Annotated in this window: 52 protein-coding genes and 1 tRNA gene (1 of these 53 only partly in view); 25 read left to right on the forward strand and 28 right to left on the reverse strand. The window is 68.9% G+C overall.

Annotated elements, in window-relative coordinates; all coding sequences use genetic code 11:
* The 8 genes from ACTIFS_RS00005 to ACTIFS_RS00040 form a co-directional block, all read right to left on the reverse strand.
* A partial coding sequence (locus ACTIFS_RS00005; protein ID WP_439571975.1) for a DUF917 domain-containing protein occupies window positions 1–1,059 on the reverse strand: 1,059 nt, incomplete at its 3' end.
* A gap of 268 nt (window positions 1,060–1,327) precedes the next feature.
* Entirely contained in the window at window positions 1,328–2,002 is a 675-nt protein-coding gene (locus ACTIFS_RS00010) for an AroM family protein (protein WP_439571976.1), read from the reverse strand.
* 1 nt (window position 2,003) lies between these two features.
* Window positions 2,004–2,999: an ABC transporter ATP-binding protein gene (locus tag ACTIFS_RS00015; protein ID WP_439571977.1), complete on the reverse strand. Its 996-nt coding sequence runs from the start codon at window positions 2,997–2,999 to the stop codon at window positions 2,004–2,006.
* Window positions 2,999–4,042 carry an extracellular solute-binding protein gene (locus tag ACTIFS_RS00020; RefSeq protein WP_439571978.1) on the reverse strand — a complete coding sequence of 348 codons (1,044 nt, stop codon included), beginning with the start codon at window positions 4,040–4,042 and terminating at the stop codon, window positions 2,999–3,001. Before ACTIFS_RS00020 ends, ACTIFS_RS00015 begins: the two co-directional genes overlap by 1 nt.
* Window positions 4,043–4,083: 41 nt before the next feature.
* Window positions 4,084–4,887, reverse strand: a complete 804-nt coding sequence (locus ACTIFS_RS00025; protein ID WP_439571979.1) for an ABC transporter permease — start codon at window positions 4,885–4,887, stop codon at window positions 4,084–4,086.
* Complete coding sequence (locus ACTIFS_RS00030) at window positions 4,884–5,759, reverse strand: ABC transporter permease (RefSeq protein ID WP_439572483.1); 876 nt, start codon at window positions 5,757–5,759, stop codon at window positions 4,884–4,886. Before ACTIFS_RS00030 ends, ACTIFS_RS00025 begins: the two co-directional genes overlap by 4 nt.
* Window positions 5,760–5,799: 40 nt before the next feature.
* A complete protein-coding gene (locus ACTIFS_RS00035; RefSeq protein ID WP_439571980.1) occupies window positions 5,800–6,567 on the reverse strand; it encodes an IclR family transcriptional regulator in 768 nt (255 codons plus the stop codon).
* Window positions 6,568–6,802: 235 nt separating this feature from the next.
* Window positions 6,803–7,474 carry an RraA family protein gene (locus ACTIFS_RS00040; protein WP_439571981.1) on the reverse strand — a complete coding sequence of 224 codons (672 nt, stop codon included), beginning with the start codon at window positions 7,472–7,474 and terminating at the stop codon, window positions 6,803–6,805.
* 198 nt (window positions 7,475–7,672) lie between these two features.
* Here ACTIFS_RS00040 and ACTIFS_RS00045 point away from each other — a divergent pair, with 198 nt between their 5' ends.
* On the forward strand, window positions 7,673–8,080 hold the full coding sequence (locus ACTIFS_RS00045) for a hypothetical protein (RefSeq protein WP_439571982.1): 408 nt from the start codon (window positions 7,673–7,675) through the stop codon (window positions 8,078–8,080).
* Between the two features lie 22 nt (window positions 8,081–8,102).
* On the opposite strand, the gene ACTIFS_RS00050 is transcribed toward ACTIFS_RS00045, so the two are convergent.
* From ACTIFS_RS00050 to ACTIFS_RS00090, 9 genes are all read right to left on the reverse strand, one after another.
* Window positions 8,103–8,261 carry a hypothetical protein gene (locus ACTIFS_RS00050; protein WP_439571983.1) on the reverse strand — a complete coding sequence of 53 codons (159 nt, stop codon included), beginning with the start codon at window positions 8,259–8,261 and terminating at the stop codon, window positions 8,103–8,105.
* An 88-nt stretch (window positions 8,262–8,349) separates the two neighbouring features.
* Window positions 8,350–8,562, reverse strand: coding sequence for a hypothetical protein (locus ACTIFS_RS00055; protein WP_439571984.1), 213 nt, complete (start codon window positions 8,560–8,562; stop codon window positions 8,350–8,352).
* A 45-nt stretch (window positions 8,563–8,607) separates the two neighbouring features.
* Window positions 8,608–8,775, reverse strand: coding sequence for a hypothetical protein (locus tag ACTIFS_RS00060; RefSeq protein ID WP_439571985.1), 168 nt, complete (start codon window positions 8,773–8,775; stop codon window positions 8,608–8,610).
* Window positions 8,776–8,829: 54 nt separating this feature from the next.
* Window positions 8,830–10,755 (reverse strand): PatA/PatG family cyanobactin maturation protease, encoded by a 1,926-nt coding sequence (locus tag ACTIFS_RS00065; RefSeq protein WP_439571986.1) that lies wholly within the window; start codon window positions 10,753–10,755, stop codon window positions 8,830–8,832.
* Window positions 10,756–10,906: 151 nt separating this feature from the next.
* The gene (locus ACTIFS_RS00070; protein ID WP_439571987.1) at window positions 10,907–11,569 is read right to left on the reverse strand and encodes a lectin; all 663 of its coding nucleotides are present in this window, start codon (window positions 11,567–11,569) and stop codon (window positions 10,907–10,909) included.
* A gap of 110 nt (window positions 11,570–11,679) precedes the next feature.
* Entirely contained in the window at window positions 11,680–13,011 is a 1,332-nt protein-coding gene (locus ACTIFS_RS00075; RefSeq protein WP_439571988.1) for a malonyl-CoA decarboxylase, read from the reverse strand.
* Window positions 13,012–13,125: 114 nt separating this feature from the next.
* Complete coding sequence (locus ACTIFS_RS00080; protein WP_439571989.1) at window positions 13,126–13,413, reverse strand: DUF2218 domain-containing protein; 288 nt, start codon at window positions 13,411–13,413, stop codon at window positions 13,126–13,128.
* Window positions 13,414–13,548: 135 nt separating this feature from the next.
* Window positions 13,549–14,334: an enoyl-CoA hydratase gene (locus ACTIFS_RS00085; RefSeq protein WP_439571990.1), complete on the reverse strand. Its 786-nt coding sequence runs from the start codon at window positions 14,332–14,334 to the stop codon at window positions 13,549–13,551.
* A 114-nt stretch (window positions 14,335–14,448) separates the two neighbouring features.
* The gene (locus ACTIFS_RS00090) at window positions 14,449–18,690 is read right to left on the reverse strand and encodes an ATP-binding protein (RefSeq protein ID WP_439571991.1); all 4,242 of its coding nucleotides are present in this window, start codon (window positions 18,688–18,690) and stop codon (window positions 14,449–14,451) included.
* Between the two features lie 235 nt (window positions 18,691–18,925).
* Here ACTIFS_RS00090 and ACTIFS_RS00095 point away from each other — a divergent pair, with 235 nt between their 5' ends.
* From ACTIFS_RS00095 to ACTIFS_RS00115, 5 genes are all read left to right on the forward strand, one after another.
* Window positions 18,926–19,756 carry an ion transporter gene (locus tag ACTIFS_RS00095; protein ID WP_439571992.1) on the forward strand — a complete coding sequence of 277 codons (831 nt, stop codon included), beginning with the start codon at window positions 18,926–18,928 and terminating at the stop codon, window positions 19,754–19,756.
* 139 nt (window positions 19,757–19,895) lie between these two features.
* The gene (locus ACTIFS_RS00100) at window positions 19,896–20,282 is read left to right on the forward strand and encodes a phasin family protein (protein WP_439571993.1); all 387 of its coding nucleotides are present in this window, start codon (window positions 19,896–19,898) and stop codon (window positions 20,280–20,282) included.
* Between the two features lie 270 nt (window positions 20,283–20,552).
* Complete coding sequence (locus tag ACTIFS_RS00105; RefSeq protein WP_439571994.1) at window positions 20,553–21,092, forward strand: phasin; 540 nt, start codon at window positions 20,553–20,555, stop codon at window positions 21,090–21,092.
* A 330-nt stretch (window positions 21,093–21,422) separates the two neighbouring features.
* A tRNA-His gene (locus ACTIFS_RS00110) sits at window positions 21,423–21,499 on the forward strand.
* Between the two features lie 93 nt (window positions 21,500–21,592).
* Window positions 21,593–22,891, forward strand: coding sequence for a cystathionine gamma-synthase family protein (locus ACTIFS_RS00115; RefSeq protein ID WP_439571995.1), 1,299 nt, complete (start codon window positions 21,593–21,595; stop codon window positions 22,889–22,891).
* A 5-nt stretch (window positions 22,892–22,896) separates the two neighbouring features.
* Here ACTIFS_RS00115 and ACTIFS_RS00120 read toward each other — a convergent pair whose 3' ends face one another.
* From ACTIFS_RS00120 to ACTIFS_RS00145, 6 genes are all read right to left on the reverse strand, one after another.
* On the reverse strand, window positions 22,897–23,670 hold the full coding sequence (locus ACTIFS_RS00120) for an enoyl-CoA hydratase/isomerase family protein (protein ID WP_439571996.1): 774 nt from the start codon (window positions 23,668–23,670) through the stop codon (window positions 22,897–22,899).
* 221 nt (window positions 23,671–23,891) lie between these two features.
* Entirely contained in the window at window positions 23,892–25,862 is a 1,971-nt protein-coding gene (locus ACTIFS_RS00125) for an acetyl/propionyl/methylcrotonyl-CoA carboxylase subunit alpha (RefSeq protein WP_439571997.1), read from the reverse strand.
* A gap of 2 nt (window positions 25,863–25,864) precedes the next feature.
* The gene (locus tag ACTIFS_RS00130; protein ID WP_439571998.1) at window positions 25,865–27,487 is read right to left on the reverse strand and encodes an acyl-CoA carboxylase subunit beta; all 1,623 of its coding nucleotides are present in this window, start codon (window positions 27,485–27,487) and stop codon (window positions 25,865–25,867) included.
* 465 nt (window positions 27,488–27,952) lie between these two features.
* A complete protein-coding gene (locus ACTIFS_RS00135; protein ID WP_439571999.1) occupies window positions 27,953–28,606 on the reverse strand; it encodes a glutathione S-transferase family protein in 654 nt (217 codons plus the stop codon).
* Window positions 28,603–29,766, reverse strand: coding sequence for an acyl-CoA dehydrogenase family protein (locus tag ACTIFS_RS00140; protein ID WP_439572000.1), 1,164 nt, complete (start codon window positions 29,764–29,766; stop codon window positions 28,603–28,605). Before ACTIFS_RS00140 ends, ACTIFS_RS00135 begins: the two co-directional genes overlap by 4 nt.
* 90 nt (window positions 29,767–29,856) lie before the next feature.
* Window positions 29,857–30,651 (reverse strand): helix-turn-helix domain-containing protein, encoded by a 795-nt coding sequence (locus tag ACTIFS_RS00145; RefSeq protein WP_439572001.1) that lies wholly within the window; start codon window positions 30,649–30,651, stop codon window positions 29,857–29,859.
* Between the two features lie 277 nt (window positions 30,652–30,928).
* Between ACTIFS_RS00145 and ACTIFS_RS00150 the strand changes: the two genes are divergently transcribed.
* Window positions 30,929–32,023 (forward strand): TRAP transporter substrate-binding protein, encoded by a 1,095-nt coding sequence (locus ACTIFS_RS00150; RefSeq protein WP_439572002.1) that lies wholly within the window; start codon window positions 30,929–30,931, stop codon window positions 32,021–32,023.
* Window positions 32,024–32,257: 234 nt separating this feature from the next.
* Entirely contained in the window at window positions 32,258–33,688 is a 1,431-nt protein-coding gene (locus ACTIFS_RS00155) for an aldehyde dehydrogenase family protein (protein WP_439572003.1), read from the forward strand.
* A 63-nt stretch (window positions 33,689–33,751) separates the two neighbouring features.
* Here ACTIFS_RS00155 and ACTIFS_RS00160 read toward each other — a convergent pair whose 3' ends face one another.
* Both ACTIFS_RS00160 and ACTIFS_RS00165 read right to left on the reverse strand, forming a co-directional pair.
* The gene (locus ACTIFS_RS00160) at window positions 33,752–34,378 is read right to left on the reverse strand and encodes an SCO family protein (protein WP_439572004.1); all 627 of its coding nucleotides are present in this window, start codon (window positions 34,376–34,378) and stop codon (window positions 33,752–33,754) included.
* Window positions 34,379–34,385: 7 nt separating this feature from the next.
* Window positions 34,386–34,571, reverse strand: coding sequence for a hypothetical protein (locus ACTIFS_RS00165; RefSeq protein WP_439572005.1), 186 nt, complete (start codon window positions 34,569–34,571; stop codon window positions 34,386–34,388).
* Between the two features lie 98 nt (window positions 34,572–34,669).
* Between ACTIFS_RS00165 and ACTIFS_RS00170 the strand changes: the two genes are divergently transcribed.
* The 8 genes from ACTIFS_RS00170 to ACTIFS_RS00205 all read left to right on the forward strand — a co-directional run bounded on the left by ACTIFS_RS00170 (window position 34,670) and on the right by ACTIFS_RS00205 (window position 44,031).
* A complete protein-coding gene (locus ACTIFS_RS00170) occupies window positions 34,670–35,704 on the forward strand; it encodes a ligase-associated DNA damage response exonuclease (RefSeq protein WP_439572006.1) in 1,035 nt (344 codons plus the stop codon).
* A complete protein-coding gene (locus ACTIFS_RS00175; RefSeq protein ID WP_439572007.1) occupies window positions 35,701–37,530 on the forward strand; it encodes a cisplatin damage response ATP-dependent DNA ligase in 1,830 nt (609 codons plus the stop codon). The genes ACTIFS_RS00170 and ACTIFS_RS00175 overlap by 4 nt, the downstream gene beginning before the upstream one ends.
* A gap of 266 nt (window positions 37,531–37,796) precedes the next feature.
* Window positions 37,797–38,234, forward strand: a complete 438-nt coding sequence (gene rnk / locus ACTIFS_RS00180) for a nucleoside diphosphate kinase regulator (RefSeq protein WP_439572008.1) — start codon at window positions 37,797–37,799, stop codon at window positions 38,232–38,234.
* Between the two features lie 69 nt (window positions 38,235–38,303).
* Window positions 38,304–39,383, forward strand: coding sequence for an AbrB family transcriptional regulator (locus ACTIFS_RS00185; protein WP_439572009.1), 1,080 nt, complete (start codon window positions 38,304–38,306; stop codon window positions 39,381–39,383).
* 92 nt (window positions 39,384–39,475) lie between these two features.
* On the forward strand, window positions 39,476–40,219 hold the full coding sequence (locus tag ACTIFS_RS00190; RefSeq protein WP_439572010.1) for an SGNH/GDSL hydrolase family protein: 744 nt from the start codon (window positions 39,476–39,478) through the stop codon (window positions 40,217–40,219).
* Between the two features lie 102 nt (window positions 40,220–40,321).
* Window positions 40,322–41,521: a cell surface protein gene (locus ACTIFS_RS00195; protein WP_439572011.1), complete on the forward strand. Its 1,200-nt coding sequence runs from the start codon at window positions 40,322–40,324 to the stop codon at window positions 41,519–41,521.
* Window positions 41,522–41,573: 52 nt separating this feature from the next.
* Complete coding sequence (locus tag ACTIFS_RS00200) at window positions 41,574–42,509, forward strand: DUF6384 family protein (protein ID WP_439572012.1); 936 nt, start codon at window positions 41,574–41,576, stop codon at window positions 42,507–42,509.
* A 10-nt stretch (window positions 42,510–42,519) separates the two neighbouring features.
* On the forward strand, window positions 42,520–44,031 hold the full coding sequence (locus ACTIFS_RS00205) for a hypothetical protein (protein WP_439572013.1): 1,512 nt from the start codon (window positions 42,520–42,522) through the stop codon (window positions 44,029–44,031).
* A gap of 6 nt (window positions 44,032–44,037) precedes the next feature.
* Here ACTIFS_RS00205 and ACTIFS_RS00210 read toward each other — a convergent pair whose 3' ends face one another.
* Genes ACTIFS_RS00210 through argB form a run of 3 tightly spaced genes read right to left on the reverse strand, consistent with a single transcriptional unit; the run spans window position 44,038 to window position 46,659 of the window.
* Complete coding sequence (locus ACTIFS_RS00210) at window positions 44,038–44,715, reverse strand: pyrimidine 5'-nucleotidase (RefSeq protein WP_439572484.1); 678 nt, start codon at window positions 44,713–44,715, stop codon at window positions 44,038–44,040.
* A gap of 53 nt (window positions 44,716–44,768) precedes the next feature.
* On the reverse strand, window positions 44,769–45,740 hold the full coding sequence (locus tag ACTIFS_RS00215; protein WP_439572014.1) for a DUF1036 domain-containing protein: 972 nt from the start codon (window positions 45,738–45,740) through the stop codon (window positions 44,769–44,771).
* A 22-nt stretch (window positions 45,741–45,762) separates the two neighbouring features.
* Window positions 45,763–46,659 (reverse strand): acetylglutamate kinase, encoded by an 897-nt coding sequence (argB, locus tag ACTIFS_RS00220; RefSeq protein ID WP_439572015.1) that lies wholly within the window; start codon window positions 46,657–46,659, stop codon window positions 45,763–45,765.
* Between the two features lie 165 nt (window positions 46,660–46,824).
* Here argB and ACTIFS_RS00225 point away from each other — a divergent pair, with 165 nt between their 5' ends.
* The 9 genes from ACTIFS_RS00225 to ACTIFS_RS00265 all read left to right on the forward strand — a co-directional run.
* A complete protein-coding gene (locus ACTIFS_RS00225; RefSeq protein ID WP_439572485.1) occupies window positions 46,825–47,448 on the forward strand; it encodes a thiamine phosphate synthase in 624 nt (207 codons plus the stop codon).
* Between the two features lie 78 nt (window positions 47,449–47,526).
* Window positions 47,527–48,390, forward strand: a complete 864-nt coding sequence (locus tag ACTIFS_RS00230; RefSeq protein WP_439572016.1) for a 3-keto-5-aminohexanoate cleavage protein — start codon at window positions 47,527–47,529, stop codon at window positions 48,388–48,390.
* Between the two features lie 67 nt (window positions 48,391–48,457).
* Window positions 48,458–49,363, forward strand: coding sequence for a branched-chain amino acid ABC transporter permease (locus tag ACTIFS_RS00235; RefSeq protein ID WP_439572017.1), 906 nt, complete (start codon window positions 48,458–48,460; stop codon window positions 49,361–49,363).
* A gap of 4 nt (window positions 49,364–49,367) precedes the next feature.
* Window positions 49,368–50,444, forward strand: coding sequence for a branched-chain amino acid ABC transporter permease (locus tag ACTIFS_RS00240; protein ID WP_439572018.1), 1,077 nt, complete (start codon window positions 49,368–49,370; stop codon window positions 50,442–50,444).
* Window positions 50,441–51,247, forward strand: a complete 807-nt coding sequence (locus tag ACTIFS_RS00245) for an ABC transporter ATP-binding protein (RefSeq protein ID WP_439572019.1) — start codon at window positions 50,441–50,443, stop codon at window positions 51,245–51,247. The genes ACTIFS_RS00240 and ACTIFS_RS00245 overlap by 4 nt, the downstream gene beginning before the upstream one ends.
* A complete protein-coding gene (locus tag ACTIFS_RS00250) occupies window positions 51,244–52,017 on the forward strand; it encodes an ABC transporter ATP-binding protein (RefSeq protein ID WP_439572020.1) in 774 nt (257 codons plus the stop codon). Before ACTIFS_RS00245 ends, ACTIFS_RS00250 begins: the two co-directional genes overlap by 4 nt.
* Window positions 52,018–52,027: 10 nt before the next feature.
* A complete protein-coding gene (locus tag ACTIFS_RS00255; protein WP_439572021.1) occupies window positions 52,028–53,887 on the forward strand; it encodes an AMP-dependent synthetase/ligase in 1,860 nt (619 codons plus the stop codon).
* Window positions 53,888–53,999: 112 nt separating this feature from the next.
* Window positions 54,000–55,184 carry an ABC transporter substrate-binding protein gene (locus ACTIFS_RS00260; RefSeq protein ID WP_439572022.1) on the forward strand — a complete coding sequence of 395 codons (1,185 nt, stop codon included), beginning with the start codon at window positions 54,000–54,002 and terminating at the stop codon, window positions 55,182–55,184.
* Between the two features lie 90 nt (window positions 55,185–55,274).
* Window positions 55,275–55,494: the start of an acyl-CoA dehydrogenase family protein gene (locus ACTIFS_RS00265; protein WP_439572023.1), read on the forward strand. It continues 917 nt past the right edge of the window; only the first 220 of its 1,137 coding nucleotides appear in the window; it begins with the start codon at window positions 55,275–55,277; its stop codon lies beyond the right edge, outside the window.

A 55,494-nucleotide genomic window follows, 5' to 3' on the forward strand; every position in this document is an offset into this window, starting at 1 on the left:
GATGTCGTAGTTGAAGGCCCGCGGGCCGACATGCTGCAGGCCCTTGGGGGTGAGGAACACCTCCGAGGTCGGCAGCGCGATGACGGTCACGCGCTGGCCGTAGCGGATGGTCTCGGTACCGATGGCCTCGCCGGTGACGGTGTCGAGGACGCAGATGAGGTCCGGCGACATGGCGATGGGTTCGCCGTCCTGCCAGGCGACGATCCACTCGTTCTGGAAGGCGACCTCCAGGGCCGTGCCCTTCCAGCCGTCGACGCCGTCGAAGCGGGTGCGGCCGCGCAGGAAGCCTTCCGTCGCCCGCCGCTCCACGTCCGTCACCTTGCCGCGGTAGAGGATCTTGCCGGGCTCGACGGAGAGGATGGCGTCGATCGGGTCCTCGTGGCGGCGCTGGGCCTCGCGCACCGCGGTTCCGATCTTGATGGCCTTGGTGGTGGTGCCGGGAATGCACCATTGCTTGACCTCGGCGCCGGTGCGCGGCGCCTTGCAGGTGGAGGCAATCGACCCGTATTCGACGCAGATCTTGCGGCTGACCCGCTCCATCCATTTCCAGGTCGGAACCGTCTGGACCACGGCTTCCAGTCCGCGGCAGTCGACGGTGGAGAGCGGCCAGGGCTTCAGGTCTCCGACCGCGACCGAGGTCATCTGGGCTTCCGGATAGGCCCGGCCCATCATGTCGGCGTCGATCAGAGGCCGACCCAGCCGGGCAGCGGCCATAAGCGGCTGGATTGCGTTTCCGCCGCCGATCTCCAGCGCCATGATGCCGCGGAAGCGGATGCCGGTATGGTCCTCCATGAGCGAGACTGCACGGGCGATGGTGCGGCTGTCGGTCAGCCGCTCCTGCCCGACGAGGGGCGCGCCCATGTTGGACACCGCCGCGACCCAGTCGTCGTCGGCGAGGTCGTCCGGCTGCAGAAGCTGCACGCGGATGCCCTCGGCATAGAGCTGGCGCATGTTGAGCAGCCCGAGATAGGGACTTCCGCCCCCGCCCGTGCCGAGAATCCAGGCGCCGACGGCAAGCGATTCGATGTCGTCCAGAGTGATGTCGCGAAGGTCTGTCATGGGCGGGTCAGGTCACGCGGGCAGTAGGCGATAGGGAATGGGGCGGACAAGCGACCGAGGGGCAGGCCCGTCACCCCCGGCGAGGCCCGAAAGCGAGACGCGAACGCATCGTGCGTTCGCCCGATGCCTCGAGGCCGAGGCAAGGGGGGCCACAGCGAAGCCGGGACGGCGGCGGTGGCTTGAAGGCTCTGGATCCCCTTCCCCTCGCTTCGCTCGGCCGGGGATGACGGACAGGCAAGCGAGGGCAGGTCCACGTTCTGTGCACCGCTCACGACAGCAGCTCGTTCATGACCCGCGCGGTGGCGGTGATGCCGAGGATGGTCGGCACGCCCAGCACCGGCTTGACCGCGGCCTTCAGCGCCGGGCCGTAGCTCATGCAGTCCATGGCGACGAGGTCCGGGGCGTGGGCCTTCAGCCGTTCGGCGGCGGCAACCGCCTCCTCGGCACTGGCGCTGGGGGTCAGCGGCTCGCCGATCACCTCGAGGCCCTGGCGGCGCCACTTGGCGGTGAGCTTGCCGACCTGCTCGGGCAGCGGCAGCAGGATGCCGAGCCGCCCCTCCGGCAGGAGCGCGCTCGCCAGCCCGTTCAGCACCCGCGAGGGGAACAGCACGCCGGCATCGCCCTCCATGGGCGGGAAATCGCCCGTGCAGGCGAAGACGATGGCATCGCAGCCGTCCTCCTCGCGCAATTGGCGCAGCACGGCCGGCGCGCGCTCGATGACGTGCTTCTTGGAGATCTTGATGTCCGCGCCCCCGCGCAGGCGCGTGTAAAGCGTGTCGTCGCCGCTCTCCGGCGGCCGGGCGGCGATCGCCTGGTCGCTCAGGCCGTCGAGGCAGCCGCGCAGCACCACGCGGGTTCCGGCCGGAGCATGGGCGGCGAACAGCGCGGCGATGTCGTCGCGCGGCGACTGGCCGATGGTGGCGATGCCGAGGGTGCGGGACATGTCAGGCCTCCAGTTCGACGGCATCGGCGGGTGCCCAGGTCAGGCCGACCGCATCGCCGGTGGCGCGCGCGGGCCGCCCGCCGGCATTGGTTTCCTTGACCAGCATCTGCCGGCCGTCGGCGAGCGCCACGCGGTAGAGCGTCTGGCCACCGAGGAAGCTGAGACTGGCGATCGTGCCGTCGATCATGGCGCCGGGCGCGACGAGGTTGATCTTCTCCGGACGGACGGCGAGCGTCCGGCCGCCGGGGCGGTCGATCAGGTTGATCTCGCCGATGAAGTCCGCGACGAAGCGCGTGCGCGGCCGGTCGTAGATCTCCTCCGGCGTGCCGACCTGCTCGATCCGGCCGGCATTCATCACCGCGATCCGGTCGCTCATCGCCAGCGCCTCCTCCTGGTCGTGGGTGACGAAGACGAGGGTGACGCCGAGCTCCTTCTGCAGCTGTTTCAGCTCGAACTGCATCTGCTGGCGCAGCTTACGGTCCAGCGCGCCGAGCGGCTCGTCGCAGAGCAGCACCGGCGGGCGGATGACGAGGGCGCGGGCGAGCGCCACGCGCTGCTGCTGGCCGCCGGAAAGCTGGCCGGGCCGGCGGTCCTCGAGGCCCGTCAGCGCCACCATGGCCAGCGCGTCGCGGACCCTTAGGTCGATCTCAGGCTTCGGCACCTTGCGCATGCGCAGGCCGAAGGCGACGTTCTCGGTCACGGTGCGGTGCGGAAACAGGGCATAGGACTGGAACACCATGCCCATGTCGCGCCGGTGGACCGGGACGTCGGTGACGTCCCGGTCGCCGACCAGGATGCGGCCGGTATCGACCGTCTCGAAGCCGGCGATCATGCGCAGCGTGGTGGTCTTGCCGCAGCCGGACGGGCCCAGCAGCGAGAAGAATTCGCCGGGCTTCACGTCCAGCGAGACCGCATCGACCGCGCGCACCCGGCCGTCATAGCTCTTGGAAATGTCGTCGAGCCCGATGGCGGCCGGGGATGAGGCTTGCGTGGTCATCAGCCCCTCAGGATGCGCGCCACGCGCATGTCGATGTCGTCCTTGCGGGCGTTGTACCATTTCCAGTCGGGCTGGATGAGCTGGGAGACCTTTTCCGGCGTGTTGAACAGGCGCGCCGAATATTTCGCGTCGAGCTGGACCTTGGTGTTGGACGGCGAGTACCAGACCGCCTCGGCCAGCTTCTTCTGCACGTCGGGGCGCAGCATGTAGTCGATATAGGCGTAGGCGAGCTGCTTGACGCGCGAGCCGGGCGTGACGTTGAGCACCTGCTCCAGCGCCACGACGCCCTCCGAGGGAATGGCGAAGTCGACCGGCTCGCCGGTGCCGTCATAGCGGTAGATGCCGCTGTCATGGATGACGCCCATGGAGACCTCGGCCGACAGGAGGGCCCGCTCCATCTGGCCGGTGAAATCGAACAGCTTGATGGGCTTGAGGGCCTCCAGCGCCTTGTAGGCGGCATCGAGGTCCTGCATGCCCGAGCCGTAGATCTGGCCGAGCATCATCAGATGGGCCTGGCCGAGCGAATTGACCGGGATGAGATAGCCGCCGCGCTGGCCGGCGAGAGCGGGGGCGGCCAGATCCTTCCACGAGGTGGGCCTGGTCAGACCCTTGTCGGTGCGGAAGCCGAGGCCGATGGCCGAGGTGAAGATCGACACGCCGACGATCTTGTCGCTGATCGCATAGGGATAGACGTCCTTGAGGTTGGGGACGTCCTTCACGTCGAGCTTGGCCTCGACGATGCCGAACTCCAGCGCCTTCCACTGTTCGTTGGAATTGGCGTGCAGCACGTCATAGACAGGATTGGCGCGCGGGCTCGCCTGCAGCTTGGGCAGGAAGGGAAAGGCCTGGTCGGCCTGCACGGTGCACTTGAACTCGCGTTCAAAGGCCGGCAGCACGTCGCCCTTCATCACCTCGCCCCACTTGCCGCCCCAGGTGGTGATCTTCAGCACCGGGGTCTGCGCGCTGGCGACATGCGGAGCGGCGAGCGCGAGCGCGGCCGTGCCGGCGGCTGTCTGCAGGAGGCTGCGTCGGTTCATGGTCATGGCTCCACCTCTGGTTCTGGCCGCCGTTCCGGCGGGTTGCTTCACAGCTTTGCGTAGGCCTTCAGCCCGATGACCTTCTCCAGGATCACCACCACGGTGACGGCCATCAGGATCGACACCATCGAGGCGGCGGCGATCGCCCCGTCGAGGTCGAACTTCATGTAGTTGAACAGCACGACCGGCAGGGTCTCGCCGCCCGGCATGACCAGGAACAGCGAGATCGGGAACTGGTCGAATGAAACGATGAAGGCGAAGATGCCGCCGGCGAAGACGCCGGGCCGGATCAGCGGCAGGGTCACCTCGAAGAACACCCGCGTGGGGCTCGCCCCATGCACGGCGGCCGCCTCCTCGATGCGCCGGTCGAAATTGTGCAGGACCGCCAGCGTGGTTCTCAGGACATAGGGCACGGCCACCAGCGTGTGGCCCATGACCAGGCCCCAGATCGGCCGGCCGATATCCATCAGCAGGTAGAGCTGGAACAGGGCGAGGCCGGTGAGGATCGCAGGCAGCATGAGCGGCGACATGAAGAAGGCGGTGAGAAGCCGGGCGCCGGGAACATTGCCGCGCGCCAGCGCCAGCGCGCACAGGCCGCCGATCAGCATGGACAGGACCAGCACGATGAGCGCCACCTGGAGGCTCAGCAGCAGCGAGTCCATGAATTCCGGCGAGGTGAAGAACTTCTCGAACCAGCGCAGCGTGACGCCCACGGGCGGGAAGGCGATATAGGGCGTCGGGTTCAGCGCGAAGACGACGATGATGGCGATCGGTGCCAGCAGGAAGGTGAGGATCGCACCGTTGACGGCGAAATAGGCGATGCGTCCGGGATCGGTGCGGCGCGTGCTCATGCCATCTTCTCCCCGCCGGCGAAGCGACCGAGGACATTGTTGTAGGCGATGACCACGACCAGCGAGACGGCCAGCAGCACGACGCCCAGCGCCCCTGCAAAGCCCAGATTGAAGCTCGCGCTGACCTGCTGGTAGATCATCATCGGCAGGGTCAGGACATCGGTGCCGCCCAGCAGGAACGGCGTCACATAGGCGCTGATGGACAGCGCGAAGACCAGCAGAGATCCGGCGAGGATGCCCGGCAGCGACAGGGGCAGCGTCACCTCCAGGAAGGCGCGGGTGCGGCTGGCGCCGAGGCTGCGGGCGGCCTGTTCCAGCCGCTCGTCGATGCGGCCGATGACGCCGGTCAGCGTCAGCACCATGAACGGCACGTAGATGTGGACGAGGGCGACGATGGTGCCGAACTCGTTGTACATCAGCTTCAGCGGCGCCGAGATCAGGCCCCATGACATCAGGGTCGCATTGATGACGCCGCGGTCCTGCAGCAGCGTCATCCAGGCGAAGGTGCGCACCACGATGCCGGTGAGCATGGGCGCGATGACCGCCATCAGCAGCAGGGCATGGCCGAGGCGCGAATGGGTGCGCGCCATCAGATGGGCCAGCGGATAGCCGATGACGAGGGCGGCAAGCGTGGTGATGGCGCCGATGCGCAGGGTGGCGACAAGCGCCTCGAAATATAGCGAGTCGGAGAAGAAGCGTTCGTAGTGCCGGGTGGTGAAGGTGACGTTCGGCTGCACCGCGGGATTGCCGGTCAGCACCGACAGCAGCGCCATCGTGCCGAAAGGCAGCAGGAAGAACAGCACGAAGAGCAGGACGGCCGGGCCGAGGGCCCAGGCGATCGGCGACATGGCCGGGCCGCGGCGGACAGGCATGGCCGGCGTGGGCCCGGCGAGAACGGCGGCGCGGACGGCATCAGCCATTGGCCAGCCTCCGCGGCGCCTGTGCCCGGCCGAACCGCTCGTCGAGCCTGAGCACCATGTCCTTCAGCAGCGCGGCGAGCTCGGCGCGTTCCTTCGGCTCCACCTGGGAGGCCGAATAGGCGATGTAGGGGGCGAAACCGCTCTTGCCGTCATGGTCCTCGACGGCAACCGAAATGCCGGCAAGGCCCGGCAGGGATTCATCGTCGGACTCGTCATAACCGCGCGCCTTGGCACGCACGACCCGCGCCATTAGCTCCTCGAGCGTGCCCGGCGCGTTCGGCCGCGGCCGCGGCGGGAAGACCGCAAAGCGACGGGCGATCTCGGCATCCGGCAGCAGCGTCATCAGCACCCGGCCGGTGGAATTGGCCCAGGCCGGCCCGCGCGTGCCGGGCGGAGTGACGACACGGAGCGGGTGCGTGCCGGGCCGCGAGCGCAGCACCACGATGTCGATGCCGTCGAGGATCGAGATGCCGGTCGAATAGCCGGTGCGGCGGGTGATCTCCTGCAGTTCTGCATCCACCGCCTCCAGCACCGGATCGCTGGCCGCATAGGCGCGCCCGAGTTCCAGCATCAGCAGGCCGGGGCGATAGCGCCGGGTGGTCTCGTCGCGCTCCAGCAGGCCGAGCCTAGCCATGTCCTTGAGGATGCGGGACGCCGTGCTCTTCGGCCAGCCCATGGCCGTCGACAGTTCCACCACCGCGACGTCGGGGCGTCCGCGTTTCAGCCAGTGGAGCACAGCGGCGGCGTTGGCGAGGCTCATCAAGAAGTTCCATTATTTGGAACAGGGTGCCGGTATATTGAACAGTAGGACTTAGCCTCGGACCCAAGTCAATGCATCGCGGCGGGACGAACCGTCGCGCCTCCGCGGACCTGCCATGCGGTTTTGGAAAGGAAAAAGGGCCCTGCCGCGACGGGCGGCAGATGCCTGAAAAGTGGCGTTGGAGATTTAGGCAACTGGCGCGGATGCGGGCGGCGCGCCCTTTGCCTGACGCGCCTCAGACGGCGCAGCCGCGCGCCTTGAGCGTCTCGTCCACCCAGGCACGATCGAGCGTGCCGGCGGCGATGGCGGCGAGCATGGCCTCTTCCTTCGCGACCGTGGCCAGGGCCGCCGCGAGGATCGCGGGTGCCTCGGCCGGGCGAAGCGCGATCACGCCGTCGCCGTCGCCGACCACCAGGTCGCCCGGATGGACCACCATGCCGCCGGCCTGGATCACCGTGTTGATCTCGCCGGGACCCTCCTTGTAGGGCCCGCGATGGGTGATGCCGCGGGCATAGACCGGCAGGCGCTGGGCGGCGATGGCATCCAGATCGCGGATGGCGCCGTCGATGACGAAGCCTGCCACGCCGCGACGGGCGGCCAGCGTCAGCATGATCTCGCCCATCAGGGCATTGGTGAGGTCGCCGCCGCCGTCGACGACGATGACATCGCCGGGGCGGGCCATGTCGATGGCCTTGTGCAGCATCAGGTTGTCGCCCGGCCGGGTCAGCACGGTCAGCGCCGTGCCCGCCATGGCGCCCCCGGCATGCCGGGGGCGGATATCGGCGCCGCTGGCGCTCATGCGCGACATGCAATCGCTGACGATGGAGGCCGGGATGGCGCGGAACGCCTCGACAAGCGCCGGATCGACGGGCGGGGCCAGAGGCGCGATGCGGAAACCGACGGTCATGGGCAGGCCTTTCACGGCAGCGCGGGGACGACCGCACCCATAACCCTGCGACACCGCGAAGCGAAGGCCTGCCGTGCAAGGTCGCGCTGCGTGGGGCGCAGGCGGCATCGGCGGGGTCTGCGGCACGCGACTGATCCGGTGCGTCCCCTGGCACGTAAGGCATTGATCATGTCAAGCACGACCCCACGGAGACTGACCATGGTCAGGGCCGCCATTTTCGCGTTCGTCGTCTCGGCCGCCGCCGCTGCAGCGCCTCTGACTGCGGCGCATGCCAATCCCATGTCCGGCGAGGATATCCGCCGCGACATTGCCGGCCGGAACATCTTCCTCGCCACGCCGTTCGGCGGCGAGTTCCCGCTCAACTATCGCCCCGGCGGCCGCGTCGACGGCGACGGCGAGGCCCTCGGCCTCGGGCGCTGGCTCGCCCCGCGCGATACCGGCCGCTGGTGGATCGACGGCGACCGCCTGTGCCAGCGGTTCCAGCGCTGGTATGACGGCGCCACATCCTGCTTCCGGCTGACCCGCACCGGCCCGAACGCGCTGCGCTGGCTGCGCGACAACGGCCAGACCGGCACCGCCAGGATCGGCGGGCCGGTCCGGGATTGAGGCGGCAGCCAGAACCGGGGGTTCAGAGCGGGATCGGCAGGCAGTAGCCGAGGCACCGCCCGAAAACGCACTTGCCGATGCAGGTCTCGCCACCCGGGCAGCAGGACGGACGCACGCCGTCGATGGACAGGGTGGTGCTGGTGGAGCGGCCGACGGGCCGGGCCTGTTGGGGCAGTCTCATCGTGGTCTCCCTCGCGGGTCGGGCCGGCCCGGGACGCCGGCTCCGGGTCTGGTGACGCGCCGCTCCCGCAGCGGCGGATGCACGAACCTCACAAGCAATCGATGCAGGAACCCATGCCGAGCGAGGCGAAGCAGGTGATGCAGGCCTGGGGTCCGGCGGCGCAGGTCGCCACGCAAGCGGCGACGGCGGCGGCGCAACGGATCTTCTTGAACAGGTTGCAGCCCGAAGCGCCGACATCGGCGGACAGGGCGGCGGGGCTCGGGTGCCGGAGGACGGCGGGAGACTGGCGTGGGAGGCGCATGGGTCTTCTCCTCGGGTAGGGTCCGCCGCGGCGGACCAGTGCAGGTCAGGCGATCCGGCCGGCATGGCGCCGGCACTCGGCAAGGCAGATGTCGTAGGGAACGCCCCTGAAACGGGAGCAGACCTGCTCGCAGGCCAGTGCCGCGCTGCCCACGAGGCCGACGAGGCGGTGGGACGAGGGGCCGCGCGCCACCGGCGGCGTCTGGCGCGGCATCCGGGGGAGAGGGGCCCTGCGCCTTTTCCGCATTCGCTGGGACCTGGCCATGGCTCAGATCCTCCGCGTCCAGCTGCGCACGGTGCCGATGGTCACCGGGATGATGTCGCTGACATCGACGGTGAAGCGGTAGATGCGGCTCGCCCGGTTGGTGTTCTCCGGATCGAAGAACGAGAGCTCGACGTCGTGGCAGTCGGAATCCGGCCGGCAGACCGGGCTCTTGCGCACTGCCAGGCCATCGAGATCGAGATTGGCGCGGCTGGCCCCGGCGATCACTTCCGAGATCTGGAAGGCATTGGTGGCCGCGTAGTTCATGGCCCGCTCCTCGGCGGTGATGCCGAGGTTGCGCATGTCGTAATAGACGCGGTTGAGGAAATCGAGGACGCCGGCCGACTGCTTCTCGTAGGCCGCCTGCGCCTCGGCTCCCTTCGGCAGCACGCCAAGCGCAAGCTCGACCAGCGGCTTCGACTTCCAGCAGAAGAAGCCGCGGATCGCCGGCGCGAGCACCGGCACGACCTGGCCGGACATGAGCCGGGTCGAGCCTGCCACCACCCCCGGCACGGAGACGAGTTCGGCCCCTTCCTCCCCGATCTGGGCGGACAGGAATTCGCGCAGCCGGTCGTAGCCGATCGCGGCGAAGGCCCCGGCGGGCTGCACGGCATAGATCGGCGTCGCGTCGAGGTTCAGGGTCCAGATCAGGCCGCTGGCATCGTAGGGTGCATCAGCCAGATGCGAGAGCAGGGCCTGCGGGTCCTCCGGCATGCCCGTTCCCATCGCCTGCGCATAGGAATCGCGCCGCGCCTCCGTGCCGAAATCGATGCCGAGCCGGCCAAGCGCATAGACGAGTTGCGGGGGGCCGCTCTTGCCACAGGAACAGCCGCCCGGCTTGCCCCCGCATCCGCAGGAACTGCCGCCAGCGCCGCCCTCCTCCTTGCCGTGATGGTCGCCGCCATTGGCACCACCCTCGCCGCCGCAGGAACAGCCCTGAGCCAGAACGCCCGGGGCGAGAGGCATGGCGGCGGGGGCAAGCGGGCCGGAGAAGCGCCCCGCGACGGGCGGCAGGTCCGGGATGCCGGGTTCGGCCTGTCCGGCCGGATGCAGGGCTTGGTCGGTCACTGATTGTCCTCCCATGATCAGGGCAAGGGCCGGTTTGATGGCGATGCGGCCGGCAAGGCACCGGCCGGCGGCGGTCTGGGGCGCGCAGGGCTCTGCCGACTGGAGCAGGGCCTCGCGGATGCGCAGGAGATCGGGCGTGCGGCCCGCGGCGTGCTCGGCACCGGCGAGGAGCGCAGCGATGCCGGCGACAAGGGGGGTTGCGAAGCTGGTGCCGGTTCGGCGCACAACGCCGCCGCCGGCCTCGGCCCCCAGGATCGCGACACCGGGGGCGAGCAGTCCGGCCGCGCGATAGCGGGCGCCCCAGTTGCTGGCCTCGATGGGCTGGCCCGCGTGATCGCAGGCCCCGACCGCGAGCACGCCGTCGATCGCCGCCGGAACATGAAGGCACGCGCAGCCGTCATTGCCGGCGGCAGCCACCACCAGCACGCCGCGCCGGGCGCAGGTCTCCACCGCGCGCGCCAGCAGCGGCTCCGGTTCGCCGGAGGCAGAGAGCTGGCCGCCGCTGATATTGATGATCGTGGCGCCCTGCTCGACGGCCGCCAGCATGGCGCGGGCGAGGTCGAGCTGCGAGCAGGCAAGCCCGCTGGCCGTCTCGCGGAAGACCGGGACGATCAGCCCCGTGCAACCCGGCGCCACGCCTTCCACGGGGCTGCCCGGCTGGCCGAAAATGATGCTGGCCACATGCGTGCCGTGCAGGCGGGCGCCGGACGCTTCGGCCCCGGTGGCGGAGAGCCGTGTCAGCCGCGCCCCGGCAAAGCAGGCATGACCGAGATCGACCTCGCCATCGAGAACGGCGACCACGACACGGGGGTCGCCCCAGCCGAGCTCTTCGCGCCTGATGCCCTCATAGGTTGTATTCACCATCGCGCGAATGCCCCGAGCGCCAACCGGCCCAAGCTCTGATGATGAACTGCACGTTATACGAGTTTACTGTGCCGTCAATTCGTCTTTTGCGAGTATTCTGGACCGCGCGTGGTCCCGCGCTGTCGCGGGACCAGCGGCCGGATGGGACGGATCAGCGAACGGCGAAGCAGTAGAAGAGGCCATCGCCTCCGGTGGCCCGCAGCGCCTCCGGGCTGCAGCCGCGCGAGGGATGCGAGGTGTTCCATGACAGGGCCGGCGGTTCGGTGTTCAGGCCCATGCGGTCATGGTGGCCGACCATTGCCGACCCCTCGCCGCTTCGTGTCCAGTTGCCGCAGGTCCGGTCCGCTTCGCCGGGGATGGCCGTGCCGTCGGCCTGGCTGCCGGTCAGGATGTCATGGCGGTTCGGCGTATCGCCGCGACCGTTGACCACTGCGCCTGTCTCGGTCAGCGCCGTCTGCTTGTTCAGGTTGTTGGTGCCGTGCAGTTCGGCGACGCTGGCGGCAATCACGACGCCGCGCGCATTGCGCCAGGGACCGGCCCCGATGCGGTCGCGCGCATTCACGGCGCCGGCCCCTTGCGTCGACAGATAGGCCCGCCAGGTGCGTGCCCCGGCGCCGGCGGCCTGGGCAAGCTGCTGGCAGTGCCGGTCGGCGCCCTCCAGCCCGCCGAGATCGGCGCCGCGGCCGGGACCGTTCGAGGTGATGAAGAAGCTCATCTCTGCCGGCTGCGGCATGGCCGGCCCGGAGACGAGGAGCGTTGCAAGAGCTGCGATCGGAACGAGTGCCGCGCTGCGGCGCCAGGACAGGCCAGTCATGGGATCCTCCCTCGAACCGGATCTTGGGTGTGCCCGGTTCAGGGAGAGCCTAGGGACGGTCGCGGCGCGGCGAAAAGCACAGCTCGGTGAGAGCGGTAACTGTGTTACCCTCAGCCCTTGCGCTCGGACAGCTTCTTCACGGCCGGGCTCGCCACCACCTCGCGCCGGCCGGCATAGGCCTCGTGGTTGTCCTCGATCCGGGCGAGATCGTAGAGGTAGTTGACCATCACGCCGTGCGACTGCGCCAGGCCCTGGTCCGAGAGGTCGGCGCCGGGATTGACCCGCTCGAGCCGGGCGCCATTGCCGAGGTGGAAGCGCGCGACGGGATCGAGCGGCCGGTTGCCGGAGGTTTTCGCCGTCAGAAAATAGCGGGCGGCGGCGCGCGCCAGAACCCTGTCCGCGCGCGCGGCGCGCGCGGGATCGGCGCGCCAGTCCGGCTCGTCGAGGGCGGCAAGGATGGTGCGCTCGTCGTCCAGCAGGAAACCGGTCTCGGTGCGGCGCTCCTTCTTCAGCCAGGCGGCAAGGCCCGGCACCGGGGAGAGCGTGACGAAGGTGGTCAGCCTCGGCAATTCGCGCTTGAGCTCGGCCACCACCTGCTTGATCAGGAAGGAGCCGAAGGAAATGCCCGACAGGCCCTTCTGGCAGTTGGAGATGGAATAGAACACGGCCACCCGCGCCTCTTCGGCGGGCATGGCGGTGCCACCCTCGGCGATCAGCGGCGCAATGGCGGCCGGGATATCGGCGGTCAGGGCCACTTCCACGAAGATGAGCGGCTCATCGTCCAGCTGGGGGTGGAAGAAGGCGTAGCAGCGGCGGTCCTCGGGTTCGAGCCGCCGGCGAAGCTCGTCCCAGTCGCGGATCTCGTGAACCGCCTCGTAGCGGATGATCTTCTCGAGGATGTTGGCCGGCGTCGACCAGTCGATGCGCTTCACGACCAGGAACCCCCGGTTGAACCATGACGACAGCAGGTGAACGAGATCGGCATCGAGCAGCTTCAGGCCGGGATGGGCTCCGATGCGCTCGAGCAGGTCCTCGCGCAGGTGGACGAGATCCTGCGTGCCGCCGAGGGCCAGATTGAGCCGGCGGATCAGCTCCTGCCGGCGTGGCTCGGCGGCATCGTGAAGCTGGGCCGCGGCGGCCGGGCCGGGGTCGGCCTGGTAGGCGGCAATCGCGGCCTCCAGCTTCGCCCGGTCGGCACCGAAGGCCTCGGCGAACTGCATCAGCACGGCGGTGCGGCCGTCCGCATCGAGCGCGCGGTAGCTGTCCAGAATGTCGCGGGCCAGCGCCACGCCTGATGCCTCGCCGCGCTGTGAGAGGAGGGTTCGCGCCAGGCCGGCAATCTCGGCGGGCGTCCGCATGCCGCGCGGGTCTGCCGCACGCCAGCCGATCAGTTCGCGGCTGCGGCGCGACACATTGGCCAGCAGATCGGCGACGAAGGTCATGGATACGGCCTCCCCTCACCCCAGCCCGGACGAGCCCATGGCTGTGTGAAGGCGGATGCTGCCATGAATGCTGCGCTGCGGCGAGCCCCTGCCGGGCGCCAAGGCATGCGGCGTTCAGCCCACCGGCTGCCAGTCAACCCTGAGCTCCTCGCGGAAGGCGAAGCGCTTGAGGTGCTCGGTGACCACCTCCTCCAGCGTCGGCAGGCGGTCCGCGGGGGCCTCCAGGCTCAGGCTGAGCATATCGCCATTGGCCTTCAGGGTCAGCGCCGCGCTTTCGCTGAACGGCACCCGTCCGCGGTTGTCGTCGAACTCGACCGCGAATTTGTGGCTCCAGTGCTTGCAGAGCTGCTGCAGGTAGCGGCTCGCATGGGCCGTTGCGACATCGGCGAGCGATACGGTCATTGAAACCATCTCCGAAGCCGGGGGAACATGTGGGTTCATGAGGACGCAGAACGGCGGCCGGAGCATCCCCCCGTCCCGCAGGGCACCTGCGCGCCGTCCGAATGCCCGGCAGCCATGCGCCTGCGCCGGTTGCTCTCAGCGATTGGTGAAGGACGGCGGGCGCTTCTCGGCAAAGGCGGCCATGCCTTCCTTCTGGTCGGCCATGGCGAACATGGCGTGGAACACGCGCCGCTCGAACCGCACACCCTCGGCGAGCGTGGTCTCATAGGCGCGATTGACCGATTCCTTGGTCATCATCACCGCCGGCAGCGACAGGTCTGCGATCTGGGAGGCGACCTTGACCGCCTCGTCGATCAGGCCTTCGGCCGGCACAACGCGCGAGACCAGGCCGACGCGCTCGGCTTCGGCTGCGTCCATCATCCGGCCGGTGAGGCACATTTCCATCGCCTTGGACTTGCCGACGAAGCGGGTCAGCCGCTGCGTGCCGCCGGAACCGGGCATGACGCCGAGCTTGATCTCGGGCTGGCCGAAGCGGGCGGTGTCGGCGGCCAGGATGAAGTCGCACATCATGGCGAGTTCGCAGCCGCCGCCGAGCGCATAGCCGGCGACCGCCGCGATGATCGGCTTGCGCCGCTGGGCCACCCGGTCCCAGGTGGTGATGAAGTCCTCCAGATAGCTCTCCGGATAGGACTTGTCCTTCATCTCCTTGATGTCGGCGCCGGCGGCGAAGGCCTTGTCGGAGCCTGTGACCACCATGCAGCCGATGCCGGGGTCCTTCTCAAAGCCATCCATCACGGCATTGAGCTCGCCGATCAGCTCGCTGTTGAGCGCGTTCAGCGCCTTCGGCCGGTTGAGGGTGATCAGGCCGACCTTGCCGCGGGTCTCGACGAGAAGGGTCTGGTAGGCAGCCGGTCCGGCCATGGCGTGTCCCCCGATAGGTGCGATTGGCATCAGGCGGGCACAGCTAGCCGAGGCGCGAGCGCCTGTCATCCCGTCCGAACGGGGATGGCGGCATCGGGGCGGCCGCGCCTGACCCTATTCGGCGAGCACGCGCGTCGGCGGAAACACCACCTCCACCAGCGTGCCCTGGTTGGGCGTGGAGGAGATGCCGAAGGAGGCGCGGTTGGCCTCGACCAGCGCCTTGGTCAGCGGCAGGCCGAGGCCGGTGCCCTTGGCAGCCCGCGACGAGGTGATGGCCACCTGCCGGAACGGCTCCATGGCGGCCTTCAGCTCGGTCTCGGTCATGCCGACCCCGGTGTCGCGCACGCGCATCACCGCCTCGCCGGCATCCGACAGCGCTGTGGAAATGATGATCTGGCCGCCAGCGGGCGTGAACTTCACCGAGTTCGACAGCAGGTTCAGCACGATCTGGCGCAGCGAGCGGGCATCCGCCACCACGTTCGGCAGGCGCTGGTGCAGCGACGAGCGGATGATGACCCGCTCACGATTGGCCTGCGGCTGCATGATGGCAACGGTGGACTGGACGATGTCGTTGAGATCGACGCTGGTGAACGACAGTTCCAGCTTGCCGGCCTCGATCTTCGACAGGTCGAGCAGGTCGTTGATCAGCGACAGGACATGGCCGCCGGAGGCATGGATGTCCTTCAGGTAGTCGCGGTAGCGCTCGTTGCCGATCGGGCCGAAACGTTCCTCGATCATCACCTCGGAAAAGCCGATGATGGCGTTCAGCGGCGTGCGGATCTCGTGGCTGATCTTGGCGAGGAAGTCCGACTTCTGCGAGGAGGCCTGCTCGGCCTGCCGCTTGGCGGCGAGAAGATCCTCCTCCGCCTTCTTCCACTGGCTCATGTCGCGGAACACGGCCGCAAGCTTCGGCCGCGCGGCCGGGCCGGTCCGGCCCATGGTCATGTAGAGCGGAATAAGCCCGCCCTGCCGCACCCGGCCGATGACCTGGCGCCCGTCATTGAGCACACTGGCGACGCCGTTTGACAAAAGGCCGTCGCAATAGTCGAGCACCGAGCGGTGGCTCTCGGGCGCGAACAGGGCGGTGAGGCTGCGCCCCTTCATGTCGCCGGCCTCGTAGCCGAACAGCGCCTCGGCCGAGCGGTTCATGCTCTCGATGGCGCCGTCCGCCGTCACCAGAACGATGCCGTCCGTGGCGGTGTCCAGGATCTGCTCGACCTCGTCGAGCCGCCCGCGCAATTCGCCGAGCGTCTCGGTCTCGCCGGCAGGCTCGTCGGCGAGGCGGGTGACGGCGAACAGGAAGGCCGGCTCGCCCTCCCAGGTGACGCGCGACAGGCGCGCCTCGACGGGCATGGTCTCATGGCCCTCGCTGCGCAGCCGGACCGGCGCGGCGCTGTCGCCGCGCGGATCGTGCCGGTCGCCGGCAAACAGGCGCGCAATGCCGCCCGCGGCCTCGAGCGCGGTAGCGTCGGCCAAGCCGACCCAGTCGAGCAGCGTGCGATTGGCGAACAGGATGGCGTTGCCGCGATGGACGACGAGGCCCAGCGGCACGCGGTCGAGAAGGGCAAGGGACGGGTGCGGCGCGGCAGCGGCCGGCGCGGCACTCGCGGAGATGGCGCCGAACGCGCTCGGCAGCGGGCCGAACGGCGTGCCGGACTCGACGAAGGCCGGGGGAGCTGCCGCAGGAGCCGGGGGGGCATCGACAAGCCCCTGGACAGTCGGGCCATCGGCAGGCTGTTCGGCCGCCGGCTCCTCGGCGACGGGCGACGTCGCCGCAGCATCAGTCGCGTCGTCCGGCGTGGCTTCGTCGGTCGGTGCGTCTTCAACCGGAGTTTCTTCAACCGGAGTTTCCGCCGCCGCAGGGTCTTCCGCCGCGGGTTCTTCCGCCGCGGGTTCTTCCGCCGCAGGGTCTTCCGCCGCAGGGTCTTCCGCTGCAGGGTCTTCCGCCGCGGGTTCTTCCGCCGCGGGTTCTGCCGCTGCAAGTTCTGCCGCCGCTGGGTCTTCCGCCGCTGGGTCTTCCGCCGTCGCCTCGTCCGGCGTCGCTTCTTGCGCCAACGCGTCTTCCGGCCCGGCCTGGTCGGGCCCGGCAAGGTCCGTCGTTTCCGGGGCAACCGATGCGTCCGGCGCCTCGGTCGTCTCGGTCGCTGCGGTCGGTTCGGCGGGCTCCGGGGAAGCCGCCGGACCGGTCGGCTCGGTAACGGAGGCTGGCGTCCCGCTCGTCACGGGGCTTGCCGTGGGCGTGTCGGACGGTGCGTCCGTGGCATCCGCCGCAGGCACGGGTTCCTGTGGCTTGACCGGCACGTCGTCCTCGGTGCGGGCACCGAGCGCACGGGCAATCTCGCGGAAGGCGTTGCGCTCGCCGGGCGAGAGCGTGGTGCGCTTGACGTCGACGCCGGCCGAGGAGCGCAGCGCGACCACATTGGCCGGCTTGGTGTGAACGGTCAGGTGCGGACGACCTTCGCCATCCGGCAGGCGTGCAATGTCCGCCTCGCCATCGACCATCGGGTCGGGGGGAATGGTCTCCGTGACGGCAGGCGATGAGGCGACCGCCTCCGGCGGGTCATCGGTCGCAACGTCCGGCGGCGCGGCTTCGCTCGTGGCGACGGCGGCTGGGGCCTGATCGGGCTCCGCGTCCGCCACCAAAGCGGGCGGCGCGATCGCAGCTTCGGCTTCGGTTTCGGCTTCGGTTTCGGCTTCGGCTTCGGCTTCGGTTTCGGTTTCGGTTTCGGCTTCCGCTTCGGCAGGCTCGGCTTCGGCTTCGGCTTCGGCAGGATCGGCTGCATCGGGAGGCGGCTCGGCGCCACCCTCCGCGGCGGGTTCGGTGGCCGGCGCATTCTGCCCGATCACAGGACTGGCCTCGGCGGCCTCCTCACCGGCAACCGGTGCCTCGGGCGCGTCGGCTGCGGCTTCCGCGGCCTCGACGGGCGCGTCTTCCTCCGCGTGATCGGAAGCGGGCTGCTCGTGTTCGGGCGGCTGGAGCGGGAGATCCTGCGACGCCGGCGCGTCATCCCCGGCTGCGGGGTCGTCAGGCTGGTCCTGTCCGGCCATGTCGGGCACGGCCGGGGAGACCGGCGCACGTTCCTCCACGACCAGGCCGAAGCCGGCATAGCTGGGGGCGGCCCCCTCCCGCAGCGAGGGAAAGGCTGCCAGCGACACGGCCAGCCGGCGGGTGGTGCCGAGCGGCCAGACGGCCGCAACGCCGCTGAACGGGCGGGCGGCAGCGACCGACCGGGCCAGAACCCCTTCGGGATCGAGCCCGAAACGCGCGGTGGCCTCGGCGAGGGTCAGGCCGTCGGGAGCGGCGAGATCCGGCTGGTCGATGCCGTGGAAGCGGCCGTCGCCATCCAGCCGCCAGGCGAAACGAACGGGCACGGCGAGGCCGGCATCGCGGCCGGGATCAGGAGCCGCGACGGCCGCGACCGCCAAAGCGGGCTCCAGGTCGGCAAGAGGGCTCTGACCGGCATCCGGCACGACAGGCTCACTGGCCTGATCGCTCGCCTCGGGCGCTGCCACTTCGGTATCGGCGGCCGGCGGGGCCTCCGCGACAGGAGCGGACGCCGGCTGCTCCGGCGCCTGCCCGACATCGGCGGCATCCGCAGGAGGTGCGGTCCCGGAAGGCTCGGTTTCTGCAGTCCCGGTCTCTGCAACTTCGGTTTCGATGGTCTCGGCTTCGGCAGGCGCGGGTTCGATGGTACCGGTTTCGACGGGTTCGCTCTCGGCCTGCGCCGCGACCGGTTCATCGACCGGTTCGGCCGGATCGTCCGCCAGCTCTGGCGGCTCCTGCCGGATTGGCTCCCCGTCATCCGCCTCATGATCGACCGGCGCTGTGGCGGCGATCTCGGCGGCCGCCTCCCCGGCGACCTGCGGAGTGGCCGGCTGCGCCGACGCCTCCAGCGGCACGGATTCCAGCCCGAGGGCCTTCAGTGTCTCGAGGGTGACCGCCTGCGGATCGCCCGCCGCCGTCTGGGCAAGCCGCACGATGACGGCCTCGCCGGAGCCGACCGCGATCCGCTGCGCTTCGGCGACAGCGTTCTCCGAGCCGAAACGGCCGAACACACGCAATCGCCCCGGCCGGACACCGTCATCGGTCGCAAGCCCGGAGGCCAGACGGACGATCTGGGCGGCGAAGGGATGGGCGGCCGGATAGGCGCGGGACATCGCGGTGGCGGGGTCGGCAAGCCCCATCGCGCGGGCGCCCGCAGCATTGGTTGCGATCAGCCGCCAGCCATCCCTCGACCAGACCCACCAGGCAGCGGGCAGGCCAAGGAGCGCCGCCGCGGCCGGCACGGCGAACAGGTCCGCGAGGCTCGGGCCACCGGCGGTCGAGGCTGGCCCTTCCAGGTCCGGGGAGTTCATGCGTCCGATCCGATGCGACAGGAGGCGGCGCGTGCGCCCGCCCCGCCATCATGATGAACGATATGTTGAGCGATTGTGTCGGAACCGCGCCGATGCGTCCACGCCACGCCACCCGCCCGGGCCGTCAACCCGCGATTAGGGTTAATGCGGAGGCCTTCCGGCGCTTGCGGGCGGGGCAGCCGTGGCCTGGCCATGCTAAAGCGGACCGCCGCCACTCTCCAGTCCGACGGGTCCCATGATTGCCGCCCTGAGCAAGCTCATCGAGGCGCCGCTGTTCGAGCGCACCATCATCGCCCTCATCATCGTCAACGCCGTGATCCTGGGGCTGGAGACCAGTGCCAGCGTCCGCGATGCCTATGGCGACGCGCTGGCCGCGCTGGACCGGGTCATCCTGGCTGTCTTCGTGGCGGAGATCGCCGCAAGGCTCGCGGTGAGGGGCTGGCGCTTCTTCCGCGACCCCTGGAGCCTGTTCGACCTGTTCGTTGTGGGGATCGCGCTGGTTCCGGCGACCGGCTCGCTGTCGGTGCTGCGCGCCTTGCGCGTCCTGCGCATCCTGCGCCTGATCACGGTCGTGCTGTCGCTGCGGCGGGTTGTCGGCGGGTTGTTCGGGGCCCTACCGGGTATGGCCTCGATCGGCCTGCTGCTGTTCCTCATCTTCTACGTCTTCGCCGTGATCGTGACCAAGCTCTATGGCGAGGCCCTGCCGGAGCGGTTCGGATCGCTCGGCGCCTCCGCCTTCACGCTGTTCCAGGCCATGACCTTCGACGACTGGTCGGCCAGCATCGTCAAGCCGCTGACGGATGCCGGTTTCATGTCCGGCTGGGTGGTGATCATCGTCTTCATGGTCCTGTCGGGGCTTGTGGCGCTGAACCTGTTCATCGGCGTCGTGGTCACCGCGCTCGACACCGTGGCGCAGGACGAGAAGAGGCTCAGCGGCAAGGAGACGGCAGATCCCGTCGAACCGGCCGCTCTCGGCGACGAGGTGATCCGGCGGCTGGACACCATGGCGCAGGAGATCGGCGCGCTGAGGGCCGAGGTCGCCCGCCTTGGCGGCGCGCGATCCTGAACCGTCTGCATCCGTCCGGCCCTCCCGTGCGTATTGCCTCCGGGAGCTTTGCAACCGGTCGCGGATCGGCCAAGCTCGGATGGGTCGGCCGCTGTCAGGGTGATTCCCGATGCACAGCGGCCCGCAAAGGGAGGTTGGCATGTCCAGCAACGAGCCGGCGCCCTATGCCATCCCGATCGAAATGCGCGAATTCGCCGACCGCAGCGTCGAACAGGCGCGCAGGGCCTTCGAGGGCTTCGTCGGCGCGGCCCAGCGCACGGTGGAGGCCATGGAGCAGTCGTCGGGAGCCATGCAGACCGGAGCGCGCGAGACCAGCCTGATGGCGATCGGCATCGCCGAAGCCAATGTCGCGGCCTCGCTCGCCTTCGCCCAGCGCATGGTCCGGGCGTCCGACATGATGGAGATGATGCAGATCCAGTCGGAATTCCTCCAGAGCCAGATGCAGGTCATGCAGGCTCAGGCGCGCGACCTGGGAGCAGCCGCGGTGACGGCCCCGCCGGCGCCGAAGCCCGCCCGGAAGGGCTGAATCGGCGTGTGACGAAGCGTTACATCGCTTTTCATCTCCGACTTGGCCGAGTTTCTGCACTGCACATAGAAATCGAGGCGGTTTGACGCCGGTTTCGCCACGTTTGAGGCATGTGCGCTGCAATAATTGTTGCGCTGCAATATCCCGGATGCTATAGGAGCGTTAACGGCAGCCCTGCGGCGATCTCTCGCTGCGCTGAGCCGAACCGCGCGATCCGTCAGGGGCAGACGCGTCCGCCTTGTCCGCAATTGCCCCTGTGAGGAGCTCTCGATGACCCAGACCGTCAAAGCCGCCAAGACCGAGAAGACCGAGGCCGCCAAGGTGTTCCCGTTCCCGGCGTTCGACCTGTCCAAGTTCGAGATGCTGAAGTTCGAAATGCCCAAGTTCGATGGCGCCGGCTTCGACATGTCGAAGCTGGAGGTTCCGGCCGCCCTGCGCGAGCAGACCGAGAAGGTCGTCGGCCAGATGAAGGAAGGCTATGCCAAGCTGAAGGCCGCCGCCGAGGAGACCACGGATCTCGTCGAAGACACCTACGCGACCGCCTCCACCGGCGTGAAGGACTTCAACATGAAGGCCCTCGAGCTGACCCGCGCCAACATGAACGCCAGCTTCGACCATGCCCGCGACCTGATGGGCGTGAAGTCGCTCGCCGAGGTGATCGAGCTGCAGTCGGCCTATCTGCGCAAGCAGTTCGAGACCATGCAGGCCCAGACCAAGGAACTGTCCTCGATCGCGCAGAAGACCGCCACCGACACGTTCGAGCCGGTCAAGGGCAAGGTCGAGAAGGCCTTCGCCAACGCCGGCAAGTAAGCGCGCGCCGCACTGGCGGCCCGCAGGCTTGTTTCCGCGGATGCCGCGTATCGGGCGCCGCCGCGGTGCATGACGCATCCCGTGCCTGATGTTTGCAGTGCCTGATGTTTGCAGTGCCTGGCACCTCCCCAGGTGCCGCGTTTCTCCCCAAGACCGGGCCCATGGCTGCGGTCGGACTTCAAGCCCGGGCCTCGGCCCGGGCTTTTTTCATGGGCGGGCGACAATTGCGTCGATCTGTGACGGAGGTCACAGGCGACGACCTTGCATTGGCCGGACCTTGCGACTAGGTTCGCGCCGCTCGGACAGGTCGTCCCGTCCGTCACGCATCGTGCAGCCGTAGCTCAGTTGGTTAGAGCGCCAGATTGTGGCTCTGGAGGTCCCCCGTTCGAGCCGGGGCGGCTGTACCACCTCCCCCCTTCCGAAATGTGCGAAAGGTCTTGCCCACAAAGGGGCGGGCCTGGGGTAGCCTGCGATCTCCCGGCCCTCCCGCGGAGAGACCCATGACAGCGCCAAAGCCGTCCAGAACCCATATCGGCAACCACGCCCTGCATCCCGAGACGCTGATGCTGAGCTACGGCTTCGATCCGCTGCTCTCGGAAGGGGCCGTGAAGCCGCCGGTCTTCCTGACCTCGACCTTCGTCTTTCCGACCGCCGAGGAGGGACGCGATTTCTTCGACTTCGTGTCCGGCCGGCGCGAGCCGCCCAAGGGCACCGGGGCGGGGCTGGTCTATTCGCGTTTCAACCACCCGAACAGCGAGATCGTCGAGGACCGGCTGGCCGTCTACGAGCGGACGGACGCCTGCATCCTGTTCTCGTCCGGCATGTCGGCGATTGCCACGACGCTGCTCGCCTTTGCCCGCCCGGGCGATGCCATCCTGCATTCCCAGCCGCTCTATGGCGGCACCGAGACGCTGCTCTCGCGCACCTTTGCCGAGATGAAGATCGCCGCGGAGGGCTTTTCCGACGGGGTGGACGAGGCCGCGATGCGCGCGGCCGCCGAAGCCGCCATGGCCAAGGCGACGGCCGGGGGCGGGCGCGTGTCGGTGATCCTCATCGAAACGCCGTCCAACCCGATCAACACGCTGATCGACGTCGCGCTGACCCGGCGGATCGCCGAAGAGATCGAAGCGCGCCAGGGCCATCGGCCGGTGATCGTCTGCGACAACACGCTGCTCGGCCCGGTCTTCCAGCGCCCGATCGAGCATGGCGCCGATGTCTCGGTCTATTCGCTGACCAAATATGTCGGCGGCCATTCCGACCTGATCGCCGGCGCCGCGCTCGGCAGCCGCGAGGTGACCAAGCCGATCAAGGCGCTGCGCGGCGCCATCGGCACGCAGCTCGATCCGCATTCGTGCTGGATGCTCGGCCGCTCGCTGGAGACGCTGAGCCTCAGGATGGGGCGGGCCAACGACAATGCCCGCGCCGTGGCCGAATTCCTGCGCGACCACCCGAAGGTCGCGAAGGTCCACTACCTGCCCTTCCTTCCCGCAGGATCGCCGGAGGCTGAGGTCTTCGCCCGCCAGTGCGAGGGGGCAGGCTCGACCTTCTCCTTCGACATCCGGGGCGGCGAGGCGGCCGCCTTCGCCTTCCTGAACGCCCTGCAGATCTTCAAGCTGGCGGTCAGCCTCGGCGGCACGGAATCGCTGGCGAGCCATCCGGCCGCCATGACCCATTCGGGCGTGCCGCTGGCGGTGCGCCAGCGCATCGGCGTGCTGGACACGACGATCCGGCTGTCGATCGGGGTCGAGCATCCCGACGACCTGATCGCCGACCTCACCCAGGCTCTGGCGCTGGTCTGAGCCGTTCAGCGGCCGGGCCAGACCGGCTTGCGCTTCTCCTGGAAGGCGGCGATGCCCTCCTTCGCATCCTCGGTGGCGGCGGTCAGCGCGATCTGCCCCTCGGTGAAGGCGATCGCCTCGTCGAAGCTCATCGACTGGATGGCGCGCATGGCATATTTGCCGCGCCGGATGGCGGCCGGAGACTTGTCGGTGAGGCGGCCGACCAGCCAGTCGACCCTCGCGTCCAGTTCGCCGGCCGGCACCACATGGTTGATCAGGCCGGCGGCCCTCGCCTCGTCCGCCGTGAAGGGCTCGCCCGTGAGGCACCATTCGGCCACCAGCCGGCGCGGCACCGTGCGCTGGAGCAGGCTCAGCACCTGCATCGGAAAGACACCGACCTTCACCTCGGGCAGGCCGAACAGGGCATCGGCCGTAGCCACCGCCATGTCGGTCATGCACAGGAGGCCCATCCCGCCGGCCATGCAGGTGCCGTTGACGCGGGCGATCGACGGCTTCGTGCTGTTCTGGGTGAGCCGCAGCAGGTCGGCATAGTCGGTCGTGGGCTTCGAGGCGTCCTGGAAGGCGCCGGTCCCGCGGCCGAGATCGGCACCGGCGCAGAAGGCCTTGTCGCCGGCCCCGGTCAGCACGATGACGCGAATGGCGGGATCGTCCTGGGCCGAGCGCCAGCCCGCCGCAAGGCCGGCAATGACCTCGGCGTTCATGGCATTGCGCTTGTCCGGCCGGTTGATGGTGAGGGTCAGGACATGGCCGGCGGTGGTGGTCAGAACGGCATCGGACATGGGTCGTCTCCCTGGATCCTCATGGATGGCATGGGGGTCTTGCGTCCTTCGAGGCTCGCTTCGCTCGCACCTCAGGATGAGGAAGGCCGGGCCTTGCAAGCCGGTCGGGCTGCGGACCGCCGCGGGCCGCATCACCCCCGGATGCCAGGCTGTCCCTCCTCATCCTGAGGTGCGAGCGAAGCGAGCCTCGAAGGACGCAGAACCGGGATGCCGTCCATCCCTCACCCCGCGCCGGCCTTGTCGATCATCGCCAGAAGCCGGCCGGTCGTCACCTGCTCGCCGGCCGCGACCGCGATCTCGGTGATCTTGCCGGCAACATCCGCCGCATGGACATGCTCCATCTTCATCGCCTCCAGCGTGACCACCGGCTGGCCGGGCGCCACCGTGTCGCCGGCCGCCACATGCACGGCGACCACCCGGCCGTTCATGGCGGCCGCGATCCGCCCGTCGCCGCCCCCGGAACCGGCCCGCAGCGCGATGGCGCGGGTCAGGTCGCGGACATGGACCTGATCGGCGCCGCGCTGCAGGAACAGCTCGGGCCCGCGCCTCAGATAGGGCACGGCAAGACCCGACGGGCCGTGGCGCAGGCGGACGAGGCCCGGCTCGACAGCATCGACCTGAAGCGTCAGCCCCGCCTCGCCTTCGGCAATGACATAGGCGCCGTCCCGCTCGCGGTGGATGCCGACCGCGTGCCGCGCCCCGCCGGTCTCCAGCACCATCGGAACGGGCAACGGCGGGCCGACATGACGCGGACGCCGGCGATAGCGGGCGGCGGTGTCGTCGACGAACAGGACGAGCGCAGCCAGCATGGCATCGGGAATGTCGTCCGGGATTGCCCGCCGCAGCGCCTCCCCATGGGTCGCGATGAAGCCGGTCGTGGCCGCACCCGCCGCGAAGGCCGGGTGCTCGATGACGCGCTTCAGGAAGCCCTGGTTGGTGGCAATCCCCAGCGCCACGGCGCGGTCGAGCCCGCCGGACAGGCCTGCGCAGGCGGCGGCGCGGTCCGCGCCATGGGCGATGACCTTGGCGATCATGGAATCGTAGAAGGGGGGCACGGCCGCGCCCGGCGCCATGGCCGTCTCGATGCGCGGGCCCTCGGGCATGGACCAGGCCCCGAAACGGCCGGCCTGCGGCATGAAATCCTGCGCCGGGTCCTCGGCGCAGAGCCGCACCTCGATGGCGTGGCCAGAGAAGCGGATCTCGTGCTGGGCGAGCGGCAGCGGCTCGCCCATCGCCACCCGGATCTGCCATTCGACCAGATCGAGGCCGGTGATCGCCTCGGTCACCGGGTGCTCCACCTGCAGGCGGGTGTTCATCTCCATGAAATAGAACGCGCCGGTTGAATCGAGCAGGAACTCGAGCGTTCCGGCCCCCTCGTAGCCGAGCGCCTGCACGGCCTTCACCGCGACCTCGCCCATGCGGCTGCGCAGGTCCGGCGAGACGGCGGGCGATGGCGCTTCCTCGACCAGCTTCTGGTGGCGGCGCTGCACCGAACAGTCGCGCTCGCCGAGATGCACGGCATGGCCGAGGCGGTCGCCGAACACCTGGATCTCGATATGGCGCGGCTCGACCACCGCGCGCTCGAGCAGCACGGTCGGATCGCCGAAGGCATTGGCCGCCTCCGAGCGGGCGCTGCGCAGCGCGGCGGCGAATTGGCCGGCCTCCGTGACGAGGCGCATGCCACGGCCGCCGCCGCCGGCCACCGCCTTGATCATGACCGGAAAGCCGATGCGGGCCGCTTCGGCCACAAGCCGGTCGTCGGACTGGTCGTCGCCCTGCCAGCCGGGAACCGTCGGCACGCCGGCTGCCTGCATGATGGCCTTGGCGCCGGCCTTGTGGCCCATGGCCTCGATGGATTCGGCCGAGGGTCCGACAAAGACCAGACCGGCCGCGCGGCAGGCCCGGGCGAAGGCGGCATTCTCGGCAAGGAAGCCGTAGCCGGGATGGACGGCATCGGCGCCGGAGCGCCGCGCCGCGGCGATGATCGCCTCGATGGAAAGATAGGACTCGGCCGGCAGCGGCCCGCCAATCAGCTCCGCGCGGTCGGCGAAGCGGACATGGGCGGCATCGGCATCGGCGGTCGAATGGACGGCCACGGTGGCGAGGCCCATGCGCCGCGCCGTGCGCATGATCCTCAGCGCGATCTCGCCGCGATTGGCCACCAGCAGGCTGCGGAAGGGTGACGCGGTCATGGTCACGGCCTCGCCACCGAGAACTGCATCGGCCGCGGCCGCCGCCGCTCCGCGTCGCGGCAGATGGCGAGGGACTCGGCCAGCACGGCGCGGGTGTCGCGCGGGTCGATGACGCCGTCGTCGAGCAGCCGGGCCGAGGTGGTGAACACGTCCATCTGGCTCTCGAACAGCTCGGTGATCTGCGCCTTCATGGCAGCGATCTGCGCCTCGTCCGGCTCCCGGCCGCGCCGCGCCGCACCGGCGCGGGCGACGATGGCCATGGTCTCTGCGGCCTGTTCCGCGCCCATCACGGCGGTGCGCGCATTCGGCCAGGAGAAGCAGAAGCGGGGATGGAAGCCGCGCCCGCACATGCCGTAATTGCCGGCGCCGTAGGAGGCGCCGCAATAGAGCGTGATCTGCGGCACGGTGGCATTGGTCACCGCCTGGATCATCTTGGAGCCGTGCTTGATCATGCCGGCCTCCTCGTAGGCGCGGCCGACCATGTAGCCGGTGGTGTTGTTGAGGTAGAGGAGCGGCGTGCCCGACTGGCAGCATCCTTGAATGAAGTGCGTCGCCTTGTTGGCGCCGTCCGGATCGAGCGGGCCGTTGTTGGTGATGATGCCGACCGCATGGCCCTCGATCGCCGCATGGCCGCAGACGGTGGCCGGGCCATAGGCCTGCGAGAAGGGCCGGAAGTCCGAACCGTCGACGATGCGGGCGATGACCTCGCGCATGTCGACCGGGCGCTTGAGATCCGCCGGCATGATCCCGAGCAGGTCCTCCGCGTCGTAGGCGGGTTCCGCGAAATCCCGCTCCGGCTCGCCGGGCCTGTCACGGTTCCAGTCGAGCGAGGCGACGATCTCGCGGGCAATCCGCAGGGCATCGCGGTCGTCCTCGGCCATGTAGTCGCCGAGGCCGGAAACGGTGGTGTGCATCTCGGCGCCGCCGAGTTCCTCCTCGGTCGCGACCTCGCCGGTGGCAGCTTTCAGCAGCGGCGGTCCGGCCAGGAAGGCGCGCGTCCGGCCGCGCACCATGACGATGTAATCCGACAGCCCCGTCTGGTAGGCGCCGCCGGCGGTCGAGGACCCGTGCGTGACGGTGATGACCGGCAGGCCGGCGGCCGACAGGCGGGCAAGATTGCGGAAGGTCGAGCCGCCATGGATGAAGTGCTCCACCCGGTAGCGCAGGAGGTTGGCGCCGGCGCTCTCGACGAGCTGGATATAGGGCAGCCGGTTTTCCAGCGCGAGTTCCTGGCCGCGCAGCTTCTTTTCGAGGCCCATCGGCTGGAGCGCGCCGGCATCGATGCCGGCATCTGAGGCGGAGACGAAGCAGCGCACGCCGGCAACGATGCCGATGCCTGAGATGACGCCCGAACCGGGCACGCTCCTGTCCGGGTCGGGCACGTCCATGCGGTAGCCGGACAGGGTGCAGAGCTCGATGAACGGGGCTCCGGGGTCGAGGATCAGGGCGATGCGCTCGCGCGGCAGCAACTGGCCCCGCTCGTGGAAGCGCGGGCCGGCCGCGGCCGAGGCCTGCCGGGAACGGGCCTCCAGGCTGCGCTGGCGCTCGACGAGCCCGAGCATGTGGGCGCGATTGGCCTGAAAGGCCTCGCCCGAGGCAGAAATGCGGGTCTCGATCACGGCCATGAAGGCTCAGGTCCTCGCAAGGGTCTTGCCGGCAACATTGGCGGGCGGGCGGACAGGCGTCTTGTGTGGAGTGGCTGGTGGCGGAGAGGGATACGGGCCGTGCATTCCGATAGGTGGAGGTTCCGGATCAATGTCCTTTTATGTGAAAATACACCTTGACAGCGTGACGATGGTTTGGTAGATTCGCGGCATGTTCGAAAGCTGCGCCCGGCGGGGGAAACCCTGGCCGGGCGTCGTCGTTTCGGGCCCTCTGACGCGCGTTCGGGAGGGCCGTGTCCTGCTGCCGCACTATGTCCCATGCCCCCACCCTTACCCTCCCCGCTGCGCGGAGAGGGCGACTACGACGTTCCGTCTTGTCGTTGCCGCCGTGCCTGGCCCGACCGTTGCGAACGAGGCGAGAGGCCGAAGTCCCCCCTCTCCGCGCAGCGGGGAGGGTGCGGGTGGGGCCACTCGCCAAATCGCGCCCTATCCGAAGCTCGCCTTGACGCCCTGCTCGACGGCAGCCGTCTGCTGCGCGGCCAGCGCCCGCCTGTAGCCCTCGCGCCCCTTGAGGCGCTGCCAGTAGGCGGCGGTCTGAGGCTGGAAGTGCTGGTCAAGACCGATGATCTCGGCAAGGCCGAGGGCATAGCCGACCGCGATGTCGGCCGCGGTGAAACGTCCGGCGGCCACCCATTCGTGGGTCTGGAGGCGGGCGTCCAGCATGCGCATGCGCGCCAGCGTCCATTTCGAATAGTCCTCGACCACCTGCGGCTGGCGCCGCTCCGGCGGCTCGAACCGGCCGTAGCGCAGCACCAGCGTCTGCGGGAAGGTGAGGGTCGCATCGCTCTGGTAGAGGTAGTTCAGCCAGGTGCCGTAATCCGGCTCGTCCGGGGTGACCGCCAGCGGCGTCGGGCCGTGGCGGGTCGCCAGATAGTGGCAGATGCCGGTAGACTCGCTCATCCGCGTCTCGCCGTCGATCATGAACGGCACGGTGCCGAGCGGATTGAGGGCCAGAAACTCCTTCGCCATGGCGCGCGGCGGGAACGGCAGCATCTTCAGCTCATAGGGCAGCCCCATCTCCTCCAGCATCCACAGGGGGCGGATCGAGCGGGCGGAGACGCAGTGATAGAGCGTGATCATGACCGGTTGCTCATGCCCGGCAGGGTGCCCATGGCCTTGGAGATGATCGACAGCATGACCTCGTCGGCGCCGCCGGCAATCGAGGTCAGGCGCGAGTCGCGATAATAGCGGGTCACCGGCGTCTCGTTCATGTAGCCCATGCCGCCCCAGTACTGCATGCAGCTGTCGCCGACCTCGCGGCCGAGGCGGCCGGCCTTCAGCTTGGCCATCGAGGCGAGCGTCGTCATGTCCTCGCCGGCCAGCATCCGTTCGGTGGCGCGATAGACCAGCGAGCGCAGCAGTTCCACCTCGGTCTTCAGCTCGGCGAGGCGGAAATGCACGACCTGGTTGTCGAGGATCGATTTGCCGAAGGCCTTGCGGCCGCGGGTATATTCGATGGTCTGGTCGATGATCCGCTCGGCCGGCTTGAGCTTGGCGGCGGCGCCCCACAGGCGCTCCTCCTGGAACTGCATCATCTGGTAGGTGAAGCCCTTGCCCTCCTCGCCGATGCGGTTGCGCTTGGGCACGCGCACCTCGTCGAAGAAGATCTGCGCGGTGTCGGAAGAGCGCATGCCGAGCTTGTCGAGGGTGCGGGCAACCGTGACGCCCTTCTCCTTCATCGGCACGCAGATCAGCGACTTGTTGCGGTGGGGGGCGCCCTCGCCGGTATTGGCGAGAAGGCAGATCCAGTCGGCCTGCGCGCCATTGGTGATCCACATCTTGCCGCCGGTGATCACGTAGTCGTCGCCGTCGGAGCGGGCCGTGGTCTTCACCGAGGCGACGTCCGAGCCGGCGCCCGGCTCCGACACGCCGATGCAGGCGACATAGTCGCCGCTGATCGAGGGAGCGAGGAATTCGCGCTTCAGCGCATCGTCGCCGAAGCGGGCCAGCGCCGGCGTCGCCATGTCGGTCTGCACGCCGATGCCCATGGGCACGCCGCCGCAGGTGATGCCGCCCAGTTCCTCGGCCATCAGGATGGCATAGGAATAGTCGAGGCCCATGCCGCCGTGCTCGACCGGCTTGTTGAGGCCGAGCAGGCCGAGGTCGCCCATCTTCCTGAACAGGTCGTGGGCCGGAAACCGGCCCGCCTCCTCCCAGGCATCGACATGCGGGTTCACCTCGGCGGCGATGAATTTCTGGATGGTCCGGCGGACCTCGTCGTGCTCGGCGGTGAACAGCATGGGTGCGGCGTCCTGACGGGAAGGGGTCGGGTCCAAGCCTAGGCAGGCGGGCGACCTGCAGGCTTGCGTGAAGTGGTCATGGCGGGCGGCTCAGGGCCCCGCTGCTTCCCCCGAACGGAAGATCTCCAGCTCGCGCGAGCCGGAAAAGATCGCCCGCGGCTGGAGGCCGTAGAAGCGGCGGATGGAGTGGGAGAAATGGGTGGAATCGGGATAGCCGATATCCAGCGCCAGATGGGCCATGTTGATGGTCTCGTTGGCGTAGTTGAGCAGGTGGCGGGCCCGCTTCCACGCGCGCAGGGCGCGGAAGGAATGGCCGGTCTCCTGCTTGAACAGATGCAGGAAGCGCGACACCGACAGGCGCGTGAGGGCCGCGCAGTCCTGGGCGCTGAGCGGGTCGCCCGGCCGCTCGCCGAGCACGCCGAGGACGCGCGCGATCCGCGGATCGACCCTGCGCGGCACGAGCGGCTCGCCCAGAGCCTCGGCGTCGAAGGCGGCCGTACTCAGCCGGTGCTTCAGCGGCATGGCGCGCAGCCGCCGATAGGCCGCGCGCAGACGACCGGCCAGTTCCGCCTGGTCCATGGCGCGCGCCGCGGCCTCCAGGCGGGCGAGCGACGCCGGGTCGACGCTTTCCGGCTCGATCAGCACACCGATGACGCAGCGGTGCTCGCTTTGGATGGAATGCTCGCGATAGGCCGGCAGCACGGCGGCCTCGAGCGTCACGGCCGGCTCGCCGGTGACCGACAGTTCGAGGCGCCCCTCCATGCTGCAGAACAGGATGAACGAGCCCAGGGTGCGCTTCCGCGGCCTGCCGAGCAGGCCGGCATAGAAGACGCGCTCGGGACCCACCAGCATGAACCGCTCGGCGCAGGGCCGCGTTCCTTCCATGCCATCCTCCCCCGGAGCTGCGGTCGGCGCCGCGCCCCTTGACGTTAGCGGAAGGCTACAGGAAGTGACGGGCCTGCCGCCAGCCGTCCGGACGACCGGGGGTTGGCGCGACCGGCGCGCGACCGATTTCACAGCAGAATCATGATATTGATCAAAAGTCGCAGCGCTTGGCTGCCTTGCACGGGCAGCCTTGCTCGCCCGGCCATGGCCGGGGTCTATGGCGCCATCGGTAGCCTCCGGAACGGAGGCCACCTGCCAAATCCCTGGAGGAAATCGCATGAAACGCCGGAATTTCCTGGCTGCCTCGGGCGCCGGTCTTGCCGCCGCGGCCGTGGCCGCTCCCGCCGTCGCCCAGTCGGCGCCGGAGGTGAAGTGGCGCCTGACCTCGTCCTTCCCGAAGTCGCTGGACACGATCTATGGCGGCGCCGAGACCATTGCCAAGCAGGTCGCCGAGCTGACCGACAACCGGTTCCAGATCCAGACCTTCGCCGCCGGCGAAATCGTTCCCGGCCTGCAGGCCATGGATGCCGTGTCGAACAGCACGGTCGAGATGTGCCACACCTGTTCATATTATTATGTCGGCAAGGACCCGACCTTCGCCATCGGCACGGCGGTTCCGTTCGGCCTCAATGCCCGCCAGATGAATGCCTGGCTGGTCCAGGGCGGCGGCAACGAGCTGTTCAACAATTTCTACAAGAAGTTCCAGATCCACGCGATCCCGGCCGGCAATACCGGCGCGCAGATGGGCGGCTGGTTCCGGAAGGAGATCAAGACCGTCGAGGATCTGAAGGGCCTGAAGATGCGCATCGCCGGCATCACCGGCCAGGTGCTGACCAAGCTCGGCGTGGTGCCGCAGCAGGTGGCCGGCGGCGACATCTACCCGGCGCTGGAGAAGGGCACGATCGACGCCGCCGAATGGGTCGGCCCCTATGACGACGAGAAGCTCGGCTTCAACAAGGTGGCGCCGTTCTACTATTATCCTGGCTGGTGGGAGGGCGGCCCGACCGTCCACGCCATGATCAACCTGGAGAAGTGGAACGCGCTGCCGAAATCCTACCAGGCCGCGCTGACCAATGCCTGCGCGACCGCCAATCAGACCATGCAGGCCAAGTACGACCTGCAGAACCCGGCGGCCCTGCGCCGTCTGGTGGCGGCCGGCACGCAGCTGCGGCCGTTCCCGCAGGAGGTCATGGAGGCCTGCCTCGCCGCCTCCAACCAGCTCTACGCGGACATCAGCGCCCGCAATGCCGACTTCAAGACGATCATCGAGGCGATGCAGGCGACCCGCTCCGAGCAGTATCTGTGGTGGCAGGTGGCCGAGTTCACCTTCGACGCCTTCATGATCCGCGCCCGCGCCCGCGCCGGCCGCTGATCGACCGAGGCCGTTCAAACCGTTTGCGAAGGGCCGCGCCGCAAGGTGCGGCCCTTTTGCATTGGGGTCGCTTGCGTTGCGGCTGGCCGCCACTGCGGCCCTCCGGAGGGGAGGCCTGCCGGAAAAGCGGGGCTTGCCTCTGGCCTTTTGCCCCGGAACGGTGGCAGGGTCGCGCCCCATCTCCGGAATCCGCCCGTCCGGGGCGGGAACCGAACCGACTGGAGGAGCGAGGCGATGTCGAACAACCTGAAATTTTACATCAACGGCGAGTGGGTCGCCCCGCTGGGCACCAAGACGCTCGAGGTCATCGATCCCTCGACCGAGGAGGCCTTCGCCACCATCGCGCTGGGCACCGAAGCCGATGTCGACCGCGCCGTGGCGGCTGCCCGCGAGGCCTTCAAGACCTTCTCGCAGACCACCAAGGAGGAGCGCCTCGCGCTGATGCGCAAGGTGATGGACGCCTACAAGGCGCGCTATGCCGACATCGCCGACGCGCTGTCGCGCGAGATGGGCGCGCCCAAGAAGCTCGCCCATACGGCGCAGGCCGGCATGGGCACGGCCCATCTCGCCAAGATGATCGAGACGCTGGAAAAGTTCGAGTTCGAGGAGCTGCGCGGCACGACCCTGATCGCCAAGGAGGCGATCGGCGTGGTCGGCATGATCACGCCCTGGAACTGGCCGATCAACCAGATCATGTGCAAGGTGGCCCCGGCGCTTGCCGCCGGCTGCACCATGGTGCTGAAGCCGAGCGAGATCGCCCCGATCAACGCCATCATCTTCGCCGAGGTGATGGATGCGGCGGGCGTGCCGAAGGGCGTGTTCAATCTCGTCAACGGCGACGGCCCGACGGTGGGCGAGGCGATCGCCCGCCATCCGGGCGTGGACATGGTGTCGTTCACCGGCTCCACCCGCGCCGGCATCCTGGTCGCCAAGGCGGCCGCCGACACGGTCAAGCGCGTCCATCAGGAGCTTGGCGGCAAGTCGGCGAACATCATCCTGCCCGATGCCGATCTCGCCCGCGCCGTGAAGCTCGGCGTCGAGGGCTGCATGCGCAATTCCGGCCAGTCCTGCAACGCGCCGACCCGCATGTTCGTGCCGGCCGACCGCCACGAGGAGGCCAAGACGGTGGCCCGGGAGACGGCCGAGAAGCTGAAGGTCGGCGCGCCCGCCGCCGACGACAGCTGGCTCGGACCGGTGGTCTCGGAACTGCAGTACAACAAGATCCAGCGCCTCATCGAGGCGGGGATCAAGGAAGGCGCCGAACTCGTCACCGGCGGCCCCGGCCGGCCGGAGGACCTCAACCGCGGCTATTATGTCCGCCCCACCGTGTTTGCCGGCGTCACCGACGACATGACCATCGCGCGCGAGGAGATCTTCGGGCCGGTTCTCGCCATCCTGCCCTATGAGAGCGAGGACGAGATCGTGGCCCGGGCCAACGACACGCCCTATGGCCTCGCCTCCTACGTGCAGTCGGGCTCGATCGAGAAGGCCCGCAAGCTCGCGGCGCAGATGCGCTCGGGCAATGTCTATATCAACTACCCGGCCTGGGACGGCGGCGCGCCCTTCGGCGGCTACAAGCAGTCCGGCAACGGCCGCGAATATGCCGATTTCGGCCTCGAGGAGTTCCTCGAGATCAAGGGCACGGTCGGCTACGCCGCGGCCTGACCAGACCCCGATCCCTGCGCGACACGGGCGGCCTGCGGGCCGCCCGTTCTGTTTAAGGCGGGCTCACAGATAGCGGCGCAGGTCGCGGGCGGCGACGTCCGGGTCGCGGTTCACCTCGAAGGTGGAGACGAAGGCGCCGTTGCGGTCCATCAGATAGACGAAGACCGTGTGGTCCATCGTGTAATTGCCGCCGTCCAGCGGCACCTTGCGGGCGAAGGCGCGGTAGGCGCGCATGGCGGCCGCCACCTCCTCCTCCGTGCCGGTCAGGCCGCGGATGGAGGCATGAAAACTGCCGAGATAGGTGGCGAGCAGCGCCTGGTCGTCCCGCGCGGGGTCCACCGTGACGAACACCGTGTTGACCTTGCCGGCATCGGCGCCCAGCCGGTCGAGGATCTGCGTCATCTCGAACAGCTTGGTCGGGCAGATGTCCGGGCAATGGGTGAAGCCGAAGAAGACGAGGCTCGGCTTGCCGAGAAGGTCCCTGTCGGTGACGCGCTGGCCGCGCTGGTCGGTGAGCTGGAAGGCACCGCCGATCGCCGAGGGGCCGGGTGCCAGCGCGCCGCCGCGCGGCAGGGTGAAATAGACCACGCTCGCCAGCGCGCCGAGACCGGCGACCAGCAGGGCGAAAGACAGGATGAGGGCGGCGGATCGGCTGCCGCGACGGGGGCCGTCCGGGCGTGTGTCGGTCATGATCGGCTCAGAAGCACCAGGCGAGGCCCGCGGCCAGCGTGTCGAGAAACACCTTCGACCCCTGGCTCCACCAGAGCAGGGCGGCCGTCGCCATCAGGGCCGCGACCGCACCGCCGACAGCCCAGCGCGCCAGGCGCGGGGTCTCGGCACGCGGCGCGTCCGGGTGCGATGGGGTGACGGCGTTCAGGCTCATGACAGATATCTAGTCGATGGGGTGCCAGGATGCAAAAGCGCCATGCGCGGCCGGCGTTCCCCTTTTCGTGAGCCAAGAGCGGACCTACCTGACAGATCATGCGCCCCGAGGACTTGCTCCATCCGACCCCCCAGGGGCTCTATTGTCCGCCGGCCGATGTGTTCATCGACCCCGTCCGGCCGGTCGGGCGGGCGCTGATCACGCATGGCCATTCCGACCATGCCCGCGCCGGCCACGGGGCAGTGCTGGCGAGCGCGGCGACCCTCGCGATCATGGGCCTGCGCTATGGCGAGGCCTTCGCCGCCACCACACAGGCGGCCGCCTGGGGCGAGACGGTGACGATCAACGGCGTCTCGTTCTCGTTCCACCCGGCCGGGCACATTCTCGGCTCGGCGCAGATCGCGGTCCGGCACCGCGGCCTCACCATCGTCGCCTCGGGCGACTACAAGCGCGCGGCCGATCCGACCGCCGAGCCCTTCGAGGTGGTGCCCTGCGAGGTGTTCATCACGGAAGCGACCTTCGGCCTGCCGGTGTTCCGCCATCCGGATGCGGCGGGCGAGGCCGCAAAGCTGCTCGCCTCGGCGCGGCTGTTTCCCGACCGGAGCCATCTTGTCGGCGCCTACTCGCTCGGCAAGGCCCAGCGGCTGATGGCCCTGATCCGCGCCGCCGGCTGGGACCGGCCGGTGCTGGTCCATGGCGCCGTGGAGAAGCTGACCCGCTTCTACGAGGCGCGCGGCCTCGACCTCGGCGACATCCGCCTGGTGCGCGATGTGCCGAAAGCGGAGCTGGCGGGGGCCGTCGTCATCTGCCCGCCGGGCGCGATGAAGGATGTCTGGGCGCGCCGGTTTGCCGACCCGGTCACCGTCTTCGCCTCGGGGTGGATGCGGGTCAGGGCGCGCGCCCGGCAGGGCGGCGTGGAACTGCCGCTGGTCATTTCCGATCATGCCGACTGGGACGAGTTGCAGGCGACCATCCGCGACACCGGGGCGGGCGAGGTCTGGGTCACCCACGGGCAGGAGGACGCGCTCGTCCACTGGTGCGGCACGCAGGGGCTGAAGGCCCGCCCGCTCCGGCTCGTCGGCTATGGTGACGAGGGCGAGGCGGAGCCGGCCATGGCGGAGGGCACGGCATGAACCGTTTCGCCGCCCTGCTCGACCGGCTCGCCTACGAACCGCGGCGCAACGGCAAGCTGGCGCTGATCACCGACTATCTGGCGACGACGCCCGATCCGGAACGCGGCTGGGCGCTGGCGGCGATGACCGGTGCCCTCTCCTTCCGCCATGCCAAGCCGGGGCTGATCCGCGGGCTTATCGCCGAGCGCACCGATCCCGTCCTGTTCGCGCTGTCCTATGACTATGTCGGCGACCTGTCCGAGACCGTCGCGCTGATGTGGCCGGAGCCGGCGGGGGAAGGCGCCGGCCCTGCCCCTTCACCTCTCCCCGGCGGGGAGAGGTCGGCCCCGGCGCAGCCGGGGGCGGGTGAGGGGGATCGCGATCTCCGGACTGCACTTGCCCCCTCACCCGGCGCTGGCACGCCGACCTCTCCCCGCCGGGGAGAGGGGATCGTCGAGCCTCGCGCCCTTGAGCCGGAACGGGCCATCGGCCACAACCGCCCGCCGGCCCCGACCCTCTCGGAGGTCGTCCAGGCACTTGCCACCACGTCGAAGACCGCGCTGCCCGGCCTCCTGGCCGGCTGGCTGGACACGCTGGACGAGACCGGCCGCTGGGCGCTGCTGAAGCTGATCACCGGGTCCATGCGCATCGGCGTCTCGGCGCGCCTCGCCAAGACGGCGGTGGCCGGGCTCGGAGCCGTCGAGACCGACGCCGTCGAACTGGTCTGGCCCGGCCTCAAGCCGCCTTACGAGACGCTGTTCGCCTGGGTGGAGGGGCGCGGCGAGCGGCCCGAGGCGCTGGATCCGGCGCCCTTCCGCCCGCCCATGCTGGCCCATCCGGTCGAGGACAGCGATTTTGCCGCCCTCGATCCCTCGGACTTCCTGGCCGAATGGAAATGGGACGGCATCCGCGTTCAGGCCGCGGCCGGGCGGCTTGCCGATGGCAGCCGCGTCGCGCGGCTCTATTCCCGCTCCGGCGAGGACATCTCTGCCGCCTTCCCGGATCTGGTCGAGGCACTCGACTTCGACGGCGCCATCGACGGCGAACTGGTCGTCATGCGCGAGGGGCGGGTGCAGAGCTTCAACGAGCTGCAGCAGCGGCTGAACCGCAAGCAGGTGACGGCGGCCATGCTGGCCGGCTTTCCGGCGCATATCCGCGCCTATGACCTGCTGTTCGCGGCCGGCGAGGACCTGCGCGAGACCCCCTTCGCCGAGCGCCGCGGCCGGCTGGAGCGCTTCGTCGAGGGACTTGCCAATCCACGGCTCGACCTGTCGCCGCTGGTGCCGTTTTCCGGCTGGGAGAGCCTCGCCGCCGCCCGCCTCGACCCGGCTTCGGCCGGCGCCGGGGTCGATGCCGGAGCCGTCGAGGGGCTGATGCTCAAGCGGCGCGATGCCCCCTATCTGCCCGGCCGGCCGAAGGGCCTGTGGTTCAAGTGGAAGCGCGACCCGATGGTCGCCGATTGCGTGCTGATGTATGCCCAGCGCGGCCACGGCAAGCGGTCGAGCTTCTATTCCGACTTCACCTTCGGGGTCTGGCGCGGGTCTGCGGGCACCGAGGAGCTGGTGCCGGTCGGCAAGGCCTATTTCGGCTTCACCGACGAGGAGCTCGGCCAGCTCGACCGCTTCGTGCGCAACAACACGATCAACCGGTTCGGGCCGGTGCGCGAGGTGGTCCATTCGGCCGCAGACGGGCTGGTCGTGGAGGTCGCCTTCGAGGGCCTGCAGCGGTCCACGCGGCACAAGTCGGGGCTGGCCATGCGGTTTCCGCGCATTTCACGCATCCGATGGGACAAGCCGCCGGGCGAGGCCGACCGGATCGGCGCGCTGGAGGCGCTGCTCGGCGGCTGATCCGCCGGCAACCGCGCCTTGCCGGCCGGCCCGCATCGCCTTGACTCTGCGGGCGGAGGGGCCACATTCGCCTCATGAGCCGCCGCGCCCCGACCTCCTGCCTGTCCGTGAAGCCGATCTTCGGCCTCTGACCCCTGCCCGGCCCCGCGTGCCCCGGGCACGGGGACACGGCCCTTCGGCTCCGGCACGCTCATCTCCCGTCACATTCCGCCCGCGATGCGCGCCCCGACGGGCCGCCCCCGGCAATCCCTTCAGGGACGCTCTTCATGACCACCACCCAAGCCAGCGCCGCGACCGGCGCAACCCCGCGCGGCGCCCGCAAGTCCCGCCCCGCCATCATCGTCTCCGAGCGCGACCACCGGATCGTCTCCGGCCTCGCGCGCTCCGCGCTCGACCGCATCCCCGCGGTTGCCGAGGTGCTGCTCGACGAGATGGACCGCGCCCGCATCGTGTCCGAGACCCGCCGCCCGGCCGATGTCGTCGGCCTCGGTTCCGAAGCCGACTATGTTTCCGAGACCGGCCAGGTGCGCACCGTGCGGCTGGTCATGCCGGCGGAAGCGGACATCGACGCCGGGCGCATCTCCATCCTGACCCCGGTGGGTGCGGCGCTGATCGGCCTGTCGCCCGGCCAGTCCTTCGGCTGGGCGGGGCCGGCCGGCCATCGCCACAGCCTGACCGTGACCGCGGTGCGGCCGGCGGTGTGACGCTCCCGCAAGGCAGGCATGGGCGGACGGCTTTGCCCGCGCCGCCCTTCCATGCGAAGCGGATGCGCCATGCGAAGCGGAAACGCCATGCCGAGCCTTGCCGCCATCCGCGCCTTCCTGAGGTCGTTCGTCGTGCCCTGCCTGGTGGGGCTGGCGGGCGGCTATGGCTTCCACCGGCTCGGCATGCCGGCCGCCTGGATGTCGGGCGCGCTGGTGGCGGCGACGGTCGCCGCCCTCGCCGGCCTCAGGATCCGCGTGCCCGACCCGATCAGCCGGGCCATGTTCCTGCTCATGGGCGTGGTGCTCGGCTCGGCCGTCACGCCCGAGACGCTGAGGCTGATGGTCACCTGGCCGGTGTCCATGGCCGGGCTCGCCATCCTCGTGCCGGCCATCGTCGCCGCGATCACCGTCTATCTGGTGCGGGTGGAGCGCTACGACCGCGAGACGGCGTTCTATGCCTCGGTGCCGGGGGCGCTGAGCTATGTGATGGCGCTGGCCCTGACCTCGAAGGCCGATGCCCGCGTCGTCGCGGTCATCCAGAGCTTCCGGCTGGTGCTGCTCATGGCGGTGCTGCCGGGGCTGATCTCGGTGGCCGGGCTTGGCTCGGGCGGAACGCGGGTGATCGGCGGCACGGGCCCCGGGCACTGGTACGATTTCCCGCTCCTGTTCGCGCTGTCGGTGAGCTGCGGCCTCGGCATGGAGCGGCTGCGCGTGCCGGGCGGTGCAACGGTCGGCGCGATGCTGGCGAGCGCCATCCTCCACGGCACGGGCCTCGTGACCTCCTCGATCCCCGAAATGGTGATGATCGTCGGCTTCGTGGTGATGGGCGTGCTCATCGCCGAGCGTTTCGCGGGCACCTCGCTGATCGAGATCCGCCAGCTGCTGCGGGCCTCGGTTGCCGCCTTCGTCATCGGCACCGCCATCTCGATCCTGCTCGCGCTGGTGGTCGCCTGGATCACCGGTCTGCAGGTCGGCAAGGTCGTGCTGGCCTATGCGCCGGGCGGCATCGAGGCCATGGCCATCCTCGCCTTCCTGCTCGACATGGACCCGGCCTTCGTCGGCGCCCACCACATCGTGCGCTTTCTCGGCATCGCCCTGCTGCTGCCGGTCACGGTGCGGCTGTTTCTCGGGCCGCAGCCGGGGCCGTAACGGAGCGAAAGCGGGTGTGATGCGATTCCCCGTTGCGCGATGCGGCAGGGTTCCGGTATCGGTTGTCCAAACGTGATCTCAAGGGCCTGTGCATGCGCTCTCGCCTAACCCTCGCCGCCCTGTCGGCCATCCTCGCTTCCGCAATCCTTCCCGCCCTCTCCGTCCCGTCGAACGCCCTCTGCACGGTGCCGTCCGTGGCTTCGGCGACGGCGATCGGCTCGCTGCCGCGCATGTCCGCAGCGCTGCGCGCGCGCCAGCCGGTGCGGATCCTCGCCATCGGCTCCTCGACGACCGCGGGGGTCGGCAGCGGCGGCGCCGGGTTTGCCAACCGCATCGGCCCGATGATCAAGGCCCGCTGGCCGAATGCCAGCATCGAGGTCGTGGTCTCGGGCGTGTCAGGCGAGACCGCGGCGGGTGCCGCCGGCCGGATGGCCCGCGAGCTTGCCCTCTATCGACCGGTCCTGGTGGTCTGGCAGCTTGGCACCAACGACGCCAATTTCGGCGTTTCGGCGCGGGACTTCCGAACAACGGTGTCAGCCGGCATCGGCGCCATCCGCGCGGCAGGGGCCGATGCCGTGCTGGTCGATCCGCAGTTTTCCCGCTGGGCCGAGCGCGGCCCGCGGACGGCCGAGTTCGCCGCCATCATCGCCTCGGAGGGTGCGCGGTTCGGCGTGCCGGTGGTCAAGCGCTACAACGCGATGTTCCGGCTTGCCCAGACCAATCGCAATGCCTTCGACGGGCTGATCGCGTTCGACGGCCTGCATCTGACGGCCGCGGGGCATGACTGCATGGCGCGCCAGGTGGCCGGCACCATCGTCGGCACCGCGGGTCGCTGAGCGGACGGCTCATTCAGGCATCCGACCGTCTTGCCTTTGCGGCAGGCCGTCCTCACATTGGGACGGCCGGCGGCGGGCCGGTGTCAGACGATGAGCGTAGCGATGAACTCTCCGACGCCCACCACCACCACCACCCGGACCGTCGTTCCCTCGCCCATGCAGTATCTCGACAGGGCGACCGGGGTGTTGCGTGATCTCGGCCTGATGCCTGCCAAGATCGACGAACAGCCGATCATTCCCCTGCTGCAGAAGATTTCCGACCTCGACCAGGAGCGCGTTGCGGTCATCGCACGAACGCTGAACCAGGTCGGCGTGTTCAACGAGGTGGTGCGCAACCAGATCGCCGGCATGGAGATCGGTGAGCGCTACGAGCAGATCACCAAGGGCTTCAACTCGATCCGCGACGATGCCAAGCGGATGGTGGAACAGCTCGCCGACGGCAAGATCTCCACGTTCGAGCGGCTGGAGAACATCTGGACCAAGGTCCGGCGCGGCGACATCGCCACCCGTTTCGACGGCATCCGCACCATCTACCTCGACGTGGCCCGCGCCACCAAGGACCAGATCCAGCGCGAGGTGACCATCCTCGATGCCTATCGCGACTTCCGTGGCGCGCTGAAGCAGTCGGAGGTTCTGGCGCTTGAAGTGCTCCAGAAGGCCGAGGAGAAGCTGAAGGCCAAACAGGACGAACTGAAGGCCGCGTCCGAGGCGGTGTCGGCCTATGTCGGCGACGTTCCGGCCGAACGGGCCAATCTGGAACTCGTCCGCGACACCAAGCTGCGCGAGATGCAGGACGAGGACAAGCGCTACCAGATCGCCAAGGACCTCTCCGACAACCTGACCATCGGCTACAACACGTCCGAGGTCATCATGGCCCGGCTGATGCAGACCACCAACGCCAAGGAGCGGGTCTATTCGCAGGCCATCTCGTTCTTCACCACCAATGATGCGGTTCTCACCGCGCTGAAGGCCTCGTTCACCGGCCTGCAGGGCCTGCATGAATCGACCCGCACGCTGGAGGAGATGAAGGAGGGCATGTCCAAGTCTCTGGAGACACTCTCCGAGATCGGCGACAAGGTGCAGGAAGCGGCGCTGCGCGCCGGCTATGGACCGACGATCCGTGCGGATGCCGTGAAGAAGCTGGTGGAATCGGTGGTTTCGTTCCAGGAGAAGTCCGGCGAGATCATCCACGAGATGCGCAAGCTCTCGACCCAGAACTCGAAGGAAATCCGTGACGCCGTCGAGGACGGCAAGCGGCGCCTGGCGGCACTGGCGGAGAAGGGCGCTGCGCTCGGAATGTGAGCGCAGACCCGGCCGTGCCGGCACGGCCATGGCCTGATCGGAGGGCCGCGACATGACCGAGACTGCCCTTGCCCCGGTGGCGGCCCCCGAGCGGCCGCCCGCCCAGCTCGACGACGTCATGCTGGCCATGGACGTCGTCGATACGCTGCGCCACGACCAGAAGGTCACCGAGCGCGAACTGGCGGCGGGCGAGCGCGAGGAAGACCTGATCGAGCGGCTGCGCGAGATCTACCGAAACCAGGGCATCGAGGTTCCCGACGAGATCCTGCGGCAGGGCGTGAAGGCGCTGCGCGAGGACCGCTTCGTCTACAGACCGCCGGCCGAGAGCCTGTCGGTCCGGCTGGCCCGCCTCTATGTCTCGCGGGGCCGCTGGGGCAAGTGGGCGCTCGGGGCGGTAGCCGCCCTCGGCATCGGCGCCGGCACCGTCACCTACCAGAACTATTCCGCGGGACTGGAACTGTCGCAGCGCATTCCGGCGGCGATCGCCACCGTGGTCGGCGATATCGGCCGCGAGGCGACGGTGGAGGATGCCCGCACCCGCGCCGCGGCGCTGGCAACCGACGGGCAGACGGCAGCACGCGACGGTAAGGCCGAAGCCGCGCGCCAGGCGCTGGCCGACCTAGAGCGGCTGCGCGACGAGCTGCGCGCCGAGTTCGATGTCCGGATCGTCTCGCGGCCCGGCGAATCCACGGGTGTCTGGCGGCGTCCGCGCGGCAATCCCACCGCCATGAACTTCTACCTGATCGTCGAGGCCATCGGCCGCGACGGCCGCCCGGTCTCGCGCGCCGTCATCTCCGAGGAAGACGGCCAGTCGCGGGTGGTGAGCAAGTGGGGGGTGCGCGTGCCGGAGAGCCTCTACCGCGAGGTTGAAGCGGACAAGCGGCAGGACGGCATCATCCAGAACCCGGTCCTTGGCCGCAAGGCGCGCGGGCAGCTGGAGCCGGTCTGGCGCCAGACGCTGCCCGGCGGCGCGATCACGAGCTGGTAGGGGGCGCACTGTGATTCCCGGTCATTCGGCGCTCGGCGGCATCGAGAAGGCGCTTGCCGAGCTGCGCCAACTCGAGAACGACGCCAGTCATCGCCTCGAACAGACGACCCGGCGCGAGGCCGAGGCCCAGGCCGACGAGACCGAGGCCTTCCGCGACCTTGCCGGTTTCCGGCTGAAGCAGGCCGACAGCATCGGCGGCCGGCTCGGCATGGCGGCCAACGAGGTGCGGGCCATTCTCGCCATCCGGCTGAACGACCGGAACAGCCTTGAGGCCGAGGTTCGTCAGGTGGAGGCCGAGATCCAGCGCCTTGCCGCCGAGCGCGAGGACTTCGCCGCCCGGCTGACCGAGACCGAGGAACGGCGGCGGGCCCTCGAGAACGAGGCGCAGGTCGCCCTCGTTGCCCGCGCCGACTATGCCGGCCTGAAGGCGGAAACCGACAAGGCCGTGCAGGTCGCGGAGGAGTCCGAGAAGAAGGCGAGGCTTGCCGAGGAGGAGCTGGAGGAAAAGCGCCAGCCCTACGAGGCCGACCCGCTGTTCATGTATCTGTGGTCGCGCGGCTACGCGACGTCGGAATACCAGGCCGGCAACATCGCCCGTCTGCTCGACGGCTGGGTGGCGCGACTCGTGCGGTACCAGGATTCGCGGCCGAACTTTGCCCGCCTGACCGAGATCACCAAGCGCCTGCGCGAACATGCCAACCGCTCTGCCGCGCGGGCCGTGGAACTGGTCGAACAGGCCAAGGCGATGGAAAAGGCCGCCTTCCAGTCGGCCGGCGGCGCGGCCGCCGATGCCGAGGTGGCGGCACAGGCCAAACGGCTCGACGAACTCGACAAGGCGCGCGCGCGCGCGGAGGAGCGCCACGCCCGCCTCGACGAGCGCATCGCCGCCTTCGACCGCGGCGAGGATACCCGCTTCAAGCAGGCGGCCGCGCTGCTCGCCGAAGCCCTGCGCGGGGAGGATGCGCGCCGGCTCTACCAGGAGGCACTGCGGACGCCATCGCCGGACGACGAGGCCATCGTCCAGCGCATCACCGACGCGCGCGACCGGCAGATGCGCTTCGTCGACGAGGCAAAGCGCATCCGCGGCGAACTCGCCGACATCGCCAGACGGCGCGGCGAGATCTCGCAGGTCGCCACCAGCTTCCGCAGGCGCCGCTACGATGCCGACGGCTCGACCTTCGACAACGACGTGGTCGGCCACCTGCTGCGCGGGCTGGTGACCGGCGTCATCACCGGGGCGGACTACTGGTCGCGCATGGAACAGGGCCGGCGCTGGAGCCGGCAGTCGCGGGACTATGGCGGCGGCAGCACCGATTCCTGGGGCGGCGCCAACCGGGGCGGCGGCGGCACCTGGGGTGGCGGCGGCTCCTGGGGAGGCGCCGGCTCCTGGGGCGGAGGATCCGGCGGAAGTTCCGGCGAGAGCTCGTGGGGTGGTGGCGTCTCCGACAGCGCCGGCTGGGGCGGCTCGTCGGGTGGCGGCTCGTCGGGCGGCGGCGATTTCGAGACCGGCGGGCGGTTCTGAGCGCGCCTATGGCCTGAGGGCGACAAGGAAGCCGGTCAGGTCGTCGGTGACGAAATCGACATGGTCGTCGTCGCGTCCCTCGAACTCCCAGTCCTCGCGGAACACCTCGCGGGTCCGTTCCGGCACCACGAGGACGGTCTTCATGCCCAGCCGGTGCGGCGCCTCCAGATTGCGCGCCAGATCCTCGAACATGGCGGCACCTGACGGATCGACGCCGTGGTCGGCGAGGAATTTCTCATAGGTCTCCTGGTGCGGTTTCGGCAACAGGCCGGCATCGACAATGTCGAAGACCCCATCGAAATGGTTCTCGATGCCGAGGCGCCGCGTCACGGCGGCGACATGGGAATGGGTGCCGGAGGTGAAGACAAACTTGCGGCCGGGCAGCGCCGCGATCGCCGCCCCCAGCGCCGGATTGGCCTGCAGAGGCGAATGGTCGATGTCGTGGACATAGGACAGGAAATCGTCCGGGCTCATGCCGTGCTCGATCATGAGCCCGCGCAGCGAGGTGCCGTAGCGCCGGTAATAGTCCTTCTGGACGGTGAAGGCCTCCTCCTCGGTCACCTTCAGAAGGCGGGCGACATAGGCCTTGATGCGCGCATCGATCTGCTGCCACAGCGACAGGTGCGCCGGGTAGAGCGTGTTGTCGAGATCGAAGATCCAGGCCTCGGTGCCCGCGAGCGCCATACGCGCCGCCGTCGTCGCCTTCACTTTCTTGTCCTCCATGCCGATGTCTCGCCTCACGGCAGCCTGAACCGCACCGACGCCCGCCGCCGGCCGTCGAAGGCGACACTCAGGAAGCCGGCCTGGCTGGCCCCATGGGAGGCACAGTCGTCGGCGCCGGCAATCTCGAACTCGCTCGGCCGGATGCAGCCCGGCACATCGCCTCCGAAGGTCACGGCCGTGTCCTGGACGCGCACGGGCCGGCCGTCGGCATCCACCGCCTCGCCGTAGGACAGCACGCGCGCCGGCGCCCCCTCGATGGCCGGCTTGAGGCAGGCGCCGGGATCGACCCGGAACCAGCCGCGGGTGACGATGCGGCCCGCCTCCTCGATGCCGAGCGCGGCCATGACGCGGTGGCCTGTGTCGTTGCACCAGGCAAAGCCCGGGCCCTCGCCGGCGCGCAGGGCGGCGAGCAGGCGGTCGAAAATGTCCGGCTGGCCGGCCGCCTCGGGATCGATCCGCGCGTCGGTGGCGAAAGCCCGGAACGCCGCCTCGGTCCGCGGGCCGTCGAGGCCGTCGACGGGACCGGGATCATAGCCCATTTCGGCCAGAAGCCGCTGGATTCCGGCCCGCCGGGCCTGCGGCAGGTCGTAGTCGGCGTCCTCCGAGAGGAAGGCAATGGCGACGTCCTCGACGACGGTTGGCCGGATCTCGGCGAAGGGTGCCAGCCGGTCGGACGCCTGCCGGCAGGCCTGTGCGCCGGAGAGCAGGAAATCGGCCTCGCTGACGCACAGCGCGGCATTTTCCGGCAGGCCCGCCGAAACGGGCCGGCTGCGGTCATGCGGACGGGTGTGGACGAACAGCCTTCCCGGTGCATCGGCCGTCTGCAGGATCGGCCGGCACTGGCCGGGATCGAGCCGGTACCAGCCGCGGGTCGCCGCCGCCTCGCCGGCAACCACGCCGACGGCGGCCTCGACGATCACGCTGGTGCGGTTGCACAGGCGCGTCTCGGCAGCAGCCGGCATGGCCCAGGCGAGGGCCAGGACCATGCCCGTCAGGCCAAGGCCGCGCCTAGGCGTGGATGAGCGTTCCGGCGCCGCCATCGGTGAGAAGCTCCACGAGCACGGCATGGGGGGTCTTGCCGTCGAGGATCACGACGCCCTCGACGCCGCGCTCGATGGCATAGATGCAGGTCTCGATCTTCGGGATCATGCCGCCGGTCGCCGTGCCGTCGGCGATCAGGCGGCGGCAGTCCTCGACCGAGAGCGACTTGATCAGGTTCTTGTTCTTGTCCAGCACGCCCGGAACATCGGTCAGCAGCAGCAGCCGCTTGGCCTTCAGCGCACCGGCAATGGCGCCGGCGAAGGTGTCGGCATTGACGTTGTAGGTGTCGCCCTCGACCGAGGTCGCGACGGGGGCCAGTACCGGCACCAGGTCCTTGCCGAGCACGGTGTCGAGCACCTTGGTGTCGACCGTGTCGGGCTCGCCGACATAGCCGAGGTCCACCGCCTTCTCGATGTTGGAATCGGGATCGCGGGTTGTGCGGGTCACCTTGGCGGCCTTGACCATGTCGCCGTCCTTGCCGCACAGGCCGATGGCCTTGCCGCCGGCGGCGTTGATGAAGCCGACGATCTGCTTGTTGATCGAGCCGGCGAGGATCATCTCGACGATCTCCACCGTCTGCTTGTCGGTGACGCGCAGGCCGTCGACGAACTCGCTCTTGATGCCGAGCTTGGCCAGCATCTGGCCGATCTGCGGCCCGCCGCCATGGACCACCACCGGATTGATGCCGGACTGCTCGAGCATGACGATGTCGCGGGCGAAGGAGCGGGCGCCGCCCTCGTCGCCCATGGCGTGGCCGCCATATTTCACCACGACGATCTCGTCGTCGTATTTCTGCATGTAGGGCAGCGCCTCGTTGAGGACGCGGCCGATGTCCTGGGCATCGAGAGGATCATGGTTGGGCATGGGCGGCTCCGGCTGCCGCGGTGTCCAGCGCGGCGGTCGCGGGGGTCTTAGCCGATTTGCCCGGCGCGGTGAAGGAAGCCGGATGGCTTGACTTCCATGCAGGCCGGGTCAGTGTCGAACGCCCCCCGGCCAACCGGAAGGCATTCTGGCATGACATATACCGGCATCGCTTACCCCGCCCGCTTCTATCCGATCGTCGACAGCCTCTCCGCGCTCATCATGATGACGCGCCTCGGCGTCGGCACCGTCCAACTGCGCGTCAAGGACATTGCCCATGTCCAGGCCGTGGCGCTGGTGAAGGAGGCGATGGAGACCGTGGCGGACAGCCAGACCGCCCTCGTCGTCAACGACCACTGGCGGGCGGCCATCGAGGGTGGCGCCGCCCATGTCCATCTTGGCCAGGAGGACCTTGCAGAGGCGGATGTCGCGGCCATCCGGGCGGCCGGACTGACGCTCGGGATCTCGACCCATGACGAGGCCGAGCTCGAAACGGCGCTGGCCCATGCACCCGACTATGTCGCGCTCGGGCCGATCTATCCGACCTCGGTCAAGACCATGCGCTTTGCGCCCCACGGGGCGGCGCGGCTGACCGAGTGGAAGCGGCGCATCGGGACCATCCCGCTGGTCGCCATCGGCGGCATCACGCTGGAGCGGGCGCCGGAGGTCTATGCGGCCGGCGCGGATTCGATCGCGGTGGTCACCGACGTTGCCGGCCATGCCGATCCCGAGACGCGGGTGCGCGAATGGCTGGCCCATGAGCCGGCCGGCGATCCGGAAAGCAGCGGCTAGACGCAAGACCCGCCGGGGCCGGACTGGGACCATGCGGCTGCGTTCGATGCCGAGCGAGCCCGGGAGCGGCCAGCCGCCATGTCCGACAAGGCCATCATCACCTGCGCCCTCAACGGCGTGCTGACCGACCCGCGGCAGCACGCGGTGCCGGTGACGCCGGCCGAAATGGCGGCGGAGGCGAGGCGCGCCTATGAGGCCGGCGCCGCCATGGTGCACATCCACCTGCGCCAGCAGGGCGAGGGCCAGGGACACCTTCCGTCCTGGGATGTCGAACTGTCGCGCGCGGTGCAGGCGGCCATCCGGGAGGCCTGTCCGGGCATTATCATCAACCACACATCCGGCATCCGCGGCCCGAACTATCAGGGCGCGCTCGACTGCATCCGGCAGACCCGACCGGAAGTCGCCGCCTGCAATGCCGGTTCGCTGAACTATCTCAAGGTCAAGGCCGACGGCAGCTGGGCCTGGCCGCCGCACCTCTTCGACAACACGGTCGAGAAGGTGAAGGACTATCTCGACGCCATGAAGGATGCGGGGAGCCTGCCGGAATTCGAGTGCTTCGACACCGGCATCGTGCGCAGCGTCGGCATGTACCAGCGCGCCGGGATGGTGGCCGGGCGGCCGCAGTACAATTTCGTCATGGGGGTGGAATCCGGCATGCCGGCCGACCCCGACCTGCTGCCGATCCTGCTCCGGCTCAAGGTCCCGGAGGCCAACTGGCAGGTCACCGCCATCGGCCGCGCAAGCATCTGGTCACTGCACCGGCGCTGTGCTGAACTCGGCGGACACATGCGGACGGGACTTGAGGACACGTTCTATCTGGCCAGCGGCGAGAAGGTGACCTCCAACGGACAGCTCATCGAGGCGATGGCCGCCCTGGTCCGCGAGACCGGCCGGCCGATTGCAAGCCCCGCCGAGGCGCGGGCCATCCTCGGCCTCGCCTGAGGCCAAAGCCGGCAGGCCGGCGCGCAGTGCATGACGAGCCGGAAAACCGGCCGACGACAAGACGTGCATGGGAAACGCCGACGAGGGAGTGAGGCTGTTGCAGTTCATCCAGCTCGTGATCAGCGGGCTTGCGCAGGGGTGTATCTACGGCCTGATCGCGCTGGGCTTCGTGCTCATCTACAAGGCCACCGAGACCGTGAACTTCGCCCAGGGCGAGCTCCTGATGATCGGAGCCTTCGCCGGGCTGTTCGCCTCGACCCTGCTCGGGCTTCCCTACTGGCTCGCCCTTCTGTCGGCCATGGCGGCGACCGCCATTGTCGGCTTCGGCCTCGAGCGCGTGGTGCTCAGGCCGATCCTCGGGCAGTCGGCGGTATCGATCGTCATGGTCACCATCGGTATCGGCTACATGTCGCGCGGCCTCGTGACCATGCTGCCGGTGGTGGGGACCGACACGCACACCCTGCCGGTGCCGTTCCGCGGCGAGGTCTTCCATGTCGGCGGCGTGGTGATCTCGGCCGAGCATATCGTCATCATCGCGACCACCATCGTGCTCTGCGCCCTGCTGGCAGCCATGTTCCGCTACACCAAGATGGGCATTGCCATGCAGGCCGTGAGCCAGAACCAGCTGGCGGCCTATTACATGGGCATCCCGGTGAAGCGCCTCTCCAGCCTCGTCTGGGCGATCGCGGCGGCGGTGGCGGCCATTGCCGGCATCCTGCTGGCGCCGCTCACCTTCATCCACGCGAATATGGGCTTCATCGGCATCAAGGCCTTTCCGGCCGCGGTCATCGGCGGCTTCACCTCGCTGCCGGGCGCCATTGTCGGCGGGCTGATCATCGGCGTGGTGGAGCAACTGGCCGGCTTCTACCTGATGGAGGGCTTCAAGGATGCGGCACCCTTCATCGTCGTGCTGGCCATGCTGATCCTCAAGCCGAACGGCCTGTTCGGCGAGACCATGCGCAAGAAGGTGTGACGCCATGCGGTTCATCTTCAAGACGCGCTACGAGCAGGACATCAACCTGATCCAGCATGGCGGCCAGGTGTTCTGGTACGGGGTGCTGGGGCTGGTGCTGCTGGTCGCGCCGGCCTTCGTCTCGCCCTATGTGCTGACCCAGCTCAGCCAGATCTGCATCTATGCCATCGTCGGCTTCGGCCTGATGCTGCTCGCCGGCTTCACCGGCCAGCTCTCGCTCGGACATGCCGCCTTCGTGGCGGTCGGCGCCTATACGCAGGGCGTGCTGGTGACCGCCGGCGTGCCGTTCTTTGTCGGGATCGTGGCATCCGGCCTGTTCGCGGCGGTGGTCGGCGTCATCGTCGGCCTGCCGGCGCTGAGGGTGAAGGGCCTCTATCTCGGCATCGCAACCCTCGCCTTCGGCGCGATCATCGAGGAGATCATCGCCCGCGCGGAGGCTGTCACCGGCGGCAATGCCGGCATGATGGTGCCGCCCGTCCAGCTATTCGGCCTGCGCTTCGCCGATGGCCCACTGTTCTACTATCTGTGCCTCGCCTTCGCGATCTGCGCCTGCCTCGTGCTCGTCAACCTGCTGCGCTCCCCGACGGGACGGGCCTTCGTCGCCATCCGGGATTCGGAGATCTCCGCGCAGTCGATGGGCGTGAACCTTGCCGTCTACAAGACGATGTCCTTTGCCATCTCGGCGGCCTTCGCGGGCGTTGCCGGGGCGCTCTATGCCCACAACATCCGCTTCCTGTCGCCCGACCAGTTCACCGTCGTCCAGTCCATCGAGATGATCATGATGGTGGTGATCGGCGGGCTCGGCTCGATCCACGGCGCGGTCTATGGCGCGATCTTCCTGATCGCCCTGCCACAGGCGATCAACGCCATCAAGCCGTTCCTGCCGCTGTTCCTGTCGGAGGCGACCGGCCTGCAGCCGACGATCTTCGGTGCGGTGCTGATCCTTGTCGTGCTGTTCGAGCCGCTCGGCATCTACGGCGCCTGGCTGAAGACCCGGGCCTATTTCGACCTCTTCCCCTTCTACCGGCAGGGCATGTTCCGCCGGCAGAAGGCGTTCCAGAAATCGGACCGCCTGAAATGAGCGCCCCCTTCTTCGAAGCCGAGACCATTTCGGTCCAGTTCGGCGGCCTGAAGGCCGTCGACGGGATCAGCTTCACCGTCGACAAGGGCGAGGTCTTCACGATCATCGGGCCGAACGGCGCCGGCAAGACCACGGTGTTCAACATCATCAGCCGGATCTACGACGCGACCGCCGGCACGGTGCGGTTCGAGGGGCAGGACATCACCCGCGTTCCCGCCCATCGCATCGCCAGCCTCGGCATTGCCCGCACCTTCCAGAACATCGAGCTGTTCGAGCATGCGACGGTTCTGCAGAACCTGCTGATCGGCGCCCATGTCCACCGCACCACCAACCCGCTGTTCGAGGCGCTGTTCCTGCCCTCGGTGAAGCGCGCGGAGGTGAAGCTGCGCGAGCAGGTGGAGGAGGTGATCGACCTGCTCGAGCTTGCGGTCCACCGCGATTCCATGGTGGCGGGCCTGCCCTATGGGGCACGCAAGGTGGTCGAACTCGGCCGGGCGCTGTGCACCCGGCCCAAGATCCTGCTGCTGGATGAACCCTCCTCCGGCCTCAATGTCGAGGAAACCGAGGACATGGCCTTCTGGATCGAGGACATCACCAAGGACCTCGGCATCACGGTCATCATGGTCGAGCACGACATGACGCTGGTCTCGCGCGTTTCCGACCGGGTGATGGCCATGAACCAGGGCCGGATGCTGGCCATGGGCACGCCGGCCGAGGTGCAGCGCCATCCGGCGGTGGTGGAGGCCTATATCGGCGCGCCGCTGGAAGCCCCCGCATCCGAGGGCGAGAGGGCGGCGTCATGAGCGAGGCCATCCTGACCCTGCAGAATGTCGAGGCCGCCTATGGGGCGGTGAAGGCCATCCGGGGCGTGTCGCTGTCCGTGCCGAAGGGCTCGATCGTCACGGTGCTGGGCGCCAATGGTGCAGGCAAGACCACCATCCTCAAGACCATCTCAGGCATTCTCGACCCGCAGAAGGGCTCCATCAGCTTCAAGGGCGAGCCCATCGAGCGGAAGGACCCGGCGGACATCGTGCGGCGGGGCCTCAGCCATGCGCCGGAGGGGCGCGAGGTGTTTCCGCTCCTGTCGGTCCGGCACAACCTGATGATGGGCGCCTTCACCCGCTCGGACAGGGACGAGGTGGCGCGCGACATGGAGCTGGTCGAGGGCTATTTCCCGATCCTGAAGGACCGGGCCGACCAGGAGGCCGGCCTGCTCTCGGGCGGACAGCAGCAGATGCTCTCCATCGCCCGCGCGCTGATGGCGCGGCCCGACCTGCTGCTGCTGGACGAGCCATCGCTCGGCCTGTCGCCGAAGCTGACGCAAGAGATTTTCGCCATCGTGAAGCGGGTCAACCGCGAGCGCGGGGTGACGATCCTGCTGGTCGAGCAGAATGCGGCCCTTGCGCTGGCGACCGCCGACTATGGCTACATCCTCGAGATCGGCCGGATCGTGATGGAGGACCGGGCCAGCGTCCTTGCCGAGAAGGACGACGTGAAGGAGTTCTATCTCGGCCAGAAGGATGCCGGCGTGCGCGGCCAGCGGCGCTGGAAGAAGAAGAAGATGTGGCGGTAGGGAGGCGGCGATGTTCGACATCTGGCCGAAGCAGGATATCCGCCTCCCGGTGATGCCGGAGGGCAATACGGTCGCGGAGGTGTTCGACGCCGCCGTGCGGATGCGCACCAGCCGCATCGCCGTCCGGCAGAAGGAGCTCGGCCTCTGGCGCGAGACCACCTGGACCGAGATGGGCGAGATCGTGCGCGAGATCTCCATGGGGCTGGCCGCCCTCGGCCTGCAGCCCGGCGAGGTGGTCTCGATCCTCTCCAACACGCGCCGCGAATGGACCTATGCCGACTACGGCATCATCTGCGCCGGCGGCGTCTCGAACGGCATCTATCCGACCGATGCTCCCGGCCAGTGCGAATATCTCCTGACCGACTCGGCCTCCCGCTTCGTCGTGGTCGAGGACGAGGAGCAGCTCGACAAGATCCTGGAGGTGCGCGAGCGCACGCCGCTGCTGTCGAAGATCATCGTCATCGAGACCGAGGGCCTCACCCGGTTCGCCGATCCGCAGGTGATGACCCTCGACGACCTGCGCAGGCTGGGCCGCGAGACGCATGCGGCCGATCCGGCCGAATGGGACCGGCGGCGCGCCGCGCGCGGCCCGGAAGACCTGGCCATCCTCGTCTACACCTCCGGCACGACGGGCAAGCCGAAGGGTGCGATGATCACCCACAGCAACATCCTCTCGGCCATCCGCATCATCGTCAACGAGTCGATCCGCCAGAACGAGGACGACCAGCGCATGGCCTTCCTGCCGCTCTGCCATGTGGCGGAGCGGGTCGGCGGGCAGTTCCTCGCCCTGTTTTCCGGAGCGACGCTCAATTTCGTCGAGAACCCCGAGACCGTGCCGGACAATGTCCGGGAGATCGCGCCGACCATCTTCTTCGCCGTGCCGCGCATCTGGGAGAAGTTCTATTCGGCGGTGATGATCCGGCTGAAGGAGGCGACCCCGCTGCAGCGGGCGCTCTACGGCTGGGCGATCGATCAGGGCCGGCAGGCAGCAGACCTGCTGATCGACGGCAAGCCGATCCCGACGAGCCTGAAGCTGAAGGTCTGGCTCGGCCGGGCGCTCGCGCTCAACAACGTGCGCAAGGCGATCGGCATCCATCGCTGCCGGTTCCTGGTGACCGGCGCCGCGCCGATCTCGCCCGACCTGATCCGCTGGTATTTCGCCCTGGGCGTGCCGATGCTGGAGGTCTGGGGCATGACCGAGACGACCGGGGCAGGCTCCGTCGTGCCCATCGACCACATCAAGCCCGGCACCATCGGCCGGCCGACCGGCGCCATCGAGATGGTGATCGGCGAGAACGGCGAGATCCTCGCCCGCGGCCCCACCATCATCAAGGGCTACCTCAACCAGCCGGAGAAGACCGCGGAGACCATCCGCGACGGCTGGCTGCACACCGGCGATGTCGGCTCGGTGGACAATGAGGGCTTCTTCCGGATCACCGACCGGATGAAGGACATCATCATCACGGCGGGCGGCAAGAACATCACGCCGTCCGAGATCGAGAACGAACTGAAGTTCTCACCCTACATCACCGATGCCGTGGTCATCGGCGACAAGCTGCCCTACCTCACCTGCCTGATCATGATCGATCAGGAAAATGTCGAGAAATTCGCGCAGGATCACGACATTCCCTTCTCCAACTATGCAAGCCTGTGCCGGGCCAAGGAGGTGATCGACCTGATCGCGGCCGAGATCGACCGCGTGAACAAGAAGTTTGCCCGCGTGGAGCAGATCAAGGCCTTCCGGCTCATCGACCAGCAGTTGACGGCCGAGGACGAGGAACTGACGCCGACCATGAAGCTGAAGCGCAACCTCGTGCACAAGAAATATGCCGAGCTGATCACCGGCATGTACCGCAGTTCCGCTGCGTGACCCCGCTGGTGGCAAGTCGCGGATTGGACTAGCATTCTCATTCCGTCGACGCCCGTCGACCACCGAAAAGAAGCCGCGGACCAACTGCGGATCAACCGGATGGAGGAACACCATGAATCTCAGACTGACACTGGGTCTGGCACTGGCGACAGGACTTGTCGCAGGCCCGGCCCTCGCCCAGACGCAGGGCGTCTCGGACAACCAGATCGTCATCGGCTCGATCCAGGACCTGTCGGGCCCGGTCGCGGCCTATGGCAAGCAGACCCGCAACGGCCTGCAGATGTATTTCGACGAGCTCAATGCCCGTGGCGGCATCCACGGACGCCAGGTGCGCCTGATCGTCGAGGACAATGCCTATGACCCGCGCAAGGCCCTGCTCGGCGCCCAGAAGCTGGTCAATTCCGATCGCATCTTCGCGATGATCGGCCATATCGGCACGGCCCAGAACATGGCCGCCATGCCGATCCAGTTCGAGCGCAACGTGCCGAACTTCATGCCGGTGACGGCCGCGCGCGACATGTACATGCCGCCGACGCCGCTGAAGATGGCCTTTGCCGCCTCCTATTTCGATCAGGTCCGGACCATGCTGCCGGAGATCATCAAGGAGAAGAACGCCCAGCGCGTCTGCACCGTCTACCAGGACGACGAGTTTGGCCTGGAGGTCATGCGCGGCGGCGAGGCGGCCCTCGGCACGCTCAACCGCTCCTATGTCGAGCGCACCACCTACAAGCGCGGCGCCACCGAGTTCTCCTCGCAGGTCGCCCGCATGAAGGCGGCCAATTGCGACCTCATCCTGATGGGGACGATCATCCGCGAGACGGTCGGCGTGCTGGCCGAGGCCCGCAAGATCGGCCTGCAGGCGACCTTCGTGGGAACGAGCGCGGCCTATACGCACCTCATTCCCGCCCTCGGCGGCCCGGTGGCCAACGGCTTCTACGCCATGATGACCACGGCCCATCCCTATCCGGACGATCCGAGCGCGCAGATCCGCGAATGGGCCGCGCGCTACAAGGCGAAGTTCGGGGAGGACCCGACGGTGTTCTCCGCCTATGGCTGGCAGATCGCCGATGCCTTCACCCAGGCCGCGCAGAAGGCCGGGCGCACGCTGACGGTGGAGAGCTTCATCCAGGCGGTGGAGACCAATCCGCCGCTCGGCGGGCTGTTCGAGGCGCAGCCCTGCAACATCACGCCGCAGATGCGCCTGTGCAACAATTCCTCGCGGCTGTCGCAGATCCAGAACGGCCGCTGGGTGGTCACCCGCGGCTGGGTGCATGGCACCGTCGCCACGACACACTGACGTGACATGACGGCGAGCGCCGCCGGTCCCCGACCGGCGGCGTTCCCTTTTTGCGCAGCAAGTCCGCAGCATGACGTCAGGAGCAGGGACGTGGCCCATCCCTTCTACACGGCCGAGCACGAGGCCTTCCGCGAGCAGATCCGCCGCTTCGTCGCCCGCGAGATCGAGCCCTATGCGACCGAATGGGACGAGGCGGAGGAATTTCCCCGCGAGCTCTATCGCAAGGCGGCCGCCATCGGGCTGATCGGTCTCGGCTTCCCGGAGGAATATGGCGGCATACCGGGCGACCGCTTCATGTGGATCATCGCCA

Source organism: Phreatobacter sp. (genome assembly GCF_051860605.1).
In the GTDB taxonomy this organism is placed as follows: domain Bacteria; phylum Pseudomonadota; class Alphaproteobacteria; order Rhizobiales; family Phreatobacteraceae; genus Phreatobacter.

What these genes read in the sequence shown, in the direction of transcription:
- ACTIFS_RS00210 (WP_439572484.1), bottom strand. Translation starts at nt 44,715, where the DNA reads ATGGCGCTCGCGGGCACCGAGGCCTGGATCTTCGATCTCGACAACACG.
- ACTIFS_RS00135 (WP_439571999.1), bottom strand. Translation starts at nt 28,606, where the DNA reads ATGATCACGCTCTATCACTGCGTCTCCGCCCGCTCGATCCGCCCCCTG.
- ACTIFS_RS00065 (WP_439571986.1), bottom strand. Translation starts at nt 10,755, where the DNA reads ATGGTGAATACAACCTATGAGGGCATCAGGCGCGAAGAGCTCGGCTGG.
- ACTIFS_RS00055 (WP_439571984.1), bottom strand. Translation starts at nt 8,562, where the DNA reads ATGCGCCTCCCACGCCAGTCTCCCGCCGTCCTCCGGCACCCGAGCCCC.
- ACTIFS_RS00030 (WP_439572483.1), bottom strand. Translation starts at nt 5,759, where the DNA reads ATGCCTGTCCGCCGCGGCCCGGCCATGTCGCCGATCGCCTGGGCCCTC.
- ACTIFS_RS00245 (WP_439572019.1), top strand. Translation starts at nt 50,441, where the DNA reads ATGAGCGCCCCCTTCTTCGAAGCCGAGACCATTTCGGTCCAGTTCGGC.
- ACTIFS_RS00140 (WP_439572000.1), bottom strand. Translation starts at nt 29,766, where the DNA reads ATGCTGTTCACCGCCGAGCACGACGAGGTCCGCCGGACCATCCAGAAA.
- ACTIFS_RS00185 (WP_439572009.1), top strand. Translation starts at nt 38,304, where the DNA reads ATGCGAAGCGGAAACGCCATGCCGAGCCTTGCCGCCATCCGCGCCTTC.
- ACTIFS_RS00200 (WP_439572012.1), top strand. Translation starts at nt 41,574, where the DNA reads ATGACCGAGACTGCCCTTGCCCCGGTGGCGGCCCCCGAGCGGCCGCCC.
- ACTIFS_RS00170 (WP_439572006.1), top strand. Translation starts at nt 34,670, where the DNA reads ATGCGCCCCGAGGACTTGCTCCATCCGACCCCCCAGGGGCTCTATTGT.
- argB (WP_439572015.1), bottom strand. Translation starts at nt 46,659, where the DNA reads ATGCCCAACCATGATCCTCTCGATGCCCAGGACATCGGCCGCGTCCTC.
- ACTIFS_RS00020 (WP_439571978.1), bottom strand. Translation starts at nt 4,042, where the DNA reads ATGACCATGAACCGACGCAGCCTCCTGCAGACAGCCGCCGGCACGGCC.
- ACTIFS_RS00035 (WP_439571980.1), bottom strand. Translation starts at nt 6,567, where the DNA reads ATGAGCCTCGCCAACGCCGCCGCTGTGCTCCACTGGCTGAAACGCGGA.
- ACTIFS_RS00215 (WP_439572014.1), bottom strand. Translation starts at nt 45,740, where the DNA reads ATGGTCCTGGCCCTCGCCTGGGCCATGCCGGCTGCTGCCGAGACGCGC.
- ACTIFS_RS00040 (WP_439571981.1), bottom strand. Translation starts at nt 7,474, where the DNA reads ATGACCGTCGGTTTCCGCATCGCGCCTCTGGCCCCGCCCGTCGATCCG.
- ACTIFS_RS00075 (WP_439571988.1), bottom strand. Translation starts at nt 13,011, where the DNA reads ATGACCTTCGTCGCCGATCTGCTGGCCAATGTGTCGCGCCGCAGCCGC.
- ACTIFS_RS00190 (WP_439572010.1), top strand. Translation starts at nt 39,476, where the DNA reads ATGCGCTCTCGCCTAACCCTCGCCGCCCTGTCGGCCATCCTCGCTTCC.
- ACTIFS_RS00070 (WP_439571987.1), bottom strand. Translation starts at nt 11,569, where the DNA reads ATGACTGGCCTGTCCTGGCGCCGCAGCGCGGCACTCGTTCCGATCGCA.
- ACTIFS_RS00240 (WP_439572018.1), top strand. Translation starts at nt 49,368, where the DNA reads ATGCGGTTCATCTTCAAGACGCGCTACGAGCAGGACATCAACCTGATC.
- ACTIFS_RS00120 (WP_439571996.1), bottom strand. Translation starts at nt 23,670, where the DNA reads ATGTCCGATGCCGTTCTGACCACCACCGCCGGCCATGTCCTGACCCTC.
- ACTIFS_RS00155 (WP_439572003.1), top strand. Translation starts at nt 32,258, where the DNA reads ATGTCGAACAACCTGAAATTTTACATCAACGGCGAGTGGGTCGCCCCG.
- ACTIFS_RS00255 (WP_439572021.1), top strand. Translation starts at nt 52,028, where the DNA reads ATGTTCGACATCTGGCCGAAGCAGGATATCCGCCTCCCGGTGATGCCG.
- ACTIFS_RS00010 (WP_439571976.1), bottom strand. Translation starts at nt 2,002, where the DNA reads ATGTCCCGCACCCTCGGCATCGCCACCATCGGCCAGTCGCCGCGCGAC.
- ACTIFS_RS00015 (WP_439571977.1), bottom strand. Translation starts at nt 2,999, where the DNA reads ATGACCACGCAAGCCTCATCCCCGGCCGCCATCGGGCTCGACGACATT.
- ACTIFS_RS00100 (WP_439571993.1), top strand. Translation starts at nt 19,896, where the DNA reads ATGTCCAGCAACGAGCCGGCGCCCTATGCCATCCCGATCGAAATGCGC.
- ACTIFS_RS00125 (WP_439571997.1), bottom strand. Translation starts at nt 25,862, where the DNA reads ATGACCGCGTCACCCTTCCGCAGCCTGCTGGTGGCCAATCGCGGCGAG.
- rnk (WP_439572008.1), top strand. Translation starts at nt 37,797, where the DNA reads ATGACCACCACCCAAGCCAGCGCCGCGACCGGCGCAACCCCGCGCGGC.
- ACTIFS_RS00095 (WP_439571992.1), top strand. Translation starts at nt 18,926, where the DNA reads ATGATTGCCGCCCTGAGCAAGCTCATCGAGGCGCCGCTGTTCGAGCGC.
- ACTIFS_RS00025 (WP_439571979.1), bottom strand. Translation starts at nt 4,887, where the DNA reads ATGAGCACGCGCCGCACCGATCCCGGACGCATCGCCTATTTCGCCGTC.
- ACTIFS_RS00115 (WP_439571995.1), top strand. Translation starts at nt 21,593, where the DNA reads ATGACAGCGCCAAAGCCGTCCAGAACCCATATCGGCAACCACGCCCTG.
- ACTIFS_RS00195 (WP_439572011.1), top strand. Translation starts at nt 40,322, where the DNA reads ATGAACTCTCCGACGCCCACCACCACCACCACCCGGACCGTCGTTCCC.
- ACTIFS_RS00165 (WP_439572005.1), bottom strand. Translation starts at nt 34,571, where the DNA reads ATGAGCCTGAACGCCGTCACCCCATCGCACCCGGACGCGCCGCGTGCC.
- ACTIFS_RS00050 (WP_439571983.1), bottom strand. Translation starts at nt 8,261, where the DNA reads ATGAGACTGCCCCAACAGGCCCGGCCCGTCGGCCGCTCCACCAGCACC.
- ACTIFS_RS00105 (WP_439571994.1), top strand. Translation starts at nt 20,553, where the DNA reads ATGACCCAGACCGTCAAAGCCGCCAAGACCGAGAAGACCGAGGCCGCC.
- ACTIFS_RS00150 (WP_439572002.1), top strand. Translation starts at nt 30,929, where the DNA reads ATGAAACGCCGGAATTTCCTGGCTGCCTCGGGCGCCGGTCTTGCCGCC.
- ACTIFS_RS00260 (WP_439572022.1), top strand. Translation starts at nt 54,000, where the DNA reads ATGAATCTCAGACTGACACTGGGTCTGGCACTGGCGACAGGACTTGTC.
- ACTIFS_RS00045 (WP_439571982.1), top strand. Translation starts at nt 7,673, where the DNA reads ATGGTCAGGGCCGCCATTTTCGCGTTCGTCGTCTCGGCCGCCGCCGCT.
- ACTIFS_RS00230 (WP_439572016.1), top strand. Translation starts at nt 47,527, where the DNA reads ATGTCCGACAAGGCCATCATCACCTGCGCCCTCAACGGCGTGCTGACC.
- ACTIFS_RS00145 (WP_439572001.1), bottom strand. Translation starts at nt 30,651, where the DNA reads ATGGAAGGAACGCGGCCCTGCGCCGAGCGGTTCATGCTGGTGGGTCCC.
- ACTIFS_RS00175 (WP_439572007.1), top strand. Translation starts at nt 35,701, where the DNA reads ATGAACCGTTTCGCCGCCCTGCTCGACCGGCTCGCCTACGAACCGCGG.
- ACTIFS_RS00250 (WP_439572020.1), top strand. Translation starts at nt 51,244, where the DNA reads ATGAGCGAGGCCATCCTGACCCTGCAGAATGTCGAGGCCGCCTATGGG.
- ACTIFS_RS00080 (WP_439571989.1), bottom strand. Translation starts at nt 13,413, where the DNA reads ATGACCGTATCGCTCGCCGATGTCGCAACGGCCCATGCGAGCCGCTAC.
- ACTIFS_RS00160 (WP_439572004.1), bottom strand. Translation starts at nt 34,378, where the DNA reads ATGACCGACACACGCCCGGACGGCCCCCGTCGCGGCAGCCGATCCGCC.
- ACTIFS_RS00060 (WP_439571985.1), bottom strand. Translation starts at nt 8,775, where the DNA reads ATGCCGCGCCAGACGCCGCCGGTGGCGCGCGGCCCCTCGTCCCACCGC.
- ACTIFS_RS00130 (WP_439571998.1), bottom strand. Translation starts at nt 27,487, where the DNA reads ATGGCCGTGATCGAGACCCGCATTTCTGCCTCGGGCGAGGCCTTTCAG.
- ACTIFS_RS00090 (WP_439571991.1), bottom strand. Translation starts at nt 18,690, where the DNA reads ATGAACTCCCCGGACCTGGAAGGGCCAGCCTCGACCGCCGGTGGCCCG.
- ACTIFS_RS00085 (WP_439571990.1), bottom strand. Translation starts at nt 14,334, where the DNA reads ATGGCCGGACCGGCTGCCTACCAGACCCTTCTCGTCGAGACCCGCGGC.
- ACTIFS_RS00235 (WP_439572017.1), top strand. Translation starts at nt 48,458, where the DNA reads ATGGGAAACGCCGACGAGGGAGTGAGGCTGTTGCAGTTCATCCAGCTC.